Origin of the sequence: Alkaliphilus serpentinus (assembly GCF_009017255.1) — a bacterium.
GTDB classification, from domain to species: Bacteria; Bacillota; Clostridia; order Peptostreptococcales; family Natronincolaceae; genus Alkaliphilus_D; species Alkaliphilus_D serpentinus.
Genome location: NZ_WBZB01000051.1, coordinates 1 through 50175 on the forward strand (window position 1 = coordinate 1; position 50175 = coordinate 50175).

47 protein-coding genes and 1 riboswitch are annotated in these 50175 nt (G+C 34.5%); of the genes, 2 read left to right on the forward strand and 45 right to left on the reverse strand.

Annotated elements, in window-relative coordinates:
• Window positions 1-133 precede the first annotated feature (133 nt).
• The gene (locus tag F8153_RS13535) at window positions 134-967 is read left to right on the forward strand and encodes an aminotransferase class IV (RefSeq protein ID WP_151866894.1); all 834 of its coding nucleotides are present in this window, start codon (window positions 134-136) and stop codon (window positions 965-967) included.
• A 7-nt stretch (window positions 968-974) separates the two neighbouring features.
• On the opposite strand, the gene F8153_RS13540 is transcribed toward F8153_RS13535, so the two are convergent.
• From F8153_RS13540 to F8153_RS13675, 28 genes are all read right to left on the reverse strand, one after another.
• Window positions 975-1214: a hypothetical protein gene (locus tag F8153_RS13540; RefSeq protein ID WP_151866895.1), complete on the reverse strand. Its 240-nt coding sequence runs from the start codon at window positions 1212-1214 to the stop codon at window positions 975-977.
• 126 nt (window positions 1215-1340) lie between these two features.
• The gene (locus tag F8153_RS13545; protein ID WP_151866896.1) at window positions 1341-1622 is read right to left on the reverse strand and encodes a hypothetical protein; all 282 of its coding nucleotides are present in this window, start codon (window positions 1620-1622) and stop codon (window positions 1341-1343) included.
• A gap of 94 nt (window positions 1623-1716) precedes the next feature.
• On the reverse strand, window positions 1717-2577 hold the full coding sequence (gene rfbA / locus F8153_RS13550) for a glucose-1-phosphate thymidylyltransferase RfbA (protein WP_151866897.1): 861 nt from the start codon (window positions 2575-2577) through the stop codon (window positions 1717-1719).
• A gap of 4 nt (window positions 2578-2581) precedes the next feature.
• Complete coding sequence (gene rfbB, locus F8153_RS13555; RefSeq protein ID WP_151866898.1) at window positions 2582-3664, reverse strand: dTDP-glucose 4,6-dehydratase; 1083 nt, start codon at window positions 3662-3664, stop codon at window positions 2582-2584.
• 24 nt (window positions 3665-3688) lie between these two features.
• Entirely contained in the window at window positions 3689-4252 is a 564-nt protein-coding gene (gene rfbC, locus F8153_RS13560; RefSeq protein ID WP_151866899.1) for a dTDP-4-dehydrorhamnose 3,5-epimerase, read from the reverse strand.
• A gap of 11 nt (window positions 4253-4263) precedes the next feature.
• Window positions 4264-5151, reverse strand: coding sequence for a dTDP-4-dehydrorhamnose reductase (gene rfbD, locus F8153_RS13565; RefSeq protein ID WP_151866900.1), 888 nt, complete (start codon window positions 5149-5151; stop codon window positions 4264-4266).
• An 18-nt stretch (window positions 5152-5169) separates the two neighbouring features.
• Window positions 5170-6183 carry a TylF/MycF/NovP-related O-methyltransferase gene (locus F8153_RS13570; RefSeq protein ID WP_151866901.1) on the reverse strand — a complete coding sequence of 338 codons (1014 nt, stop codon included), beginning with the start codon at window positions 6181-6183 and terminating at the stop codon, window positions 5170-5172.
• A gap of 12 nt (window positions 6184-6195) precedes the next feature.
• Entirely contained in the window at window positions 6196-7287 is a 1092-nt protein-coding gene (locus tag F8153_RS13575) for an FkbM family methyltransferase (RefSeq protein WP_151866902.1), read from the reverse strand.
• Window positions 7288-7289: 2 nt separating this feature from the next.
• Window positions 7290-8579, reverse strand: a complete 1290-nt coding sequence (locus tag F8153_RS13580) for an ATP-grasp domain-containing protein (RefSeq protein ID WP_151866903.1) — start codon at window positions 8577-8579, stop codon at window positions 7290-7292.
• A 62-nt stretch (window positions 8580-8641) separates the two neighbouring features.
• Window positions 8642-9601 (reverse strand): hypothetical protein, encoded by a 960-nt coding sequence (locus F8153_RS13585; protein WP_151866904.1) that lies wholly within the window; start codon window positions 9599-9601, stop codon window positions 8642-8644.
• The gene (locus F8153_RS13590; RefSeq protein WP_243136987.1) at window positions 9598-10305 is read right to left on the reverse strand and encodes a WbqC family protein; all 708 of its coding nucleotides are present in this window, start codon (window positions 10303-10305) and stop codon (window positions 9598-9600) included. Before F8153_RS13590 ends, F8153_RS13585 begins: the two co-directional genes overlap by 4 nt.
• Entirely contained in the window at window positions 10302-11384 is a 1083-nt protein-coding gene (locus F8153_RS13595; protein ID WP_151866905.1) for a DegT/DnrJ/EryC1/StrS family aminotransferase, read from the reverse strand. Before F8153_RS13595 ends, F8153_RS13590 begins: the two co-directional genes overlap by 4 nt.
• Before the next feature lie 13 nt (window positions 11385-11397).
• Window positions 11398-14631 carry a glycosyltransferase gene (locus F8153_RS13600; protein WP_151866906.1) on the reverse strand — a complete coding sequence of 1078 codons (3234 nt, stop codon included), beginning with the start codon at window positions 14629-14631 and terminating at the stop codon, window positions 11398-11400.
• Window positions 14632-14633: 2 nt separating this feature from the next.
• On the reverse strand, window positions 14634-18665 hold the full coding sequence (locus tag F8153_RS13605) for a glycosyltransferase (RefSeq protein WP_151866907.1): 4032 nt from the start codon (window positions 18663-18665) through the stop codon (window positions 14634-14636).
• A gap of 126 nt (window positions 18666-18791) precedes the next feature.
• Window positions 18792-19601, reverse strand: coding sequence for a flagellin N-terminal helical domain-containing protein (locus tag F8153_RS13610; protein WP_151866939.1), 810 nt, complete (start codon window positions 19599-19601; stop codon window positions 18792-18794).
• Between the two features lie 275 nt (window positions 19602-19876).
• Window positions 19877-20098, reverse strand: coding sequence for a carbon storage regulator CsrA (gene csrA, locus F8153_RS13615; RefSeq protein ID WP_151866908.1), 222 nt, complete (start codon window positions 20096-20098; stop codon window positions 19877-19879).
• Window positions 20099-20110: 12 nt separating this feature from the next.
• Entirely contained in the window at window positions 20111-20551 is a 441-nt protein-coding gene (gene fliW / locus F8153_RS13620) for a flagellar assembly protein FliW (protein WP_151866909.1), read from the reverse strand.
• 61 nt (window positions 20552-20612) lie between these two features.
• Window positions 20613-21176 (reverse strand): DUF6470 family protein, encoded by a 564-nt coding sequence (locus tag F8153_RS13625; RefSeq protein ID WP_151866910.1) that lies wholly within the window; start codon window positions 21174-21176, stop codon window positions 20613-20615.
• 36 nt (window positions 21177-21212) lie between these two features.
• Window positions 21213-22157, reverse strand: coding sequence for a flagellar hook-associated protein FlgL (flgL, locus tag F8153_RS13630; RefSeq protein WP_151866911.1), 945 nt, complete (start codon window positions 22155-22157; stop codon window positions 21213-21215).
• 86 nt (window positions 22158-22243) lie between these two features.
• Window positions 22244-22594, reverse strand: a complete 351-nt coding sequence (locus F8153_RS13635) for a four helix bundle protein (protein ID WP_151866912.1) — start codon at window positions 22592-22594, stop codon at window positions 22244-22246.
• 68 nt (window positions 22595-22662) lie between these two features.
• Window positions 22663-24228, reverse strand: coding sequence for a flagellar hook-associated protein FlgK (flgK, locus tag F8153_RS13640; protein ID WP_151866913.1), 1566 nt, complete (start codon window positions 24226-24228; stop codon window positions 22663-22665).
• Between the two features lie 12 nt (window positions 24229-24240).
• Window positions 24241-24738 carry a flagellar protein FlgN gene (locus F8153_RS13645; RefSeq protein ID WP_151866914.1) on the reverse strand — a complete coding sequence of 166 codons (498 nt, stop codon included), beginning with the start codon at window positions 24736-24738 and terminating at the stop codon, window positions 24241-24243.
• Window positions 24739-24765: 27 nt separating this feature from the next.
• Complete coding sequence (gene flgM / locus F8153_RS13650) at window positions 24766-25059, reverse strand: flagellar biosynthesis anti-sigma factor FlgM (RefSeq protein ID WP_151866915.1); 294 nt, start codon at window positions 25057-25059, stop codon at window positions 24766-24768.
• 72 nt (window positions 25060-25131) lie between these two features.
• On the reverse strand, window positions 25132-25548 hold the full coding sequence (locus F8153_RS13655) for a TIGR03826 family flagellar region protein (protein ID WP_151866916.1): 417 nt from the start codon (window positions 25546-25548) through the stop codon (window positions 25132-25134).
• 2 nt (window positions 25549-25550) lie between these two features.
• Window positions 25551-26270 carry a ComF family protein gene (locus F8153_RS13660; RefSeq protein ID WP_151866917.1) on the reverse strand — a complete coding sequence of 240 codons (720 nt, stop codon included), beginning with the start codon at window positions 26268-26270 and terminating at the stop codon, window positions 25551-25553.
• 230 nt (window positions 26271-26500) lie between these two features.
• Complete coding sequence (recD2, locus tag F8153_RS13665) at window positions 26501-28732, reverse strand: SF1B family DNA helicase RecD2 (RefSeq protein ID WP_151866918.1); 2232 nt, start codon at window positions 28730-28732, stop codon at window positions 26501-26503.
• Window positions 28733-29005: 273 nt separating this feature from the next.
• Entirely contained in the window at window positions 29006-30193 is a 1188-nt protein-coding gene (metK, locus tag F8153_RS13670; RefSeq protein WP_151866919.1) for a methionine adenosyltransferase, read from the reverse strand.
• Window positions 30194-30373: 180 nt separating this feature from the next.
• A riboswitch (SAM riboswitch) is annotated at window positions 30374-30475 on the reverse strand.
• A 217-nt stretch (window positions 30476-30692) separates the two neighbouring features.
• Window positions 30693-31160, reverse strand: a complete 468-nt coding sequence (locus F8153_RS13675) for a COG2426 family protein (RefSeq protein WP_151866920.1) — start codon at window positions 31158-31160, stop codon at window positions 30693-30695.
• A 320-nt stretch (window positions 31161-31480) separates the two neighbouring features.
• Between F8153_RS13675 and F8153_RS16235 the strand changes: the two genes are divergently transcribed.
• Window positions 31481-31654: a hypothetical protein gene (locus F8153_RS16235; RefSeq protein WP_192929825.1), complete on the forward strand. Its 174-nt coding sequence runs from the start codon at window positions 31481-31483 to the stop codon at window positions 31652-31654.
• 49 nt (window positions 31655-31703) lie between these two features.
• Here F8153_RS16235 and F8153_RS13680 read toward each other — a convergent pair whose 3' ends face one another.
• The 17 genes from F8153_RS13680 to F8153_RS13760 all read right to left on the reverse strand — a co-directional run bounded on the left by F8153_RS13680 (window position 31704) and on the right by F8153_RS13760 (window position 49853).
• The gene (locus tag F8153_RS13680; RefSeq protein WP_151866921.1) at window positions 31704-32630 is read right to left on the reverse strand and encodes an AEC family transporter; all 927 of its coding nucleotides are present in this window, start codon (window positions 32628-32630) and stop codon (window positions 31704-31706) included.
• A 571-nt stretch (window positions 32631-33201) separates the two neighbouring features.
• Window positions 33202-33765 carry a GerMN domain-containing protein gene (locus tag F8153_RS13685; protein ID WP_151866922.1) on the reverse strand — a complete coding sequence of 188 codons (564 nt, stop codon included), beginning with the start codon at window positions 33763-33765 and terminating at the stop codon, window positions 33202-33204.
• A gap of 87 nt (window positions 33766-33852) precedes the next feature.
• Window positions 33853-35292 (reverse strand): sensor histidine kinase, encoded by a 1440-nt coding sequence (locus F8153_RS13690; RefSeq protein ID WP_151866923.1) that lies wholly within the window; start codon window positions 35290-35292, stop codon window positions 33853-33855.
• Window positions 35267-35953, reverse strand: coding sequence for a response regulator transcription factor (locus F8153_RS13695; protein WP_151866924.1), 687 nt, complete (start codon window positions 35951-35953; stop codon window positions 35267-35269). Before F8153_RS13695 ends, F8153_RS13690 begins: the two co-directional genes overlap by 26 nt.
• 43 nt (window positions 35954-35996) lie before the next feature.
• Entirely contained in the window at window positions 35997-37721 is a 1725-nt protein-coding gene (locus F8153_RS13700; protein ID WP_151866925.1) for a phospho-sugar mutase, read from the reverse strand.
• Between the two features lie 3 nt (window positions 37722-37724).
• Window positions 37725-39299 carry a murein biosynthesis integral membrane protein MurJ gene (murJ, locus tag F8153_RS13705; protein WP_192929826.1) on the reverse strand — a complete coding sequence of 525 codons (1575 nt, stop codon included), beginning with the start codon at window positions 39297-39299 and terminating at the stop codon, window positions 37725-37727.
• A gap of 128 nt (window positions 39300-39427) precedes the next feature.
• Window positions 39428-39862, reverse strand: coding sequence for a 3-hydroxyacyl-ACP dehydratase FabZ (fabZ, locus tag F8153_RS13710; RefSeq protein WP_151866927.1), 435 nt, complete (start codon window positions 39860-39862; stop codon window positions 39428-39430).
• Between the two features lie 226 nt (window positions 39863-40088).
• Window positions 40089-40403: a rod-binding protein gene (locus F8153_RS13715; RefSeq protein WP_151866928.1), complete on the reverse strand. Its 315-nt coding sequence runs from the start codon at window positions 40401-40403 to the stop codon at window positions 40089-40091.
• Window positions 40404-40529: 126 nt separating this feature from the next.
• Complete coding sequence (gene flgG / locus F8153_RS13720; protein WP_151866929.1) at window positions 40530-41324, reverse strand: flagellar basal-body rod protein FlgG; 795 nt, start codon at window positions 41322-41324, stop codon at window positions 40530-40532.
• Window positions 41325-41486: 162 nt separating this feature from the next.
• Window positions 41487-42569: a flagellar hook-basal body protein gene (locus F8153_RS13725; RefSeq protein ID WP_151866930.1), complete on the reverse strand. Its 1083-nt coding sequence runs from the start codon at window positions 42567-42569 to the stop codon at window positions 41487-41489.
• 143 nt (window positions 42570-42712) lie between these two features.
• A complete protein-coding gene (mreB, locus tag F8153_RS13730) occupies window positions 42713-43732 on the reverse strand; it encodes a rod shape-determining protein (protein ID WP_151866931.1) in 1020 nt (339 codons plus the stop codon).
• 268 nt (window positions 43733-44000) lie between these two features.
• A complete protein-coding gene (gene spoIIID / locus F8153_RS13735; protein ID WP_151866932.1) occupies window positions 44001-44255 on the reverse strand; it encodes a sporulation transcriptional regulator SpoIIID in 255 nt (84 codons plus the stop codon).
• Between the two features lie 94 nt (window positions 44256-44349).
• Window positions 44350-45384, reverse strand: coding sequence for an HD-GYP domain-containing protein (locus F8153_RS13740; protein WP_151866933.1), 1035 nt, complete (start codon window positions 45382-45384; stop codon window positions 44350-44352).
• A 224-nt stretch (window positions 45385-45608) separates the two neighbouring features.
• Entirely contained in the window at window positions 45609-46427 is an 819-nt protein-coding gene (locus F8153_RS13745) for a M23 family metallopeptidase (RefSeq protein WP_151866934.1), read from the reverse strand.
• Window positions 46428-46643: 216 nt separating this feature from the next.
• Window positions 46644-47633, reverse strand: a complete 990-nt coding sequence (gene spoIID, locus F8153_RS13750; RefSeq protein ID WP_151866935.1) for a stage II sporulation protein D — start codon at window positions 47631-47633, stop codon at window positions 46644-46646.
• Between the two features lie 65 nt (window positions 47634-47698).
• Window positions 47699-48967: a UDP-N-acetylglucosamine 1-carboxyvinyltransferase gene (gene murA / locus F8153_RS13755; RefSeq protein WP_151866936.1), complete on the reverse strand. Its 1269-nt coding sequence runs from the start codon at window positions 48965-48967 to the stop codon at window positions 47699-47701.
• A gap of 55 nt (window positions 48968-49022) precedes the next feature.
• On the reverse strand, window positions 49023-49853 hold the full coding sequence (locus F8153_RS13760; protein ID WP_151866937.1) for a YwmB family TATA-box binding protein: 831 nt from the start codon (window positions 49851-49853) through the stop codon (window positions 49023-49025).
• Window positions 49854-50175: the final 322 nt, after the last annotated feature.

Here is a 50175-nt window from a genome sequence, read left to right on the forward strand (position 1 = left end):
TCGTGACACAACTCACCTCTCCTTATTTCTATAAGGGGGTTACCCCCTTACAATCCCCCATTTAATAGGAAAAAAGAGAACTAGTTTCCTATTAAATAAAAAAGTGATAAAATAAGGCTATGGAGGTGTATCTATGTATATAATGTCACAAAAAAAATTTTTCATATCCAACGGCCAATTAAAAAATCTTGAGGACTTTGATGAATCCCTTATTGATATTTATCCATCTGTTTATGAGGTTATTAGAGTGCTATCTGGTGTACCCCTTTTTGTGGAAGAGCATATTGATAGACTACAAAACTCTTTAAGGTTGTTAAATAATCATTATGAGATAAATGCCTGCAAGCTATTAGAAGATATCAATAGATTAATAGAAAACAACGGTTTTCCAGATGAGAATATTAAAATCATTATTAACCAGCTTAATAAATCAAAACCTGATACATACATATTTTTTATTCCTAGCAGCTATCCTAGTCAAAAGGAATATAATTTCGGTGTTGCTACAATTCTTTTTCCAGCTGAAAGACACAACCCAAATGCAAAGGTAGTTGCCAAGGAGCAAAGGGAACTGATAAGTCTAACCCTTAAGGAAAAGGGTGCCTATGAAGCTTTATTAGTTAACAATGAAGGATATATAACTGAAGGAAGTAGGTCAAACGTATTTTTTGTTAAGGATGAAATAGTTTATACTCCACCGGCAGATCAAGTTTTAGAGGGTATAACCCGAAAGAGGGTTATAACCTTATGTAAGGATCTAGGGATAGTGATTATTGAAAAAAGCTTTTCTAGCAATACAGTACACAAAATGGATGCTGTTTTTATGACAGGCACCTCTCCAAAGGTTCTACCAATAACTGTTATTGATGATAGGATATTTGATTCACCTAAGAACCCAATCGTTTTAAAGATTATGAAGGCCTATAATAATTTAATTGATGAATACATTAGAAAAAACCGCCCATAGGCGGTTTTTAGCTTCTCTTTTTTACTACAGATATAACATCATCATTTATAAACTTTACAATTAAGTTTTTTGGTACTCCAGTTGCATTAGAGACCTCAAGGGCGTTGGCACCGGGGTGCTTTTCTAAGAAATCTTTAACCTTTTTATATGGATTTACCTCTTCCTGACCTTCAAGACAGTCCTCGCATATAGTAAAGTATTGACTTTTAAAAAGTCTTCCACATATCGTACAATTAATTAGTTTCATTATAGCCCCCCTAAAGTTCATGGTTAATAATATATTATTATATCTACGTAAGCATGTCTCTTTTTTAGGAGTGGACTTTTTGAAAATAGTCCTAAAGGACTACATCTAAGGCTTTCATCTAATCAGTTAAGAGATAATATATGGCTTTAATATTCTTCTTAATTCTTCCTTCCACTTATTAAAATGTTGGATTATTTCGTTAAAATTAACTGCCTTATCTGATTCTTTAAGAGCCCTTCCTAATACTGCTCTGAGGTCTGTAGATAATCCTTCGATATTATTAGAAGGAAGGTCATTTAACATTGGAGCTATGGCCTCTTCTATGCTGAGTATAGCTTCTGTAATATCCTGTACCATATATTTTGCATCCTCAAACTTTAGCTCATTAATTTGATTTTCTAAATGCATTAACCCTTCTTCTATTGTCTCTATTAACTCTAAGGTTTTTTCTATAACGGTAATGAATTTATCTATTTTATTCAGCTCCCCTCCACATATCCTTTTACTTTAGTCCTTTTAGATATTGACCATATTCTGTCTTTACAAGACCATCGGCCAACAATTCCAATTGCCTCTTATCAATAAATCCATTCCTATAGGCTATTTCTTCGATACAGGCTATATACAGACCTTGTCTTTTTTGTACCGTTTGAACAAAGTTACTAGCCTCCAGAAGGGCATCATGGGTCCCTGTATCTAGCCATGCGAAGCCTCGACCCAAAAGCTGCACCTTTAGTTTTTTATTCATCATATAGTGCTTGTTTAAATCAGTAATCTCTAATTCTCCTCTGTTGGAGGGCTTTAAGCCTTCTGCAATTCTTACTACGTCATTATCATAAAAATATAGTCCAGGAACTGCATAATTAGATTTTGGTGTTGTTGGCTTTTCCTCTATGGATAATACATTACCCCCTTTATCAAACTCTACTACTCCATAGGCATTGGGATTATTAACATAATAGCCAAATATACAGGCTCCCTCTTTTATCTCAACAGCTTCTTTCAGCATAGCAGAGAATCCATATCCATAAAAGACATTATCCCCTAAAATCAGAGCTACTGAATCCGTACTTATAAACTCCTTACCGATTATAAAGGCCTCCGCTATCCCCCTTGGCTCTTCTTGAACTGCATAAGTAAAGCTCATACCCAACTGTTTACCATCACCAAGAAGTTCCCTATATACAGGTAAATCTCGAGGAGTGGATATAATTAATATCTCTTTTATCTCTGCCAGCATTAATACCGATAGAGGATAATAGATCATAGGCTTGTCATAAATCGGTACGATTTGTTTACTAATGGATTTGGTAATAGGATACAACCTTGTCCCACTACCTCCAGCTAAAATTATTCCCTTCAAGTCCTTAGCTCCTTTCCTTATCTAAATACATTTTTTTATAGTAGACTTGGTATTCTCCTGTAGTGATTTCCTCTAGCCATTTACTATTATCGAGATACCATTTTACCGTGTGTACAACCCCTTCTTCAAAGGGTATACTGGTTGACCAACCCAGCTGACTCTGGAGCTTGGTAGAATCAATAGCATATCGTCTATCATGACCCTTTCTATCTGCTACATACTTTATAAGCTCTTGGCTAATAGCATTATATCTACTATCCTCCTTAGGTAACAGCTCTTTTATGGTATTAATGATGGTTTTTACGATTTCGATATTGGTTCTTTCATTTCCTCCACCAACATTATAAACCTCACCTATAATACCTTTGTTGAGGACTAAATCAATGGCTGAGCTGTGATCCTCTACATAAATCCAATCTCTAATATTTTTTCCATCTCCATAAACGGGTAAATCCTTAGCATTAAGACAATTATTAATCATAAGGGGTATTAATTTCTCTGGAAATTGATAGGGTCCATAATTATTAGAGCATCTGGTTATATTAATGGGCATCTTGTAGGTATCATAGTAGGCCTTTACTAGTAGATCAGCAGAAGCCTTACTGGCTGAATAAGGACTTCTTGGATCTAAGGGAGTTTCTTCAGTGAATAATCCTGTTTCTCCCAATGAGCCATATACTTCATCGGTGGAAATCTGCAAAAACTTCTTACCACTAGCCCATTCTTCTCCTATAAGCCAGGCCTTTTTAGCCATATCTAATAATACGAAGGTACCCTCAATATTGGTCTTAACAAACTCCATGGGACTTTCTATACTTCGGTCTACATGAGACTCTGCAGCAAAATTTACAACATAATCAATTGGATATTGATCAAATAGAGATTGAACTAAAGGGATATCGGTAATATCTCCTTTGACGAAGCGATAGTTTTCTTTCTTCTCCACTTCCTTCAAATTCTTTAGGTTTCCTGCATAGGTAAGCTTGTCTAAGTTAATGATGAAGGCATCTTGGTAGTTTTTTAGAACATAGTGAATAAAATTAGAGCCTATAAAACCAGCTCCTCCAGTAACTAAGTAGGTTTTCATAAATTGTCCCCCTATAATAGTAGTTTAGAAGTTATAGCTAAATTCAACAGTGTTAAAAGGCAAGTGACTTTTATCCTTTTCAGATAGAATTACCTCCTTTATTCCTTCCAGTGGCCATTGAATATGAAAGGTTGGATCATTCCATAGATAGCCACCTTCATCCTCTGGATGATATAAGTTTGTACATTTATAAATAAACTCTGCCTCATTTGATAATACTAAAAATCCATGGGCAAAGCCTTCAGGTAAATACATTTGCCTTCGGTTTTCTTCACTTAATATGCATCCAAACCATTGCTTAAAGGTTGGAGAGTTTCTTCTTAAATCTACAGCTACATCAAATACCTCTCCTTTAATAATTCTAACCAGCTTACCCTGAGGATATTGCTTTTGAAAATGAAGGCCCCGTAAAACTCCTTTAGTGGATTTAGATTGGTTGTCCTGTACAAATTTCACATTTAAACCAGCTTCAAGGAATGCCTTTTCATTATAGGTTTCCATAAAGTAACCTCTAGAATCAGCATATATTTTTTGTTGTATTACATATAGACCTTTAATACCTGTTTCATTAAAATGAAAATTAGACATATTCCCAACTCCTAAAGCATCAGTCTATTTTTGATAAAATCATACAAAGCATCCTGCCATTCCCTCATATCATCACCTATAGTACTCCTTAGCATCATATTATCTAAGCAAGAATAGGAGGGCCTTTGGGCCTTTCTTTTATAGTTATCAGAAGTAACAGCCTCTATTTCACAAGGGATTTCTGTATATTCAATTATTTTTTTTGCAAAGTCATACCAGCTACAAATACCTTTACCGGTACAGTGATATAGCCCATATTCATCAGTTAGTGCTAGCTTAAGTATACGTTCAGCTAAGTCACCTGCATAGGTTGGATTCCCCAACTGATCATCAACCACCTGAAGCTTACCCTTGTCCTTAGCAGCGCCTATGATGGTTTTGACGAAGTTGTTTCCCTTTTCCCCATAAAGCCACGAGGTTCTAATAATAAAATATTTGCTGCAAAATTCCCTTACATATTCCTCCCCCAAAAGCTTGGTTTTACCATATACATTTATGGGGTTAGTAGTATCGTATTCTCTATAAGGTACCTTTTCACCGTTAACTAAAACACCTTTACCATCAAATACGTAATCAGTTGAAATATGTATCAGCTTAGCTCCAATGGCTTCAGCGGCTATCGCAAGATTTCTTGGTCCTAAGGAGTTAACTTGAAAGGCCTTCTCGTAATCATCCTCTGCTTGGTCTACCTTTGTGTAAGCTGCGCAGTTGATGATGATATCGGGTTGTATTTTAAGTATGTATTTTAGAACTAAATTTTTGCAAGTGATATCCAACATGCTAGAATCAGTCATAATTAACTCTTCTATTGATTTCTTAAATAAATCATCAAGTTTTAACACCTTTATTAACTCATGTCCTAGTTGACCACTATACCCTACCACTAAAGCTTTTGTCATTACTCTCACCTTTAATATTTATTTTAACTTTATAATTATTGCATGACCGTTAAGATTACATATGATAAGCCTATCATTTAAACACTTTTGTTCATTAATTAATCTTGTTATACCATCACATTCTTTGAATCCATAATCATCAAATAGTAAGATGCCGCCTACTACTAATTTACCCCAGATCCAATCTACAATTTCCTTTGCAGAATTATAAACGTCTACATCTATGTGACAGAACCTAAATTTAAGAGAATTTACCATATATCCCGTATCCTCTGGAAATACACCTTTTAGAACCTTATAATTAGTCAAATTAAATCTCTCTAGAAGATTACTCACCGTCTCTTCAGAGGTATCATTATGTTCACCACCTCTATATAATGTATCTTTATCAGAGGCCTTAACTACTCCTTTGAAGGTATCACATAAATATGTCGTTTCTAGAATACCACACTCTTCTGCTTGCTTACATATTATCGCACCAGTACCGCCCTTCCAAACACCAATCTCTATTAATGCACCCTCTTGTAGTTTGCTCACTTGTTTGACCAGTTCCCAAATTTCAAAACATCTATAAATATCAACTAATGTATTTTCTTTTATTGACTCATACATCCGAGTAAAACAATCATCCTCCCTCCAAGGAGCATAAGTTGCTTTTGGGTAAATATCTTCATAAGGTACCTCTACATTTCCAATTGTGTTACATAATATTCTATCTAGTTTACTACCCGATATAAAATCATCATTTTCTTTTAATCCTAGGCCAATTAGTTGTTTAGCAGCAGTGGAATAATAGCTATCTTCAGTAGTAATAATCACTTTAATCTTATTGATGTTAAAGTTTTTTATATAATTTACTTCACGTACTTTTATTCCTTCTACTAGTTTATTCTGTTTAGACTCTCTATTATCGATTATGCCTAAAATTTTATTTGGAAATTGCCAATGCTGTATAACTTTTTCACCAATAGGGCCAGCACCGAATAAGATGATATTTTTATCAGCAATCCAATCACTTATTAATTTAATCATCAGAGCTCTCCTTTAAATGAAATACATTACTGTTTCAAGTACTCCTTCGGTGTAATGCCTTAAATACACCTTATAATCGGGGTTATAACTCAATACAAGTTTAGGGATTCTCCAGAAGTCCTCTTGCTTATGATATACACATATAGCTAGTTTAGGCTTATACTCTTTAATGACTCTTTGAGCACCTAGTAAGCTTTCGTATTCTGCCCCTTCTACATCCATTTTGATAAAGGTGACTTCACTGGCTATTATTTCATCAAGTGTTATTGCCTGCACCTTAGTATTACCATCTTCAGAAATATAACTAGCTGACCCGTTAACATCAAAATTAATATACTCTTTAGCACAATATGTTGCATTATTATAAAACTTAATATTTTCATAATCTTTTAGTGTTTTTTTTGATGCTTCAAAAAATGGCCTAAAGGGTTCTATATAATATATCTCCTTGTATTGTGGATATCTATTAATAAATGCTTTAGTTGTAAATCCATCGTATCCTCCACAATCAACAAAAACTTCATCTATGCCACTGGGAAGAAAATCTTCAAAATATTGCCCGCCTATATTAAAACAAAAGTCTCTCATTGAATCTATATTCAAGTTGTATTTAAAATCAACAAGCTTCTTTAATGTTGCCCTAGATTCAGGATCTCCTAATATTTCATATAACCAAAAGTAATTGAGTTCATTATTATTAATATCATCTACAGTATTATAAAAATATCTGCTTATACCTAAATGCTGATCATGAAGATACAGGTGTAGATAATTAATAACATTTTTATAACCACTATCTGTTAGCTTATTCATTGCAGTAATTAATTTCCCATCAACTACACAACTAATTATTATCGATTCCTCTTTATCAATATTATTATTAAAAAGTTTATAAATTGGAAATTCTTTATAATGGGCTTTTTCTGTATAGTCGTCTATAATACCTTTAATTTCAATATTTTTCATTTTGGCATAATTTAAAACATTATTGGTATATTCATTTATTCCTAATAAATAAACTGGATAATTATTGTGAATCATACTGATTACATCATTATATTTCTCTAAAACCTTATATCTAGTATCTTCTATTTTTAATGTCATGCTCACCCTCTCCAATCAATAAGACATTCTATGTTGTTTAAGTCAAATGAAGGTATGTCTAAGTTTTCCCTAACATGTTTTCTCTCAACATATGAATTATCTATAAAAATACATGGTTTTTCTTGCGAAAGATACTTATACTTATAATCATTATTAGTAATATGAATGATTTCTTTAAATATGTTTTTATCTATCTTCAACTCCTGTAAAGTCATATAAATATCTTTTTCATGTTTTGTAATAAGTATAATTTCCTTATTATTATTAAGGCATTGGTAAATGAACATAAACATAAACTTATTATACATAGAATTATTAAAAACAAGTGTATCATCAAAATCTATATACACTCTGTCATATTCGATGCCTATTTTATATCTACTTATTAAGGTTCTATCTATTTCAATGCTATAATTGTTAGGCGTTATATCAATTTCCTCATTTGAAAAGTCCAAGACAGCAAGATAAGGGAAATTTACATCTAGATTGCGACTTAGACATGCAGTACCAGCAACTCTAGTAGAGATTTCCAACAATTTAAAATTCCCATTTGTGTCTTTCTTCAACTGAATAAACCAATATCCCCTAAAGCTAAGCTTATCATTAATCTGCCTTACAATATTTAGGAGCTCTTCATCTTTTTCCAATATATGCGATTTTGAACTAATTCCATTAAATGTTTGCTGCCTAATTCTTGGGGAAAAATATCTAAGTTTTGAATTTTTATCAGTAAAACAGTCTATAGTGATTTCATCTCCAGGCAAATATTCACATATAATTAGATCTTTGCTCCTATGCATATAAAAGTTTAATTCTTCAAAATCATGTGCTACATAAGAATTTCTGCCCCCCTGGCCCATGTTAGGCTTAAGAAAAACAGGGTAAGTATCGATGGTATTAATATTATTGTATACTATAGGATTGAAGTCATATCCTTTAAAGGTTTCATATATTAATGCCTTATGTCTACATATTCTAGTAGTTTCAACCTCAGAACATACAACTATTGCATTTAACAACGTTTGATTCTCCATTAAAAATAGGGCTACTGTGTCATGTGTTGGAATTATAAAATTAATTTTATAATACTCTATAATTTGGTTAAATCTTTCAATAAAGCATTCTTCATTAATATTGGGTATATCTCCAATATAATTCTTATATACAAAAGACCCATGATCAGCTACACTTGATCCTCCAAAAAGCTCTATTCTCAAGCAATCTCTTAAAGCAAAGTTTATATCGATTCCAGGCACAGACCCGCATGGAAAGACCAGTACTCTCTTCTTCATATAGCTATCAACCCCTTTGCTGACTCTTAACTCATAGAATTAAATAATCCTAAATAGGAAAACTAAGTATCTAGATACTTTTTTATGTGACTTGCAATTAAACTCATATCTTCTAAATTATACCTTTGATCTATCGGTATAGGTATAAGCCATTTAGCTAATTGATACTCAAAGGAATTCTTTAATGCTCTATTCAGTACTTCCTTCCAATAGGTAGCTACATATATTCTATTTTCTAATAGATTATCCCTTAAGCCTTCTTTATCGATTAATAGGGGATAACATAATGGTCCATGAATTTGGTGTTTTTCTATATGTAACTTATTTATTTTATAGAAAATATCATGCAAATAACTAAAATTGTTGTCTCTGGTTGTAATTACATTACTATAATCGATGCTGGAAAGTATTGATTGAGTTAAATTAGACATATGTTTTATAGGTTCATTTATAAATAGGCCTTCATTTACTGTATAGTCTTTGTAACTGCTCTCTGCCGATAAATCAATTCGCTTTAATAAATGAGTATATCTTTGATATGATATATCTTTGATAATCGGTAGTAATAAGTCTGAATCTACATACAAATATCCTCCATCTGCAACACCGAAAAATTTTCTTGCCGAATAAAAGGTATCAATCCCTTCTATTGGTTTACTGAAGAAAGCCTGAGTATTATCAATAATTAAGTTATTGTACTTTAATCCTAGTTCATAAATGTGATTTTGAAACAAACCATAATAGTTGATATATAGAATTGCATCATTATTTTCAAGTTTATAATTGTTTAATACTGGGAAAAATCCGTTGTCTAGATAATAAAACTTATAATCAATACCATTTCTTTCTATTACATCGATAACTGCATTACATACATAAACAGGTATATATATTCTTTTGTAATTTCTCACCCTTAATATATATTCCAAGCAGGATCTACCACTGTTAAGTCTCAAGGCATTATAATGATATTCTGGTTTCTTACCTAGCTCTAGCTCAAAAAAACCACCTATCTCTTTCATTTTATCAACTCATATTCACATAAATATTTTTTAATCTGCTCTTTTGAATTAAACATAAAAACATCAATTATCGATAAGTTATTTATAAATGGATTGTTAAATTGCTTGTACTCTATATTTTTACATTGTATAAAATGTAAATTTATGCCTTCTCTATTAAAGGGTTGATGTGAATAAATGTTTTTTCCTCCGATAGCGTTAATATAGGTGTTTGATTTCAGGTTTTTGTTTATAAATATAATTCTATCCTCACCCTTTAAGTTTTCACCTATCATTAAATTTGAAGATACTAATATTTCAGTATTTATCTCTAAACAATTGCATATTGCTTTAATGCTATTGATAATAAATTTTGAGAGATTGTTCTCTTTATAACTTACTATGTTTTCTATTAAACCTATCGAATCAGTAAAGTAGGGTGCGTTTTTATAAGAAAAATAAATAGACTTAATGAATTTGTCTTTCTCATATTCAATATTTTCAATAAAATATCGTTCATTAATATTAGCTTTATAACTATCTTTCTTTATGTTAAAGATAAACATTCTATCGGTACCATTAATTAATAATCTATTTCTATTGATCCATCCACCTTTAATGAATTGAACATCATCATAGATTAAAAAGGTATCTACAGCATTAATTAGTTGAAAATATCCTATATAAGGAAATAGATATGGTTGCATTATTGCAAGCTTAGTCACTTAACACACATCCTTATTGTATTAACAATCATTTCTTGGTCCTTTACATCTATAGACTCGTATAGAGGCAAACAAAGAATTCTCTTAGCGATTTCATTTGAATTTACCATTAAATCATCTGTATTTATATAACTAAGGGTATCTAAAGAAGGATAAAAATATCTTCTTGGATAAATATCTTTATTATTCAGCTCTTTAACTACTTTAAGCAAACAATCCTCACTTTTTAAAAGAATTGGATAGTAAGCATAGTTTTTACTGCAGTTTTTATTATAATGTAATAGGTTTACACCTTCTAAGCCCCTAAGGTAACCGTCGTATATCTCATTAACCTTCATTCTTTTTTCAAGTATATCACTCATGTCTTCCAATATACACAACCCCATAGCTGCCTGTAGCTCATTCATCTTTGCATTAATTCCAATATCAACTATTTCACCTGGACCTACTATTCCAAAGTTTATTAGTTTTCGAGCCCTATCATAGATTTCATCATCATTAATGATTAGTGCTCCGCCTTCTATAGTATGAAATATTTTGGTTGCATGGAAGCTCAATATCGATATGTCTCCATGCTTTAGAATACTCTCTCCCTTATAGTTTACATTAAATGCATGGGCGGCATCATAAATAACTTTTATGTTATGCTTCTTTGCAATGGATTTTATTTCTTCTACTTCACATCCATTTCCAAAAACATGAACTGGTAATATTGCAGAGGTATTAGGTGTAATATTTTTTTCAATTAGGTTAGGATTAATACACAAGCTCCTTTTATCTATATCTGCAAAGATAGGCTTTAAGCCCTCCCAAACTAGGCTACTGGTTGTTGCCACAAAAGAAAAAGGCGTTGTAATTACTTCTTTTTCTAAGTTCAATAACTTATATGCTACTTGCAGAGCCAATGTCCCATTAGATACTAACACAAGATTTTTAACACCTAAATATTCCTCTAACTTCTGCTCTAGTGCTTTAACCATTTGACCATTGTTAGTTATCCAACCAGAATCAAATATTTTATCAATGTATTTTTTATATCTTTCTCTACTTGGCAGATAGGTTCTCGTAACATTAATCATCCTCAACCATCCTTCACATTTTAGTTGCTAATATTAAGTCTTCTCTTGGATTTACTCCATACTCAATACAAGTTTCATCATTGAATATCTCGTCATTACTGATAATATTTAGCTGAAAGCCTGCCCTTTTTAATCTATCAAAGAAATCTAGTCCATAGATCCGAACATGGTCTTCTTGTCCAAAATATTTTAGTCTATCTTCACTTTTGGTGATTTTCTCATCTTCAAATGAGTCTTTTAAAAGAGGAGAATATGGGGTTTGAAGGATTGCTATTCCCCCTTTTTTAAGCACTCTATAAAGCTCCTTCATTGCTGCTAAATCATCTATAATATGCTCTAACACATGGTTACATATAATTACATCAAAGGTCTCATCCTCAAACTGTATACTGGTTATATCTATTCTTATAATATCAGCTTTATTTGGAAACAAATCTCCTTGAATATAGTTATTAGGATTATGTTTCTTAACCAATTCTTTAATTTTATCTTCAGGTGCAATGTGTAGTATGTTACGATTATAGATTTTTTCCCAAATTTTCAGCTCATTGAAATACATAACTAAGTGTCGTTCTCTATCATGTCCACCACAAATGGGGCATGAAAAGTTTTCAACATCACTGCCAATTATGTTATATTTTGCCAAGCTTTCTGAAACATGTAATCTATAAGGTACGAACTTTTCCACATCATTTGAACAGATAACACATTTATGAGGATATTGTTTGTCTTCAATTATCTTATTAATAGCATCGGAAAAAGCTAGATTTAGTCTTTCCCTAATATGACTTTTAATATATTTAAACTTCAACTCATTTAGCTGCCCACTAAAGCATTTAAACCACTTAGATAACAGATTAATATATTCCATATTTGTATTTATGATATTCATCTTGTAACAGGCATCTATTATCTCCTTCCAGTTACAAATACCAATTAAGTAAATTTCATTTTTCTTAGAATTTTGACTATTATGCTCTCTAAAATAGCTCAAGCTCTCAGAAATATAGACAGCGTTGCCTTTTTTTAATAGTGCAATCCATGTTGATAAGTCACTTATATTTAAGTACAAATGACCATTAATAAAGCCGAACCCTTCATCTAATAAGGTTCTCTTAAACAATACTGTTGAAGGTTCACCAATGAAATTTGTTAAATTTTCCAAGCAAAATAAGCTCAACTGATGACCATCAATGATAGTATCTTTATCAAAGAGCCTTTGAGTAGCGCCATTATCTGGTAAGAATTTACCTTCCTCATCAATTAATTGTCTATGGGATGTGACTAAACTAATATCTCTACGTGTTGTAAAGAACTTCATCATTTTTTCTATTTTAGTGATATGAAAAACATCGTCATGAAACAAAAAGTTTATATACTCACCCTTACATTCAGCCATAAGCCTAATTACGTTAGAAAGACCATAATCCATCTCTTCCCTTTGGTTTCTAAAATATGTTATGTTTGAGTATTGGCTCAAATAGGGTTTAATGAACTCTTCAACTACATTGGTAGTACTATCATCCCCTATGATGATCTCTATATTAGAGTAGGTTTGATTGATTGCGCTTTCTAATGCTTCCTTGAGGTATTTTGTTTGATTATATGCCGGTATAAGTATACTTACTAAAGGTAAATCCTTTCTGCTTATACCTTCAGAATTACTAGTTCGTTTTAACTCTTCGTTAAGCTGCTTGTATATATCTTGTAATTGATTATATTCGTTTTTATAACCATCCTTCTCATCTGGTTGATATTCTCTCATTACACTTTCGCTGTATAGTTGAGAATTCCTTAAAGCTTTGAGATATTCTTCATTCTTTTGTAAAAATCCCTTTTGATTAGCTGTTAATACTTCATGAATATAATCTACAGCACCCAACAGTTTCATCTTTGTTGAGCCTAGCTGTTGGTTATCGTGAATTCTAAAATAGCTAAGTATCTCTGCAATAAAAATTGCTTTACCTTGACTTAATAGATTGAACCAAGAGGCTTGATCTACGTTACACTCATATTTTCGATCGTTAAATACCCCAAAGGGCTCTATTAGCATGCTTTTTCTAAACAAAACCGTTGTTGGCTCACCAATACAATTATAATTATTAGCTATAACAAAGTCAGCCAGCTCAGTTCCATGAATGATTGTATCTGTTTTGAATACTGAATCTGTGTCTCCAAAAAGTCCTTTATTATTACCCTTCTCATCAATGATTCCACGGTGGGAGGTAATTAGGGCTATTTCTCTATCAATATCATTTATAAAATAGCTCATCATTTTTTCTATTTTAGTTAGTTCAAATAAATCATCATCCATCAAAAAGTTTACATATTCACCCTTACACATGTCCATTAACTTTAAATCATTATCAAATTGCCCTAAGTTCCTTTCGTTATGATAGTATGTAATATTGGGATATTTATTAAGGTAATGCTTCTTAACTAATTCTTCTGTTTCGTTATTGGTACTATCATCGCCTATAATAACTTCTATGTTTTTATAGGTCTGATTTATAGCGCTATCTAGTGCTATTTTAAAATAGTCTGGTCTATTATAGGTAGGTATCAAAATACTTACTAATGGATACATATCCCTGTAATAAGTGTTAATGAAAGATTTCCTATACTCTTCAAATCTATTATCTACATTTTCAGCTCCACAATCATGTATGCACCAAGGTATTGATATATTTGGAATTACAGCCTTATAGCCAGCCCTCTTAAATTCAATACTTTGGGCTGCATCATAAAACCACAAATCATTAAATACATCATTCCTCCAAGGGATGTCATATTGTGTGATCATAATAAAGCCCTCTAAAATATCCACTTCATTATATAGGCCTTCAATGTCGTTATATACAATCTCCTTCATGAATCCACTGTGGTTTTTAAAAACCTTACCATACTTATGTTTTGAGTCCTTCCATATGCCGCTGGTTGGTATAGCCTTTGCACCTACCATACCAATCATCCCGATATTGCTATCGCTATTAAAAAGATTTATACAGTCTTCAATAAAGCCTTTGTTAATAATAAATACATCCTGATGTAGATATACCTTGTATTTTGCATCGCTAGCAGCCATTGCTTCATTATAAGCCATAGCTATGGATTTAGGATTGTCAATGGAAATACATTCTACTTCAAGGTTTTCTGGAATCTTCAGTTGACTAATATAATACAGGGATTCTTGATAGACATCTTGATCGGTTACGCAGGTGATAAAGGAAAATTTATTTTTATTCATGACTATGCCTCCATTATTTCTTGTTTCAAGCTAAGGAGTTCCCCCTCAAGGGGCTCTGCATTGTTGAGAAACTGTAGTGCTGTTTCTTTATCACCTAATTCATATACTATTAGAGATATATTGTAAACTGTATCTGCATATTGAGGGTTCATTGTATAAGCATATTCTAGTATGGATAAAGCCTCTTGAATTTTGTTATTGGAGTAATACAAGCTGGCTACTAGGTTTAGAATTAAATCTTTATTTGTGGCTTTCATATCTACCCATCTAATGATTTTGTCTTTACCTTCTGAAGATTGCCTATTTAGGTAGTTCCAAAGGCTTTCAAGATCTTCTTCAGAGTTGAAGCTGTTTTCTATTCTTCTTAAGATATAACCAAGCTGGGTATCATTTAATTCATCCAATAGATTATTCCTTTCCATAGATAACAGTTCCCTTTGATTGATTCTTTTTATAGAGATTGAATTTTCTTTACTTGCCATAGGGGTATCAGTATCCTTCCTGTAAAATGCTAGTAAGGTATCACCTTGCAACTCCTCTACTGAGTCAAAGGATATTCTATGCTTATCTAACTCTTCCATTGTCATATCCTTAACTTTATCAGTAAGCTTCAATATCACCATTCCATTCGGTTTTACATATTTAAAAAGATAATTAAGATTTTCGATTAGTTTATTTGACTTACAGCTAGTAGATGCATTTATGATTACATCAAAGAAATTTCTTTCAAAGGTCTCAATACTTTTAAAGCCTCCTACTTTTATATCGGCATAATGTTGGTAGTTCAATAATAATTTTGGATTTTTTTCAATGCCAAATAGGTCCACGTTAGGAAATTCGTTCTTTATATCCAACAAGGTTCCCCCACCAGCGCATTCTAACTCTAGAATATTATTAAAGCTTATTTGTTGAGATTTTAAATATTGAGTAATCGCTTTGTTTATTGTGATAATACTGTAGGGATCAAAACCCCATTTTTCCTGAAACTTTCCTCTATTTTTTATAAGTACATCATTAAACTTATTTGACTCCTTAGAAAAGGACATACTACCAAAATGATAAATAAAGGTATCCTTACATAGAAGTAACCTATACCCTTCCTGTCGTATTCTTAATGAATAATCATCATCTTCAAAATTTCCTGGAGTAAACCTTTCGTCTAACAAACCGATCTTTTGTATTACGTCACCCCTTATAAGCATACAAAAACCAACCAGCCGTAACCTTTCCTCCCATAGAGCTGCATTACTATGGTTATGGGCAGTAGCAAAGGCTAATATATCATCAAAATTGTCATAGGGTAGAGAAATAGCCTGATAATTGGAGCATGAGTTGGTGATAGCACCTACTGCACCAATAGAGTCCTTACTATACAAAGCAGTTTGCAGGTTTTCTAACCAATTGGGCATAACAATGGTGTCATTATTTAATAATAAAATGTCGTTTCCTACATCAGCCATTTTTATTCCTTGATTACATCCCTTTGGAAACCCTTCATTCACTGAGTTAGAGATTAATTCAATATCCCTTTGCTCCTTAAGCCACTCTAAAGTTCCATCGGTAGATGCATTATCAACTACAATCAACTGATAGGATTCAGGTTTTGTATAGTTTCTTATGCTATTAATGCAAAGCTTGTTGTATTCTAAATTATTATAGGTTAAAAGAATTATACTTGTTTTTCTGTTGCTATCAGTAGGGCTGTCATCAGAAGAAATCGATGATGATGATAATTCCTCCTTAAGCTTTGTCAGATTGTGAGATTCACTTAATTGTGTAATGATCTCATGAAGCTGTTCTTTTACATTAGGGTCCTTTGATACATCCGCTGCATATTTATACAAATTTATTGCCTCATCTAGGTTGTCTTGAATTTGGCATAGATAAGCAGCATTGCATAGAAGATCAAAGTCTCTAGGTGCTCGTGCTAACCCTTTCTTTAAGTACATCTCAGCTGCTGATAAATCTTCATTAATAATAGCAATGCTAGATTCTATAGCATAAATATCTATATCCTCTTTCACGATTGATTGGTATTCCTTAAGGGTGCTGCTGGCATCATTAGTTTTCCCATCACTAATTAATGACCGGATACTGTCTTTCACCTTACTTTTATATTCTTTAAACTCACTATTTTCCGCTGTTTTATTTTCCATTTCATTAAGGAGATGTTTAACTCCCTTTTGCATAACAGGATATATACCAAGGGCCTTTCTTAAATAACCAACATATTTCAACTCATCTATTTCTCTTCCCTCAAGGGCCTTAAGCATATAGATTATAAAAGCATCCTCTTCATTTTTAACCATAGATATTAATTCATCATTAATGATCTCTTGATTATAAATTTGTTTTATCAGAGTGATACTATCATTTATATACCTGATGAATATTAGGTTATATTCGTCATTCTTTAGCTCTTTAAATAACAGTATAAATTTAGCAATATTCTTAGTGATCTTGCATTTTAATAAGTTAAACTGAGGATAAACCTTTTTTAAATATTCTATGGCTTCATATGCATAGGACTTATTATGGGAAAATAATAAATACCTAAAATAATTTTCGATTTTGTATTCTTGAAGATTAACCAAATTATCAAATATGGGAAGCTGTTTTTTTATAAGATAAAAGATACAATCCCCATAATAGTCAGGAAGATTATTGAAATCTAAGCTGTAAACCTGTTCTACATATTTGACAGCTAACTCAGTATCATTTAATAGGCTTATACGAACTAGATTGAGTAAAGAATAGCTATCTTCATTTTCAGAAAAAACGTCATAGATTACCCTTTTCTTTTCTATGCTATAGTCCTTTAATAGCACTTCTAGGTTGGTTATAAAATCATCCTTCAACTTAACATAATCAACTAAAATGTAGGTATTATAATAGTTTAATAATTCCTGAATACTATCAGTTTGTAAATGGGCTTTTACTAAATAGGGTATAGTACTTCTTAAGTGGTTTTCTTCCTTAATCTTCAATGAATATTCTATTACCTTATCGTACCTCTTCTCAGTATTAAAGATCCTACACATGTTTGCAATTACATTATCCTTGGAGTCTAACGAATATACCGAAAAGGTTATATCGGATAGAGTACCCTCATTTCCCTTTTCTAATAGCCTTAAATAAATTTCGTAATTCTTTATTGCCTCTTGATTTTTTAGTAGTTTTTCCTTTGCATAGCCTAAAAGACAATAAAGATCTACTAATCCCTCCTTTATTGTCAAGCCCTCTTCACATATTTCCTCTAATTTATTATAGTCCTCTGTATAGTAATACCCTTGTGCCAACTGGGTATAAACGTACATGTATTTACTTAAGTTTAACTGTTTTTCTTTAGCCATTTTATAGGTTTTATAAGCCAACTCTAGGGCTGTTAGATAATCCTTACGCATTCCATAGGATTGAGATAACTGGAATAATGTATAGATGTCTTCGGGGTCCTTTTCTAGGGCTAGCTTTAGTAACTGTGTGTTTCTTACAAACTTTCGTTCCATTAACTCCTCATCATCGGAAACATAGCCGTAGTGTAATAGCACTGCATCAATAGTGCACACAGGAGGCTTTATTTTAGGTTGTTCATGGATAATTCCCCTATAACAGAAACCATTATAGTTTTTGAATAATCTACAAATAGAAGAAATACTCCCCCTTGAATCATCAGTGTAGGAGTAGCTTTTAACTTTAACCATAGCCACATTGCATTTTTTGTAGGCATTAGAGTTAAAAAAATCGATAATGGGCCAGCTATCCTCTAGTACTTCATCACCATCCAAAACCAAAAGCCATTGGCCCTTAGCATAGCCTATGGTAATGTTTCGCATGGCTCCAAAATCATCCTTCCATGGATGATAATAGACTTTATTTGTATATTTTTTTGCTATATCCACTGTGTCATCTTCAGACCCCGTATCAACGATTATAAGCTCTGATGATATGGCACTTCTAAGCTTTTCTAAGCTACTTAAACATTTATCTAGATATTTTGACTCATTTTTAACCATCATTACAATACTGAGTAGCATTTATGACCCTCCCTTAATTTATAAAAGATGCTATTTACATATAAATTAAAACAATTTATATCTAAATAACATCTTTTCAGTTTTTAAAAAAGGGGTAGAATTCTACCCCTTTCTTAGTTCTTTCTATTACCTTAATAACTGAAGTACTCCTTGAGGAGCTTGATTTGCTTGTGCTAGCATAGCAGTTGCTGCTTGCTGTAGGATGTTGGTTCTTGTAAAGTTCATCATTTCCTTAGCCATATCAGTGTCTCTGATTCTGGACTCTGATGCTTGTAGGTTCTCAGCAGCTACGTCTACGTTCTTAATTGTGTGTTCTAATCTGTTTTGAACTGCTCCAAGATTTGCTCTGGAAGTAGCAACACTTTCGATTGCAGTGTCTATTGTTCCGATAGCGGTAGATGCATTAGCCATATTCGCTATGTCAACTCCATTAACACCTAAGCCAGTTGCTGTTGCGTTCATTGTTGTTACTGTAACTACTTGTGCTTGGTTTGCACCAGTTTGGAAGGTTACTGTATTTGCTGCATTTAATAGGTTAATTTTGTTGAATTGTGTATTGTCACCGATAGCTGTTAATTCGTTCTTTAACTGTGTAACTTCTGCATTTGCCATAGTTCTGTCAGCATCTTGGTAGGTTCCGTTGGCAGACTGAACAGCTAGCTCTCTCATACGCTGAAGAATAGCATGGGTTTCATTTAATGCACCCTCAGCTGTTTGAATTAAAGAGATACCATCTTGAGCATTTCTTGATGCTTGGTTTAAACCACGGATTTGTCCTCTCATTTTTTCTGAGATTGCAAGACCTGCTGCATCGTCAGCTGCTCTGTTGATTCTTAAACCAGAAGATAACTTTTCTACTGCCTTACCTTGCTCTGATCCTGTGATCTTTAATGATCTGTGAGAGTTGATTGCTAACATATTGTTGTTAATTACCATGTTACTCATTTGAATTCCTCCTTGAATTTTATTTACCCGACATCCTTGTCTGGGCTAAAAGATTTTAATATAGGCTGCATCTCTAATCTACTGCCGGCGTTGTAGAAAATTGATGATTTTTGCCTTATACCATATTTATCGGATGATAATCTTTATACTTTATAGTAAAAAACATAATTTTTTTAATAAAAATTATGTTTTTTATAGGGAATATTGTTATAAGGAATAAGTAATAGGTTATAGGTAAATAAAAGATAAAAGTAAAGCTGCTCAAATTACTTTTTAAAGAGTCCCTTTAATTGATCTAGATTTTGAGGCTTACTGGCAGCCTTATTCTCCTCTTCAATCGTTAAGTATACCTCTTTTCTATAGATTTCAATATTTTTCGGAGCGGAGATACCTACTTTTACTTTACCTTCTTCAATACCAAGAATTTTTATTTCTATGTCTTTACCTAAAACAATGCTTTCATCAGTTTTTCTTGTTAGTACTAACACGACCTCTCCCTCCTATCCCATTTTCATTTCATCTAAAATTAGATGCTTAATATGGTATCGATTATCTTCTAAAACCACTTGCTTCCCTTTTTTATTTTTAGAATTAATAATAATAGGGGCAGCTAGGTTTGCTGTCATCTTATTAATATCCTCTGGGATTACCACGATTACGTAGGTAGCCACATCCTCAGGAGTTTCTATTTCTAGCCCTTCAACTATTGAGCTAGGAATTTCAAAATCATAATTTTTCTTAAAAACAAAAGGATTTATAATTACGAAGGATATTTCGGTATTATCAACTGATTGAAGCCAACAAAAGGGTACATCCTCCTGGGGGTTATCTACTATTATAAACTGAGTTAAGTCTTCAAACCCTGGTATGCCGTTTTCAAACTGAATGATGCTTTCTTCATTTACTTGAATTTCACCTAAGCTTTTAGTGTTTAATATCATTTATAAGCACCCCTTTTTATATTAAATAGTTCATTTTATTACAATATAATGGTGGGAGAAATTATCCACCTAGTACATTAACATTTTCACCAACAAAGTCAATTTTTAAATAGTTCTTCTGTTTTAAATAAATGTTTATATCTCCTCGATAATACTTAATATCTGGTGTAATTTTGCCCATATTAAGGTCGATGTATCCTCTTTCTACATATCCAGACACTTCACCTTGTATGACTTCAATTTCTGGTCTACTTTTTGGAATCATATCAAAGTTGAAGGATTTTTCCTTGGCAGCATATCTAGCCTTTGCCTGACGGGCTATGGCCATGCCATTATGGATATCTGCCATTTCCTTTCCTTCTCCAGCAATCCTTGCTGTTGCCTGTAGGGCAGCTACTCTGCCTTTATTGGCAAGTTCTCTGGACATTTCCATAGTACTTTTAAGACCAGCTTCGGCAAAGCACCGACTCTGGTCTATTAATAATACTGCTTCCTCTGATTGTATATGTAGCTTTGAATCCTTAGTGCTTAATTTCATTGGCCATTGGTTTTGTTGTATAGAAAACTCACCAAAGTTCGAGTTTATACCAATTAAAGCACTTTGAGATTGAATTCTAATCTGCATAATTAATCACCCTACCTATAAAGGTATTAGTCCTTCTTATCTTAAGAAATCCAGTAAACTGGGTTGTATAATTCTTGCACCTACTGATAAAGATGATCTATAGACATTCTCTTCATTTAGAAGTTGCATGATAACCTCGCTCATGTCTGCATCCTCTATTTGAGATTGAAGGCTTTTGAAGTTTACATTGGTATCTGCAATTCTACTACTAACCAACTCCATTCGATTAACCTTTGCTCCTATTTCAGACCTAGCCGTCAGGTTTATATCGATATATTCATCGATCACATCTAAGGACCCAGTTAATTGTCCAAAATCCTCAGCATTTAGATGTCCAATAATGTCATCAATCTGTGTTATTAAATCTGCCTGTCCGCCAGCAGCTACTATTCTGTCCCCTCCCAATGGGAGATTATGAAATATTTCAAAGCCTAAGGTGTTAATCTCTATGGTCTCAGCCACACCTATTTCGAATTTTATTTTATCATCAACTGTTGCTGGGTCATACATATCTCTTAAATTTATGAGGTAATTACCATTATTGTCCAATAACTTTTCGTCTGTTTTCTTACCTGAAAAGACATACTTTCCAGCATAAGTAGTATTACCTAAGCTTATTATTTGTGACTTTATTTCTTCAACTTCACCCTTTATTTTTACCAAATCATCCCCGGTAAGAACACCATTGGCGGCTTGACCAACCAGTTCTCTTAATCTGGTTAGAGCATTACCCACATCCTTAACTGCCAATTCAGTTGTCTCTAGAAAAGACGTTGCATCATCAACATTCTTTTTAAACTGTTCAAGCTCACTAAGATCTGCTTTTATCTTCATACTTCTAGAGATAGCTACAGGATCATCTGAGGGTGCATGGATCCTTTTTCCAGTTGAAACCTGCATTTGTCTCTTATCTAAGCCCAGCATGTTTTTATTCATATTTCGTAGCATATTTGAAATCATCATGTTGTTGGTAACTCGCAAAGTCGGTTCCCTCCTCTTTTAGTGAAAAGTTAAAAATGAAAAGTTAAAAATTAAATTCTTATACCATTATAAAAATGTATATAAAATCACAAGCTTAATTTGCTATTCTTAACTGCTTTTGCTAATAATTTTATTAAATCAGTACACTCCTTCAACAAGTCATTCAACTCATTAATATATTCACTATTGGTTTCTAGTAACAATCTTAACCAGTATCGTGTCTCAGCTGCTTCCTTTAAGGATATTGAAAGCTTAGAAATAAAATCTTTTTTACTCTGAGCATATTGTGCTTCTTCAATATTAGCACCGATACTTGTTCCAGACTTCAATAACTGATGTGATACTACATATTCTTTGTCTTGGTATAATCTTTTACATAGCTTTACTATTTTTATTGAAAACTCAAATGACTTATCACTGATAATATTTTTGCTCATTGTAGCTCACCCATTTTTCATTTTTCACTTTTCATTTTTCACTAGATAAATTTATGCAAAGCATAAACTTATCTGCCCACTAATCCAATCTTATTAATAACTGTATCTAGCATTTCATCCATAGTGGTTACCATTCTAGCAGAGGCATTATATGCATGTTGGAACTTAACCATATTAGACATTTCCTCATCTAGGGATACCCCTGCTATGGATTCTCTTTGTCGGTTAATCTGTTCTACTAGAAAGGATTGATTATCGGTCATTCTAATGGCTTCTTGAGTGTCAACCCCTAGGTTAGAGATTAAGGCTTTTACAAAGTCCTCTGGTTTACCCTCACTAAACATTGCAAAATCATGTCTCAATTGGGATAAGGCTAAGGCCCTTGAACCGTCACCTGGTAATAGATTTGCTTCAGCCGATGCAGCAATTTTATTTGGGTCTGCATCTATGTCTAAGGATATTTTTATATTTTTAGCTGAAATATTCCCTAACTCTGGAATATAGGCACCATGATTACCAGGATTATATATAAGCTTATCTGGAGTATCATCCAGTGGCAATGCTAAGGCAGGAGTTGCTACCCCTTGTACAGTAAAAAATGCCACTCCATTGGTTCCGGTTAATCCATAGGCTGATGCATGGATTTTGTTGACTTCATTGGCAAAGGTATTTACAAAGTTATTTAACTGATGTATATAGTAGGGCACTCCTTTTGTTTCGGCTGAAAGTCCATCCCTTAAGTCCAGAAGTCCTTTTAAATCGCCGCTTAGGGCTTTAGTATCTATTGTATCACCGTTGGCCCATTTTACCTGTTTCATATGAATTTGATTATCAAAGGTGCTGGCGACACTTGTGCTTGTATCTAGCTTATTAACTCTATTGTGATAAACCAAGGGTTGTCCATTAATTTGGAGAACCATCTTGTTGTTTTTACCATTTCCACTTTTATCATTTGGATCTTGAACCTCTATCATATCTATGTTAACAAGCTTTGATAGCTCATCCACTAGCATATTTCTTTGATCTCGATGATCATTGGCATGGCTACCATCAGATTCTAAGCGGTGAATCTGCTCATTTAATAGTGCAATCTGTTCTGCATAGGCATTAATTGATGTCACTGTTGTTTCTACATCAAAGTTTAAATCCCTAGCCATTTTTTCCAATTGACTATACATATGGTTCACTGTATTGGTGAAGGTGATTCCCCTCTGTCTAACCAAAGCTCTAGTCGTTTGACTCTCTGGGTTTTTACTAAGCTCCTGAAAGGAGGAAAACAACTCATCCATAACTGTCGTTATACCAGAGTCTGATGGCTCATTGAATATTGCTTCTATAAACTTAAGACCATCTCTTTTAGCTTCCCAATAACCCTGGGTCTTAACCTCACTTCTATACTTAAAATCTAAAAACTCATTCCGAAACTGAGTTATTGATATCGTATCTACTCCTGTTCCCAGAGTGCCTTGTCCACCAAAAAGTCTTAAGGGATTACTTTGAACCTGATTTAATCTCTGTCTAGAGAATCCCTTAGTATTAACGTTGGATATGTTATGTCCTGTGATATCTAATGCCCTTTGTGCTGCAAACAGTCCCGAACGTACTGTGTTAAATCCTGTAAATGTAGAGCGCATGATTATCCCCCTTTATATCCTTGCATCAAATAAGTTGGTCTTTTGCTTACCCTTTTCAGTAGGGTTGCCGCTATAATTTGATGTGCTCTGTAGATTGCTGGTTAGCAACTCCATATTAAAATTTATATAATCTAAATGTTGATTCATCAACTTTTCATTTAACTCATTTATCTCTTTTATTTCGGCAATAACATTCAGCATTTGATTTCGAAGATCATCTATTTGCTGAACCATTTCCGAATTCTTTAAATGAATCAATAAATCCGAAATACTATGAAGCTCTTCAACACCAATCTCCTTAGCAGCATTCGTTAGAATAGACCTTCTAATTTTTTCGAAGGTAGCCATTTTCATCAGATATTGCTGCTCCTTAATGGTCATTTTCTCCAATTCTTTCAGATTGGCTGTTTTTATAACCTCAAACTTTTCCTTCTCTAGTTTCAGTATTTCATGATATAAGATCTTTTCTTGATTAAGGGATTCCATCAATTGATCAGTAGTTTTTATCATTTATCATCACCCCAAATTTTGTGAAGGCTATATTTTCTTATCTATTTGAATTCCTTCAATAATTTTCTCTGCTATTTCTTTACCTGATATATTATATCTGCCCTGCTGAATCTTCTCCTTTAGCTCATTCACCTTCTCTTCTCTTACTTCTGGAAGGTCTTTATAAGCCTTCATAGCAATCTGAAATTCCTTTGCAGCACCTGATAATTCAAGCTGATCCTTTGGAAGTTCAGCATTGCTGACTTTTTCTGTAGTTTTGCGATTGGTTTTTCCGTATATTTCTAAAACCTTTGCTATATTAGGGTTATTAAAAATTTTCATATAAAAACACCTCAACTTATCCGATTTATTTTGATATTCTTATTATCGGCAATATTAAGGTGTTTCTTAATACTATTTTTGTTTTTTTCTCATTTCTGCAATAAACATTCTATTGGTGGTTGAAGTCTTAACTTCTGGTTTCTTTTCATGGGCCTTGGGTAAAACTGATTCAAATCCCCTTTTTAATTCTACAGCACAACTATCACAGAATCTACCTGACTTAATGGCTTTTCCACATCTCTCACAATCTAAGAAAAAGTTACTTTCATCCCTAATTTCTATTCTGTTATCCCTTAGAAATTTTAAAATAAGCTTTTCGGATACTTCAGTGGCCTCTGATACCTCCGATATAGTTGCCCCTGGATGATCATATAGATATTCCTTCACCCTTTTAAAGCTTTCCTCATCATTTTCTCCACATCTGGAGCAAATCTCAGAGCCTCTATATGAAAAAACCCTTCCACATTTTATACAATTTCTTAAATCCATAATTAGCCCTCCTCCTTCATTCTTCTTGCAAAGGTTATAGCGGTTACAGACGCAGCTCCTGCTTCTACAAGTGCTTTATTACATGACTCAAGGGTAGCACCCGTAGTAACAATATCATCAATCAGAAGTATGTGTTGATTATAAAATTCCTTTGGATTTCTTATAATAAAGGCATCTTCAACATTCTTTCTGCGCTCTTCCTTGGTTAAAAGATGCATTGCTTTAGTATTTTTATGTCGGCTTAATCCTTTCTCGATATTAGGCACTTTACTAAGCTTACTTATATACTCTGCCAAGAGAAATGCTTGGTTAAATCCTCTACTGATTTTTTTGCTTGCATGTAGTGGCACGGCAACAATGGTAGTAAAATATAATTCTTCTTTATAAAGGTAGTCCATCATGATTTCAGCCATAATTCTTGCTAAATAGGTTTCGTTATTATATTTTAGTCTAGCCACCAGCTTTTTAGTAATTTCATCATATGCTGTAGGAGAATAAACCCTAATAAAGGAATTGTCATGGATTGATGGGATCTGTATCCATCTACCCTTATGAAAAAAATGTATTTTGTCGTAGCAGCTTGGACAAAGACTGTATTTTTCATTACCACCTAAAGGACCTTTGCAGGCAATACAGCTGATGCCCACGGGATATAATAACTCCCAAAAAGCATTTATATAGGGTTTAATGTAGTTAGAGTAGAAGATATCTAGGTTCTTCATTGTAAACTCCTGGATAAATTAAAAGTTAAAAATTAAAAATTAAAAGTTTAAGTATTTAATAATGGTTAAAAGTTGTATCAGAATTTATAAAAGATGTTGAAACAGAATTAAATAATAAAAATATTAAATAACAATCGTTCTTCATTATTCTCTTGCACTTTTCACTTTTCAATTTTCACTAGTATTTAAACATAGTTTTCTACATTTTTTTATTTTTTCCTGCAAATTATTTACTGTTTTATGCTGTGGAAGTCAAAGTATCTCTTTAGCCTAAATCCTAAGCCTGAGTAACGTTCGATTGTTCTTACATTCTTAATCATTTGGTGAAGATAGGACTCTGTGCCTACAAGAACAACCAAGCTTTTAGCTCTGGTGACAGCAGTATACAGAAGATTTCGTGTTAAGAGCATTGGAGGGCCCCAAGTGATGGGCATTACCACTACTGGAAATTCACTACCCTGACTTTTATGAACAGTTATACAATAGGCCAGTTCAAGCTCCTCCAATTGAGAAAAATCATAAATCACTAATCTACTATCATCAAATAGAATCACCATTTCATTATCTTCACTGTTGATCTCAGTAATATAGCCAATATCTCCATTAAATACTCCCTCACCCTTTTCTTCAACGGAATTGGGACTTATATTTGTCCATTTCAGTGAATAGTTGTTTTTTATTTGCATCACCTTATCCCCTACTCTAAAGAGCTTCCCTCTAAATTCCTTTTCCTTCTTATCTTTTTCAGCAGGATTTAAGCCGTTCTGTAGGGCTTTGTTTAGATTTAAGGTGCCTGCTTCCCCCTTTTTCATGGGAGAAATCACTTGAATATCCCTTGAGCTTTCCAGGTTGTAATGATTAGGGAGTCTATCCTTTACCAAAGACAACAATTTATAAACCATATCCTCCCCCGGTCGTTTAGAAAGAAAGTAAAAATCCTTTTCTTTAACATTACACAGTGGCTCTTTGCCCTCATTAATCCTATGGGCATTGACAATAATCATACTTTCTTGGGCTTGTCGAAATATCTCTGTTAATCTGACAACTTTAATGATGCCACTATCGATTATGTCCTTTAATACATTCCCAGCCCCCACTGAGGGGAGCTGATCTACATCACCCACAAATATGAGGCTGGTTCTAGCATCTATGGCTTTAAGAAGGTTGTTCATTAATAATATATCCACCATAGATCCTTCATCAATGATGATTACATCTGCATCTAATGGATTTTCTTCATTTCTTTGAAAAACCATGTTCTCATCGTCTTCAGAATAACCCAACTCCAACAGTCTATGGATTGTTTTTGCCTCTCTGCCTGTTGCCTCCGTCATCCTTTTGGCAGCTCTGCCGGTTGGTGCAGCAAGCAATAGCTTTTTGTCATTCCTTTCTAATATCTTAATGAGGGCTTTTATAATTGTTGTTTTTCCTGTACCCGGACCACCAGTGATGATCATGATAGCATTTTCTGTAGCTTGAATGACTGCTTCCTTCTGTCGATCCGCCAGTTGAATTTTTTCTTCCTTATGTAAATCCTCCAAAACTTTATTTATATCAGTAGCTATCGGTTCAAGGCTTCTCTGGGCTAAAGCAACCAAGGCCTTACACACATTTGACTCTGCATAGTAATAGGCCATTGAATATACAATAAACTCATCCTCATGCTTTTCTAAATGGAGTTTTTGATCCAACATTAAATTTTGAATAGATTCCTCCACCAGTTGATGGTTGCATCCAGTTAATTCATGGGTTTTTCTTATCAACAATTTTAGAGGAGCATAGGTGTGTCCTTCACCGTGTAGTCCATTCATAGTATATCTTGCAGCGGCTTGAATTCTATATCCTGAATCTTCGGGAACTCCCATAGATTTTGCAATTTCATCTGCCTTACGAAAGCCTATCCCTATAACATCTTCTGCAAGCCTATAGGGGTTTTCATGGATAACCTTCAAGGTAGCCTCTGTGTACCTTTTATAAATCTTAACAGCATAAACTGGAGAAACCCCGTATTTGGATAGAAAAAAAACGATCTCCCTAAGCTCCCGTTCCTCATGGAAGGCATGGGCTATTGCCTCGGCCTTGGCCTCTCCTATACCTGAAACCTCCATTAGCTTATGGGGGTTATATTGCATAATCTCCAAGGTATCTATTCCAAAATGTTCTACAACACGCTTTGCCATCTTCTCCCCTATACCCTTTACAATTCCTGATGAGAGGTAATTAATAATACCTTCTATTGAAGAAGGATGCACTGGCTTAAATTCTTTAACCTCCAGCTGCCTCCCATAGGTGGGATGAAGAATCCAGTTTCCTTTTACTGACAAACCCTCCCCCTCTTTGAGGGTAGGTAAACAGCCAACTATCGTTACATCCTCTTCGGGAGTAGATAATAGCCCTACTAGATATCCATTTGTATCATTCTTATATATGATTTCAATTAGCTTTCCTTCTAGTTCTACCATCATCTTTTCCTCCTAGGCTTGTCTTCATAGTTAATATTATAGCACAAAACATCCAAGTAATAGGGAATAAGGAATAGGTAATAGGTTATTACTAAAAAAATATATGCGAAAGATTAAATACAAAATATAATTAATTAATTTACCACAGTAAATTTCTACATTAATTCAACATTCAACATTTAACATTCAACATTAAAAAGGGGAATAAGCTTTTGTACATATCCCCTAATTGTTTTACAACTATTCACTTTTCACTATTAGTATTAACTGATCCTACAGCCCTGCTTCCTTCTTAAGAATCTCAGCCTTATCCGTCTTTTCCCATGGAAGATTTACATCGGTTCTTCCAAAGTGACCATAGGCAGCAATTTGTCTGTATATAGGCCTTCTAAGATCTAAGTCCCTAATGATGGCTGCTGGTCTTAAGTCAAAGTGCTTTCTAACTAACTCCCCTAGTTTTTCTTCATCCACTTTACCTGTTCCAAAGGTTTCTACAAGAATTGAAACCGGCTGTGCCACGCCTATTGCATAGGCTAACTCAATTTCACACTTGTCAGCTAAACCTGCAGCAACAATGTTCTTAGCAACATACCTTGCAGCATAAGCAGCTGAACGGTCTACCTTTGTTGGATCTTTACCAGAGAAGGCTCCTCCGCCATGACGGGCATATCCACCATATGTATCAACAATAATCTTTCTTCCTGTTAATCCAGCATCTCCTTGTGGTCCCCCAATTACAAATCGACCAGTTGGATTAATAAAATACTTGGTTTTGTTATCTAACAAATTGGAAGGTACCACCTTATTAACAACATGCTCAATCATATCTCTTTCTATTTCTTTTTGCTCAACCTCTGGTCCATGTTGGGTAGAGATAACGATGGTGTCAATTCTTACAGGCTTGTCACCCTCATATTCAACAGTAACTTGAGTTTTTCCATCGGGTCTTAAATAGGATAAGGTTCCATTTTTCCTTACCTCAGACAATCTTTTAGCTAATTTATGAGCCAAGGATATAGGTAAAGGCATAAGTTCTGGTGTCTCATTGCAGGCAAAGCCAAACATAATCCCTTGATCTCCAGCCCCTATAGCTTCGATCTCATCTACCATTTCACCCTTTTTACTCTCTAAGGCTTCGTTAACTCCCATAGCTATATCTGGTGATTGCTCATCGATTGCTGTTAATACTGCACAAGTATCACAATCGAAGCCGTATTTAGCCCTTGTATAGCCTATCTCTTCAATAGTTCTTCTAACCACCTTAGGGATGTCCACATAGCATTCAGTAGTAATTTCTCCTGCTACTAGAACTAATCCGGTTGTAACACTGGTTTCACAAGCAACCCTTGCCTTAGGATCCAATTCAAAAATAGCATCTAGCACTGCATCTGATATTTGATCGCAAATTTTATCTGGATGTCCTTCTGTAACTGATTCTGAAGTAAAAAGTCTTCTAGCCATTTTTCAACCTCCTTATTATCCTTTGTATTTATTAAAATCTCTACATAAAAAATAGAGTTTTTTACGTTTTGGTAGTAATATACCCATTTAAAAGGATTAAATTCAAGCATTCTATTCCTTTATGGGAAAATTAAAAAAGCCCCTTCCACAGGAAGAGGTTAAATGCTTACTTAAAAGCTCACCTCATCTGCCAGAATCATTAATTCTGTAGGAATTAGCACCATACTGAATATGGTTGCCGGGTATCATAGGGCCCATTCCCTCCACCGCTCTTGATAAGGTCATCAAGATTTTTATGAAATTAACACTTAGAATATGATAACATCGAGTTTTTAGGATGTCAACATAAAATTCAATTAATAATTAATAATTTATAATTAATAATTTTGTAACCAGTTTATTAAGGTCTTATTCACTTCTATATTTGTTATTAAAGGATTATAATTATAGCTTCGAACCATCGAAGCATCAACAATTCAACATTCAACATTCAACATTGCTACATTGCCATTACCACATAGCTCAATACAAACATTATAACCCCCGCTATGGTGGTGCCTAGCGCAATAGCCGGAAGGGCTACCTTAAAGGGAATATTAAATAAAGTTGCTGCTAAGCAGCCCGTCCATATCCCTGTAGTTGGTAAGGGTATTGCAACAAACAATATTAATCCGATAACACGATATTTTTTGATGTTACCACTCTTTTTAATTGTGCGCTTAATAGTAGAGTCAACGAATTTTTTCAAAAGACTTCTTTGGCGCAAATAAATAAAAACAGGCTTTAAAAAGACCAGTAGAAATGGTGCTGGCAACAGGCTCCCTATTATTCCCAATGCAGTGGCATGTAAAGGGTGCATCCCTAAGGAAACACCGATGGGTATTGCACCTCTTAGCTCCATTAATGGCATGGCAGCAATAAAAATTACCATAAACTCTTTAGTTAGTATATCTAATAGCCTATCCATAATAATATTCCCTTCTTGAATTCCAAATTAACCACTAGCTAGATTCATTTAAATTTGCTCTGCAAATTTTCACATAAATTCAACATTCAACATTTATCATTTAAAACTATTAATCTTTCACTATTATCTGTAAATAACCTAGTATCATTATATATTCTTATATGGGTAAATAGTATCATAAATTAAAATTCGACCCCAAAAACTAGGATTTTTGCAGTTTTTGTTTAATCTATATCTATACTAGGTATAAATATAAATAGCATCAGCAAATGAAGGTTTTGATGGAGGGGTTAAGTGGTTTACTGATAGGGGGTATATCAATGAATCGCCTTATGGAGCTAAAGCAGGAAATTGAAGTGCAGAAGGGTAACCTCATAAAGCTACTGGAAAGTGATGCAGAAATTGAAGAAATATATGAGTTAAACTACAGGCTTGATGATCTAATTGTAAAATATTATAGAATACTGAGGGAAATAGAAAAACTAAAAACTTAAAATAGCATAACAACAAGCCTCCGAAGATTTTGGAGGCTTGTTGTTATGCTTAAAGAATAAAAGTTAATAGGGGGATCGTTAATAGCGACAGTAGAGTTGTAATAAAAACACCCTTAGATGCTACATATGGCTCTACATCAAATATGGAAGCTAAAACTGCCGTATTAACTGCCGCTGGCATTGCAGCAATTACAACCGATACTCCTAAAAGAAAATCATCTATTCTAAGAAGCTTTAAAACTGTATAGACAGCAAAGGGTATAAAAATTAGACGAATAAAGGAAAGCCCTAAAATCTTTTCTTCTCGAAAGACCTCTTTAACAGGCAATTCTGCCAGCATTCCTCCTATTAATAGCATTGATAGGGGTGTTGTTGTGTTTCCCAGTAGATCTAAGGTTTTAAAAAGAATATATGGGATTTCAATCGATGATATGAATAAGAAAAACCCAATCACTACAGCTATAATACCTGGATTTAGGAGGACCTTTTTATAATTAATACCCTCCACTGTTTTGTTGCTATTTCTCGATATAATTACAACCCCCAATGTCCATAGCAATACATTAAAGGGAATATTAAATAGGGCACCATAAAAAACTCCGATTTCTCCATATAAGGTGAATAGTATTGGATAACCCATGTATCCTACATTTGAAAATATCAGTATAAACTGATAGATATCTTTTTTAGCACCCTTCACCTTTAATATATATGGTGAAATAAAAGCCACTAAAATAGAAAATCCGTGCACAAATAATGAGAGAAGAATGATATGCAAGCTACCTACTAAAACCTCTTTAGAAAAGGAAAATTGCATAGACTTGATGATTAAGGCTGGCAAAGTAAACTGTAGAATTAAAGCACTTAGTCCCTTATTAACCTCATCATTTATAAAATTTCTTTTTCTAGCTAAATACCCAACTAAAACCAGTAAAAAAAGAATTGCAATTTCATTAAAAACAGCTATAAATGACATGTTAGGCCTCCAATCCTTTAAGCTTATTTTAATATTACCAAATATATTAGGTTGTAACAATGTTTATAATGTCAAAAAAAACTACAGACCCAAGTCTTGGGCCTATAGAAGGAGGAGGGGGAAAATAGTATATTTATCAATATGAAGGATCTTTCCGTTTCTCATCTACGGTGTTTGAATCTAATAAAAAATATAAAACTAATAGTGAAACAATAATTATTATTTTCATTTTATCACCGCCAAAATTTTTCCAATACATCCACTAAATACAGTTTACCATAGATTTTATAAAATATCTGCTTTGTAATATACTTTTAATATAAGTGAAAAATATGTAATAATAGCCTGTCCTAACTACTAATTCCCATCCCCCACCATAACTGAAAAACCAAATTCATTCTTAATTTCAGCCATTCATTTTTTCAATTTTCTTTGTATTTCGACCTTTTTCTTTATTATCTCATTTATTCCATCAATTGCATAGGGGTACTATAGTACTAAAAAACATTAAAAAAAGCCCCCTCTGGGGCTTTTTTTAAATGTTGAACCTTCAATGTTGAATGTTGAATTACTAGAATCCTATATCTTCTCTTGTGATGGGCTCTTCTATTAAAAAGTGACCCATTAAGGTTTCTCTTTTGCTTCCATCTACTAAAAATTGTACAGCCTTTATATCAGGCAAGTCTGTTAGTGTTAATACAACTTGATTCATTAAAGAGATTTCCTCTAAGGAACCCCCATATAAACCATCACTGGATATGTTTACATAAGCAGTGTTTTCTACAGTCTCAACACTTAAAATTTTAATATTTTCCAGTGAAGTATACATGCCTTCCTCTGGCTTCTTTTGGAGTTCTGCCATTACAGCCTCCTCTAAGGATTGCTCTCCAACAGTTACTTCCCTTTTTACTTCAATTACCTTCTCTACTTCTTCATTCCCGGTTTCAATATATTCTTGATTCATAAAATAAAGGGTAACTTCCTTTTCCTCATCTGCTGGGTTAGGGTCTACAACAGTACCATTACCATTATTGTTTGGATCTTGATCTTGGGGCACCTCCTCCACCTGTCTACCGCAAGCCAGCATAGTTAGGGCTAAAACTGCTATGAATAGAATAACCATAAGCTTCTTCATAATATCCTTCCTCTCGTTCTAAATTGTATTTTACATTTATTATTATAAACCCGTCATCTAAAGACCCTATTAAGAATTGTAAAGAAATTATAAAGAAATCTCAAAGGAATTCTTAGGAATGGTAATAATAAAGGTTGTACCCACTTTTCTCTGACTGACAATTTCTATCCTCCAATTGTGGAGTTTAATGATCCCCTCAACAATGGATAATCCTATACCAGCACCGCCAGTATCCCTTGAGCGAGAAAAGTCTGTTCTATAGAATTTTTCAAATATATGCTCCAAGTCCTTTTCACCAATACCGATTCCATTGTCTTCTATTAAGAGGGTAAAAGCATCTTTTTCTATTTTACCTTTTATTTTTATTTCCTTAACATCTTTATGTATATCACAGTACTTTATAGCATTACCAATCAAATTTATAAAAACCTCTTTAATCCTTTCTTTGTCACAAAGGACTTTAACATCACCACTCATTTCATTCCTTACCTGTATCCCCTTCTGCTGCCATAGGGGCTTTAAGATTTTAATAGCATCATCAACTTCTTCTTTAATTGGGGTTAATTGTGGATTGATGCCTGTTTCTTCTAGCTTTGTTAAGCTCAAGAGAGCCTTAATAAGCTCTGTTAAGCGGTCAATCTCCATATCCATATCCCTAAGATATTCCTTAAATACATCGATGTCCTCTTCTCCATAAAGCAAAGAATCGATTAAGGCCTTCATAGCAGCAAGGGGAGTTTTAAGTTCATGGGATACATCCCCAATAAACTGCATCCTGCCTTTATCTACTCTGTAAAGCTCTTTGCTCATGTGATTGAAGTTCTCAACAAGTCTACCAATCTCATCCTTAGATTTTATATCTAAAGTTTCCCCTAAATTCCCCCTACCAATACGTTTGGCAGTGTCAGAAAGGGCTATAATGGGTCTTGCTATATGACTACTGACAATAAAAGCAACAAGAATCCCTATAACCAGTGCAGTGATTGATATAAACAATAGTCGTTGTCTAAATCCTTCAACCTCCCGAAATAAATCTTCAACGGATAGAGAAAGGATTACAACACCTATAGCCCTCCTCTCACCATTATTAGCGTTAATGATGGGTACTCCTACCTGAAGGATTCTTTCATCTAGGCTGTAATAGCCTATCCTTTCCTGAAGATTTAATCCATTTCGAATTTCTTTATTATCTATTACTCCACCTTCTAAAAGATTAAAGCTATCAATTAGTACTTCTTTGGCTTGATTTATAACCAATAATCTTCCTTCTATTTGGGTGCTATACTGTCTAATGGTTGATTTAAGATTTGGGATATCGTCGAAACCATCTCTACTTATACCAGCAATAACATTGGCAGATTTGAGGGTATTAACCTCCACCTCACTGAAAATAGATTCCTGCATATTACTAATGGATAGGTAATTGATAACTGCCAAAGGCACTAATATTAACATAATAAATATTATGGTAAGCTTACTTCGGATAGAAAAGATCATAACATCAATCCCTTCTGAAATAATATCCAACCCCCCACTTTGTCTGTATCATAGGTGATTGATTGTCGTCATCCCTTAGCTTTTCCCTAAGGTTTTTTATATGGACATCAATTGTTCTGGTATCAAAGCAGGGCTCATTCCATATTTGCTGAAATATTTGCTCCCTAGTATAAACCCTTCCCCTATTGGTGATCAACAGGGCTAAAATATCAAACTCCTTTGGTGTTAAATCAATTTCTCTTCCCTTTACCTTCACCAATCTACCTTCAATATCCATAGATAACTGGCCCCATTGATGGATTTTATCTCTATGGCTCTCTTTTCCTTTATCCTTTTCTATTCGACGACCTATTGCCCTAATTCGAGCTATAAGCTCCCTAGTATTAAAGGGCTTAGTCATGTAATCATCAGCCCCCAGCTCTAGGCCTACTATTTTGTCAATATCACTATCCTTAGCGGTTAGCATTATTATTGGTACATCTGATTTATCTCGAATTCGCCTACAGAGGGTTATCCCATCAATTTTAGGAAGCATTAAGTCTAAGATCACAAAGTCAAAGGCAAGTCTTTCAAATACCGCCAGAGCTTCTTCACCATCATAGGTAGCAGTTACTTCAAAGCCTTCCTGCTGTAGGCTCTTAGACAAACCCTTAATCAAAAGTCTCTCATCATCCACTAATAAAATCTTCATCTATCCCACCCCATTAATTCATTATAGAAGGACCCTACTCACTCTATAACAGCTCTTTTACAGAGTCTAAGAGTTTATGGAGGGTTTCTTGGGCCCCTTCCAAGCTATTACCCCTCACTCCTCCATAGAGCTTAAGCTTTGGTTCAGTTCCCGAGGGCCTTAAGGCGATCCATCCATCCTCTACGAAAAACTTGATTACATCAGCCTTAGGTAGTAGGACTTCTTCCTGATTGCCATTGGTAAATATTCTTTTTTGTCCTAAATAATCTTCAAGGGCAATAATCTTCATCCCTGCTATCTCTTTAGGAGGATTATTTCTGAGGCTAGCAAGGGTCTTTTTCATTTTATCCATTCCTTCTTTTCCCTTTAATGTAATGGATATAAGGCTTTCGACAAAATAACCATACTGATCATATAGGGATAGTAGCCCTTGGTAGAGGGTTTTCCCTAATCGATGATAATAAGCAGCCATTTCGCAAATAAGCATTGATGTAACCACAGCATCCTTATCTCTGGCGTGGGTACCAGCTAAATACCCATAGCTTTCTTCATATCCAAATATAAACTTATATTCCCCGGTTTCCTCAAACTCTTTTATTTTTTCACCTATGTATTTAAAACCCGTTAAAGTATTTAAGGACTTTATTCCATAATAGTCAGCTATTGTACTACCCATCTCGCTTGTAACGATGGTTTTTATAATAACACCATTATCTGGTAGAGTATTTCTCTCCTTATGGGTACTTAGTAAATAATCAACCAGCAAAGCCCCAACCTGATTTCCAGTAAGGGGTACATATTTTCCCTCAGGATTTCTTACAACTACCCCAACCCTATCACAATCTGGGTCTGTACCTATAATGATTTGGGCCCCTTCCCTTTCAGCCAACTCAATGGCTAGTGCAAAGGCTTTTGGGTCCTCTGGATTGGGATAGCCAACGGTAGAAAATTCAGGATCAGGTAGCTCCTGCTGGGGAACTACAATTACATTTTCAAAGCCAACCTCTGACAAAACCCTTCTAACGGGTAGATTTCCCGTACCATGGAGGGGTGTGTATACAATTTTAAAATCTTCTGCCACTTCCTGAATAATCTCTCCCCTTAAGGATTTACCCTTTACAGCTTCTATAAAAGCATCATCCATTTCTTTACCAATAATCTTCAGTAGTCCTTGATCTTTTGCTTCCTGAGTATTCAGCTTTATAATATCCCTTAGGTCATAGATTCTATTGATTTCCTCAATAATGCCCTCTGCTGCTTCTGAGGTTATCTGGGCTCCATCCTCCCAATATACTTTATAGCCGTTGTACTCCGGTGGATTATGGCTGGCGGTTACAACAATTCCAGCGGTAGCCCTTAGATACCGAATGGAAAAGGATAACTGCGGCGTTGATCTTAAATTTTCATATAAATAGGTTTTAATGCCATTGGCAGCTAATATTAATGCTGCTTCCTCACTAAATTCTCTAGACATATGTCTAGAATCATAGGCAATCACCACACCTCTTTCACGGGCCTCCATCCCCTTCTTTGTTATGTAGTTTGCTAAGCCCTGAGTAGCCCTACCAACTGTATATTTGTTCATTCTATTGGTGCCTGCTCCAATTACTCCTCTAATACCACCTGTACCAAACTCTAAATCCTTGTAAAAACGATCCTCTATTTCTTTAATATCCCCTTTTATTTCAACCAGCTCTCTTCTTGTATCTTCGTCAAAGAAAGAATCCGTTAGCCAGCTTTCATAGTTTTTTATAGTTCTTAAATCCATTGATTATTTCCTCCCCTGTAGTATTTTATCTAACCTAATCCACTTTATTGTTTTTTCTATGATCTCCATTAACTCCTTTACCCTCAGAAGATAACAAACACCAATATATATTATTATGCCAGTAAAGATTATAAATCCAAGGATTGCAGAAGTTTTCATAAAACCTCCATCCATATATATCAGCAAATTTTCTTTTAGTAAAAAAACCACCAGCCCCATTACGATAGAAGAAAAAGAAATTTTCCCCATTGTAGTGATAATATGTCGTCCTCCAATATTTCCAACCTTTTTCCGCAGGCTTATTGCCAGCAGAATAGCGGATATGATTATGGATATACTGGTGGCTAGGGCCAATCCCCTGTGCTGAAGCCTTCCAACGAATAGCAAATTTAAGATTATGTTTATAGCAACGGTTATCATCCCATTAATCATAGGGGTTTTGGTATCCTGCAAAGAATAAAACATTTTACTAAGGATTTCTCTAATACCAATTCCTGAAAGACCTAAAGAATAATATAGGAGGGCTTGGGATGTCATGTAGGTAGCCTGCTGGCGAAATTCATTCCTCTCAAAAAGCAGCTGAACGATCGGGTATGAAAGCAACAGTATTCCTACAGTAGCTGGTATTGTTACTAATAGTATCAGATTTATGCCATACCCCATTACATACTTCATTCTACCATAGTTTTCTTCAACAAACTCCTTGGATAGTATGGGAAAGAATATTGTGGCTATTGTCAGAATGAATACCCCTACTATTAAATCCTCTAGCTTTGCAGCATAGCTTAGGGCCGATATACTACCAGCTGTTAACCTAGAAGCAAGGTTTCTGTCAATAATTGTATTAACCTGTTGTACAGCTGTGCCAAGAATAACAGGCATAGCCAATAAAACGGTCTTTTTGACATATGGATTAACAAAACTTATTTTAGGCTGATAACGATACCCATAACCATAGGCCCATGGCAATTGGAAAATTAGCTGTGCTAGGTGGCCTAGTAGCATTGCAATTATCAAACCTTTCAACCCATAGCTATGAGCCATTAGAGTCAAAAAACCAATAAAGAAGATATTTAATACAATCCCTGTAGCTGCTGGTATGGTAAACTGTCTATTTGATTGTAAATATATACTAATAATAGATGTTACAGCAACTATTATGATTATTGGAAGTCCCATTCTATTTAACTGAACTGCCAGTTGAAATTGCTGTTCACTAAAGCCTGGAGCTAATAGTTCTATAATTTGGGGTGAAAAAATCCATCCCAACAGAGTTAATATCCCCGTTAAAATAATAGAAGCATTAATTATTTCGTTTAAAAAGTCTATTTCCTTCCCTTTGACCTTATTTCCTGCTACATCCGTTAATACCGGCATAAGGGTTGTTTGAATCACACTATTAATTAGTATAATGGCTATAGAGCTGGCTTTAAAAACAATAAAAAAGGTATCGGTTAAATCTCCAGCACCAAAGTTTGATGCAATCAAAACATCCCTAATAAATCCCATGGCTTTACTAATTAAGACGATTAGCATTACTATTACAGCCGATTTTGCCAGCTTATCTCTGTTTGCCATTAATCCTCTACCTCTCATTATTTCCTTTAAGTTCTTATTAAGAAAAAACTACCTTTAAGGGGTAGTTATAAAGTCATAAATCCTTTGGTGGATTAAATCTCTTTGGGGTCTCAAGGAACAATGCTACTTTATGGTTGTTGAACAAGGGCAAAGGTTAAATTTGCACTACAAGCAAGCTCATCTCCAACATAAGCCCTACCCTCTGCCTTTCCTATACCCCTTCGAAGAGCAGTCATTTCTATTTCTAGTCTAAGGGTATCTCCTGGTACAACCTGTTTTCTAAACTTACAGTTATCAATACCTGTAAAGACTCCAAGCTTTCCTTTGTTTTCCTCAATCCCCATGCAGGTTATTGCTGCCACCTGTGCCAATGCTTCAACTATTAACACTCCAGGCATTAAAGGATGGCCCGGAAAATGACCTTGGAAAAAAGGTTCATTGATTGTTACATTTTTTATACCCACTGCTGATTTTCCAGCTTCCATTTCTATAATTTTATCCACCAATAAAAAGGGATATCTGTGGGGGATGATCTTTTGAATTTCAATATTATTTAACTCCATTATTTACTTCTCCTTCCATTTTAAATCCATTACTATTATTGTATATTATACCTAATTATTATACAGAGGGAAAGTCTTTAAGCGGAATAAATCTTTCTTATAGAAAAGGAAAAGCCAAGAGCTCTTGCCCTTGACTTAGTATCTCTTTGGATAGATAAAGCCTTTGCTTTACTATTGTAAAGCTTCAACCATTCAACATTCAACATTTAACATTCGACATTCATTATTACTCTTGTCTCCTAATTGTTGTCCTAGTAGCTCCCGATAATTGATTGTATAGCTCCTTAGCCAATCCGATGCCTTGACCCTTTGAAATCTCCTCAGAAAGCTGTTCATCATGGAGGGATTGGTAGATATCCCGGGCATTACTCTTTTCAGTTAGGCCTCCATCAATGACTGTTGCCCTCATTTGCTTAAACATCATATTTACGAAAATGGCTTCAAACTGCTGACAAACCTCCATCAGCCTTTTTGAATCCTCTGGTAACTTCTCAGGGATTTTAGGAGTATTATTTATGATAGTTGAGTTATCAATTTTCATCTTTTATCGTTTCCTTTCAAATTTCTTACAAACAGTGAGTAACTCTAGCTAATGTTCATTATCTTTAACCTATTACCTATTCCTTACTACCTGTTTTATATCTATAATCTCTCATCTATAATCTTCCTAGCGCTTCAGGTTATTAGCAGTGCTTAACATTTCATCACTGGTTTGTATTGCCTTAGAGCTTATTTCGTATGCCCTCTGGGCAGTGATTAATCTCACCATTTCGTCTACTACCTGAACATTAGAGGTTTCTAAATAACCTTGAAGAATGCTGCTTGTTCTTCCTTCATCCTCCATTGCTATTTTTTCACCAGATGCAGTAGTTGATTTATATAAATTTCTTCCAATAGACTCTAAGCCTTCTGGATTAACAAACTTCACCAGCTTTAATGTAGCAATTTCTTGTAGTTCTCCCTCTTGATCTTCTGCCACTATTAAACCATTCTCTGTAATATTGATATTTTGCATTCCTTCTTCAAATATAATTTCATCATCAAAATCTGATAGAACTGTATAGCCATCCGCAGTAACAAGTTTCATTTCATTATCCATAACGCTTAGCTTTAAGTTTCCATCTCTAGTGTAGAAAATATCTCCATTGGGGCCTTCAATAGCAAAGAATCCTTCACCATCAATGGCTAAGTCGAAGGTATTCTCCGTTCTTTCTAAGCTTCCTGTCATAAAGGAGCGTGAAGTTGAAGAAGCCATAACACCATGTCCAACCTGTAGGTTAACTGGCGAACCTTCTCCTTCTACTAAATTGTTTCTTCTTAATGTAACATATAGTAAATCCTTAAACTCCACCTTTTGCTTTTTATAGGATGTTGTATTTACATTAGCAAGGTTATTGGAAATTGTATCGATATTAAGCTGTTGTGTTTTCATTCCTGATGCTGCTGTCCATAATGCTCTCATTTAGAAACCCCCTTATTTTAATGAAAAATTAAAAGTTAAAAATTAAAAGTTATAAGATAGATAACATACCAGTTGAAAGTTAAAGTCTGAAGAAGACCATACAAGTTCCATGTTGTATTTTTTCACTTTTCACTTATCATTTTTCACTTTTCACTGTTTCTACTATCCCAATCGCCCGATATCATTGACTGCCTTCTGCAGCAACTCGTCATAACTACGTACTACTTTTTGATTAGATTCATAGGTTCTGTATATACTAATCATATCTACCATTTCTCTGATAGGATTTACATTGGATGCTTCTAGGAAACCCTGTAGAACCTCACCAGTAAAGGCGGTTGCCTGAATCTCAACACCTTCTTCTGGATAAAAATAACCTTCTCCTCTTTTTCGTAAATCCTTTATATTATCAATTTCTAGAATATCGATTTGATCTACTACTTCGCCGTTTATTAAAATTTCTCCACTTTCAGTTACCTGAAAACTTCCATCCTGAGCTAAGATTGAACCCCATTGACCTGCAAGAAATAGGCCTTCAGCAGTTATGATTTCACCATTAGCATTTAGAGTAAAGCTTCCATTACGGGTATATAGTTCTTCTCCCTCTGGGGTAAGAACCTTAAAAAAGCCATCGCCCTTTAAGGCTAAATCCAGACTGTTACCAGTCTGTTCCATTGAACCTTGTGAAAAGTCGGTGGCTATACTGTTTAACCTTAATCCACCATTAATGGTTCCTATGGTATTATAGTGTCCACGAGTGATTAAATTTGCTAGGGGTTGTCCATTTACTATAACCTGACCCTGTTGATTGATCTCAAAGGCCTCTTCTCCAACAAATATTGAATTACCACCAGTATCCAACACCAGACTTCCTGATGAGGTATCCAGCTGTCCATCAGCATCTCTACTAAAGGTTCTTAAGTAGCCTTCAGCATCTACTGCAAATTGAATTTCACGGTTATAGCTGACTCCTATGGAGTTTTGTGTAGAAAATAAGCCGCCCTCAGTTTTTAATTGGAATCCACCTTCTACTCTATGAACTTCCGTTTGGGTGGAGTTATTGAAGGCTTCTGGTAAATGGGAACCATTTATTTTTTGTAGTAGCACCTCTGGAAATGATTCAGTGATCACAACATCCTTTTTAAAGGAGGTCGTATTGACATTGGCCATATTATTAGCTGTTACGTCCAATCTTTTTTCAGTAGTTTGCATTGCTGATACTGCTGTATATAATCCTCTTAGCATTTAACCACCTCGATCTAAAATTCTTCCTATATATTTATCGGTGAAAATTTCAATTACTTTAAACTAAATTTTATAAATGAAACCCTAAAAGAGAACTAGCCCCGCAAGCTATTCTTTAGGGTTTTTAAAAATCTGGTAACTTTTTATCTGTATCTTGACCTTGATTGAGATAAGCCTTGCTCTAAAATGTGTAATGAATCTAGGGCTTTACCAGTACCCTTTGCAACGCAGGACACTGCATCCTCAGCTACCACAACAGGTATACCTGTCCGCTTTTCGATTAATTTATCCAATCCCCAAAGAAGGGCTCCCCCACCAGTCATAATAATCCCTTGATTGGCAATATCTGAGGCCAACTCAGGTGGCGTTCTCTCTAATACGCTATGTACAGCATCTGCTATTGCTGTTACCGTCTCGTCGAGGGCCTCCTTCATTTGGCTGCTGGATACCTTAATATTTACAGGCAATCCAGAAACTAGGTTTCTACCTCTAACATCCATATAGGTCTCTTCATTACGGGGGAAGGCAGACCCTATGTTAATTTTCATCTCTTCAGCAGTTCTTTCACCAATCATGATATTATGCTTCTTACGCATATAACGGATGATAGCTTCATCAAATTTATCTCCTGCTATTTTAATAGATGTGCTTACAACGATTCCTCCTAAGGATATTACTGCAACATCAGTAGTTCCTCCACCAATATCTACAACCATATGTCCATTGGGTTTAGATATGTCTAATCCGGCTCCTATTGCAGCTGCTATTGGTTCTTCAATTAGATAGGTCATTCGGGCTCCTGCTTCATTGGTAGCATCGATAACTGCTCTTTTTTCCACCTCAGTCACACCACTTGGTACACATACAATTATTTTAGGTTTGAAGAATAGCTTTCGCCCTACAGTTTTATGAATAAAGTATTTTAGCATTCTTTCCGTCATTTCATAGTCTGAGATTACTCCATCCTTCAATGGCCTTATGGCTACAATGTTACCAGGGGTTCTTCCAAGCATTCTTCTAGCTTCTTGACCCACTGCTAGAATTTGATTTGTATTTTTATCTATTGCCACCACAGAAGGCTCCTGTAGTGTAATCCCTTTCCCCTTTACAAATACCAATACACTGGCAGTGCCAAGGTCTATTCCGATATCAGAACCAAACATTCTATTCCCCTCTCCTTCGATTCAGCAATTTTATTGGAATCTTGTCTATAATAGCTGACAAGAAAAACTCCACACAATAAACTATACTTTCTATATTACAACAAAAAATCCTCTATTTTTTTGGTTTTTTTCAACAATTAGTAATAAATTTTCATTTCATTTCTTGATTCGCTTTTCATCAACATTTAATGGGTTTTTCACCAAAAAACAGCAAAAACATTCAATCTCCCCCTCGAGAGATTGAATGTTTTGAGAAGCTAGTATTAATCTAAATCCCTGTAGATTTATATTTCATCTTTGTAGCTCTACCGCCCCTGATGTGTCTTTCAGCTTTATTTAAATCAAGTATATCTTTGACTTGATTTGAAATTAGAGGGTTTATCTTTGGAAGTCTTTCTGTTACATCCTTATGAACTGTACTTTTACTAACACCAAAAATGCTTGCAGTTTGTCTTACGGTGGCTCCTTCTTTAATAATATAGTTTGCAATCTCCATCACCCGATTCTCTATGTAGTCCTTCAAGTGGTAACCCCCCTCAATCATAGTGTCTTAGTCTATAATATGAAGGGGGTATGGATTTTAGAATTAAGAATTCGCAATTATTAATTTTTATTATTTATATAACATCTAAAATACAAAGATTTTTTTCCCGTGACAAATCAATAAAACCATCCTCTAATCTAATAAGGGGGCGAGTTGGATAATTCTGATTCTTAGCTACTATTTGTGCTCTTTTGCCATTGTTTAAGATAACAAAAGAGCTGATAAAAAAGTCAGATAGCTTCTCGACAAATAGTTTGGTAATACTTATATCCAATTCACCATAGCTGCTTTCCAATAGCTTTTCTGCCGTTTCGAAGGGTGATAACCTTCCCCTATAAACTCGATTAGATGTCATTGCATCATAGATATCTGCAATAGCAATAACTTTACCAAATAGATGAATTTTATCCCCGGTTAAACCCTGGGGATATCCCTTTCCATTTTCCCTTTCATGATGCTGTAGGGCACCTATGATAATTTCTTCACCTAAGCCTTTATTGTTTTTGAGAATATTATAACCCTCTTTGGAATGTCCCTTCATGATTTCGTACTCAGCTGGAGTAAGCAATCCAGGTTTATTTAATATTTCAGGGGGAATCTTCATCTTACCTACATCATGCAATAATGCTGAGTAGGTTAATTTTTTCAATTCCTCCCCTTTTAAGCCCAACCATCGACCAATAAAGGTGGCATAAATCCCTACATTTATACTATGCTGATGGGTATAATGATCAGTATCCTTTAACTGGTTAATCACCTTAAGGGAGGGCATTATATCCACAAATTTTTCAATTTCAGCAACAATCTCACTAACCTCTTCAAGCTCTATGTGGTTATTTACCTTTAAACCCTCCATAAAACTTATAATCGTGATTAAAGATTTGTTGTAGGAGTCCGTTAAACGTTCTAAAGTAGTGGCCCGATTGTGTATTATTTCTTCTAGTTCTTCTTTAATATAAATTTCTTCAATCTTCCATTTCAATAAAAAGTCAATAGAGTATTTTGTAAGTACACTACCCTTAATAAGCAGCTTCATATTCTCCGGCGTCTCAATATCCTTGGCCACCATCTGGCCTGGGATTAGCACTGAAGTTTTTACTCTTAACACACTGGGTCCCCCTTAAAACCGCTATAGTAATCCTGAAGATGATGTATTTATATGTGATTATTAATATAGCTAATATTATAATTTATGGTAAATGATAGTAATATAATAATATTCTATGCTATTTTTGTCAATAAATGTAGAAATTTGAATAAATAAATAGTAAAATAGTCCTATTATTATAATGATTATAAAAATAGGACTATTTATATAAGCTTAGATTTCATTTAGTTATTAAACTTCGGAAGATAGTTTTCTGGATTTACATGTCTACCGTCATATATTACTTGAAAGTGCAATAATGAACCTTCAACAGCTTTAATGGATGAAGTCTTACCCACTCCACTAATTACCTGCCCTTTTTTCACATAATCTCCAACCTTCACCATTGCATCGGTGGAAAGGTTGCTATATCTAGTTAATAAGTCTTCATCATGCATAATGGTAATTGTGATACCCATAATGGTATCATTCACAATTTCTATGACTTCTCCCTCAAGAGCTGCCCTAACCGCCGCTCCTTCTTCTCCATGGATATCAATGCCCTTATTGGTACTCCATTGCTCTAGAGTTTTATGGAAAACTAATCTGTCTTCAGCAAAGGGTAATCCTAAATTTCCCACAACTGGCATCATCATGTTATAAACAGTTGGTTGGGCTGAAGTTGCCATATCCTCTTCTTTCATCTCGTCCTCTTCTTCAACCTCTTGATTTACTTGGTTGGTAGCGTTAACATCCTGAGTTTGATTGGCTGTAGTATTTTCTTGACCAGTAGCCTCATTATTGGTGTTTGGTTCGTTGGCTACTTCATCAGTAGCTAAGTCCTCTTCTCCAGGATCCTCTACCAGTGTAACGTCGGGATCTTCGATTCTAGGGTCCTCTTCTGCTAAGTCGTAATTATTGTCTTGATTTGAAACCCATATTGCAGTAACAGCCACTATACATACACATAAAAATAGAATGATATAAAAGCCTTCCTTATCTAGGATGTTGTATAAAGATCTCTTTGAATCCTTTTTGTCGTTATTATTATTTTCAAATGACATAAAACCACCTCCACTTGCTATTATCACCACTTTTGATAAAATAATACAATTGGAGGGATTTAGGAACTAAAAAAATTTTTAATTTGCTACAGCAAATTTATACGTTAATTCAACATTCAACATTCAACATTTAACATTCAACATTTAACATTCAACATTGGATCTTGAATCTTAATTCTACATTCTTAATTATTAATTATTCATTGTTCATTGCCTTTACCTGTAGCTTTTCAACTGACTCAACATAACCCCTTGATAATAGTGGGTTAAAATTTCTTCATAGGTATAGCCTTCCTCTGCCATACCATTGGCACCCCACTGACTCATCCCCACGCCATGACCATATCCCTTTGTATGAAATATCACTGTGTTCCCCGAGACATTCACTGTAAAATCAGCAGATCTTAATTGAAACATTTCTCTTAATTCTCTTCCGGTGAATTCTTCATTACCAACAATGATTTTTGTAATTCTTCCACCACTGCTTCTTTCTTGGATTTGAATTTGATTGGATAAGTTTTTTTCTTGTAGTTTTATATGACTTCTACGATTTTTGAGGGTGTTTATAAATTCTTTACTCGAAACCTTTTTTTGGTCCGCCAACACTGGGGATCTATCCTCGTAGGGACTCGATACGCTTCTAAGATATGGGACTGCACTGGCAAAAACATCCTCTGAGTTTTCCGTTTTACCTCCACTGGTGGAGTGATATAGGGGCTCAATTGGTTCTAGGTTATAGGTGATGATAATCCCCTTCGTGGCTTCTACCGCCTCTTGAACTCTAGGCCAGTTTTGATACATCCAGAGTCTACCGTGTCTTTCCCTTAACTCATCCTTAGATAGCCACTCCTGACAATGGGTATGACTTGTACAAAGAGAAGCACCTGGATGATTGGCATTTTCCTTGTCCTGCTTCCACACTGCATATGTTCTAGCTGCCACAGCTTGTGCCTTCAATGCCTCTATATGAAATGATGCAGGTACCTCTGCTGCAACTACATTGGCAATGTACTCTTCTAAATCCAGCTCCATTATTTTATTGGTTTTATGGTTATATACCTTAAGCAATAAATCGGATTCTACTAAGGCTGGAGGGTTATCTTTATCAATGATAGGGATCTTTATTTCACAGCTGGTTATGATGAATATTGGTATTAAAAGTGTTGTAGCAAGTAAGGATAAAATTGCATAAAAAAAACCCCTCATTATGTACACCTCCCTTATAGTCAAATTATAATAAGGTATATGTGCATAATAAAAGGTTTAGAACATTATTCTTCCTCTTCCTCTTCTACTCTATAAATTGTTGCTCCTAAGGATTTTAACTTTTCTTCAATTCTTACGTAGCCTCTATCGATATGCTTTGTATTTCCGATTTCTGTACTACCTTCTGCTACTAGACCCGCAAGAATCAATGCAGCTCCGGCCCTCAAATCACTGGCCTTTACAGGGGCCCCTAAAAGATGTGACTTCCCTTCAATCACAGCACTTCTTCCTTCAATTTTAATAGATGCACCCATCCTTTCCAGCTCACTTACATGCATAAATCTATTTTCGAAGACGGTTTCTATAACGACACTTGTCCCCTGAGCTACTGTCATCAAAGCCATAAACTGAGCCTGCATATCTGTTGGAAAACCCGGATATGGTAGAGTCTTAATATCTATTGCCTTAGGCCTTTCAACAGCAATAACCCTTACCCCATTACCTTCCTCTATTACCTCTACATTACTTTCCTTCAGCTTTGCGATTACTGGCTTTAAGTGATCTATAACTACATTATCAACTAATACATTTCCCCCAGTTATAGCTGCAGCCACCATAAAGGTACCTGCTTCTATTCTATCGGGGATAACGGTGTGAACCGCTCCACCTAGCTTCTTTACTCCATTAATTTTAATAGTATCCGTGCCTGCACCTTTAATATCAGCACCCATTTTATTGAGGAAATTTGCAAGATCTGTTATTTCAGGCTCTTCAGCGGCATTTTCGATTACAGTTTGGCCTTCAGCCATCGAAGCTGCCATCATAATATTTTCAGTTGCTCCTACACTGGGGAAATCTAGATATATTTTATTGCCTATTAATTTTTCTGCCCTTGCTTCAACAAAGCCATGACCAAGGGTTATTTCTGCCCCTAGAGCCTTAAAACCCTTTAAATGTAAATCAATAGGTCTTGTGCCAATGGCGCACCCTCCTGGCATTGATATTCTAGCCTTTCCCATCCTTGCCAATAAGGGGCCCATCACTAAAAAGGATGCCCTCATTTTTCTAACCAGTTCGTAGGGTGATTCGTAATTATCTATGGATAGCCCATTCACTTCTATTCTATCACGTTCTAATCGCTTTACATCAGCGCCTAAACAAGCTATAACTTCACAAATTACATCTACATCATTTAAATCAGGTACCTCTTCTAAAATGCAATTTTCTGTAGATAGTAGACTAGCAGCTAATATTGGTAGTACTGAATTTTTAGCACCACTAATTCTAACGGTACCCCGGAGGGGCTTACTCTTTTCGACAATTATCTTCGCCAATTTTTGGTTCCTCACTTTCTGTCCATGAATCAACAATAGAATGAACCTTAGAATTTTAATAAGTATTCGAAATTAATGGACTGGCTATCCATATATAGGTTCGATCTTCGTATGAATTATATCTTGTGGCTAATTGAAGATTCACTTTTTTATTTTGATATTCTATAGTATTCGTAAGGAATGGACTATATAGGGTAATACTATTATATGCTTCATCTTGTACTTCTTCTATTACACTGGCCTTCAACACTAATGAGATATCCTTTATGATTCCTTTTGTCTCTTCCTCAGTTTTTTTATGTGGATAAAATCCGACCATTGCTATTGTACCTTCGATGTCATTACCGTATGGTTCTAATGCTTTAATGCTTTTTTTGTTTAATTCCACAATATCTTTATATCCTTTATTTTTTACGATGTCAATAATAATATACGATTCTTTTATTTCAGAAGAGTTAAAGCTATAAACAATTATGGTAGTAATGCTTCCTATTTCCTCTAATGCAGTTACTGTAATTTGATTGTATCCATCTTCTTCATTTCTTCTTATCAATATGGTATCTCCATCAAAATCAAGGGTTTCATCAGAAAAATATGGGTCATAATACTCAGTATTATCATAGTGAATTACCTCACCCTTAAGATTGAGTTGGCTAATTAAATCATCAATAATAACCTCCATTTCTTCTATTTCTATATACTGATTATCTAACTGAAGTGATTTGTATGTAGAAACCTCTGCCAATTGAGCCCCACTTTTCTCAAATGCCGATAGGATTTTCATTTCATCTTCATTAAAGGGAGCATCATCTTGAAATATCGCTACAGATGGCCTTATAAGGGCTAGAGAAATAATGAATAGTAAAATTAATAAGAGCTTTTTCATATATAGTCCTCCTGTGATATGGAATAGAATAGAAAAGAAGAGAACTATGGTCTACAGGATGTTAAAGGGGGACAAAAAACATCAATGTCTACAACTAGCTCTCTTCTCTTCTCTTCTCATTATTGACAGGAGATTTTTTAGTTATACATCGAAAAAAAGAAAATGTTAAATGTTGAATTATGAATGTTGAATTGATGTGGAAATCTACTATAGATTTCTTTTTTATTTTTAGATAATTATATAGGGTTTTAAAAAATACCTTTAAAGGCTTCGACGTTGCGAAGCCCTCTATAATTCAACTATAATGCCCCCCAATGTCAAG

Bases quoted from the DNA above. Each gene is read 5' to 3' on its own strand.
- F8153_RS13595 (WP_151866905.1), bottom strand. From the start codon at position 11,384: ATGATTAATGTTACGAGAACCTATCTGCCAAGTAGAGAAAGATATAAA.
- F8153_RS13545 (WP_151866896.1), bottom strand. From the start codon at position 1,622: ATGCATTTAGAAAATCAAATTAATGAGCTAAAGTTTGAGGATGCAAAA.
- F8153_RS13700 (WP_151866925.1), bottom strand. From the start codon at position 37,721: ATGGATTTAAGAACTATAAAAAACTATGAAAGCTGGCTAACGGATTCT.
- F8153_RS13580 (WP_151866903.1), bottom strand. From the start codon at position 8,579: ATGAAGAAGAGAGTACTGGTCTTTCCATGCGGGTCTGTGCCTGGAATC.
- rfbB (WP_151866898.1), bottom strand. From the start codon at position 3,664: ATGAAAACCTACTTAGTTACTGGAGGAGCTGGTTTTATAGGCTCTAAT.
- F8153_RS13715 (WP_151866928.1), bottom strand. From the start codon at position 40,403: ATGAAAATTGATAACTCAACTATCATAAATAATACTCCTAAAATCCCT.
- F8153_RS13745 (WP_151866934.1), bottom strand. From the start codon at position 46,427: ATGTCATTTGAAAATAATAATAACGACAAAAAGGATTCAAAGAGATCT.
- F8153_RS13760 (WP_151866937.1), bottom strand. From the start codon at position 49,853: ATGAAAAAGCTCTTATTAATTTTACTATTCATTATTTCTCTAGCCCTT.
- rfbC (WP_151866899.1), bottom strand. From the start codon at position 4,252: ATGTCTAATTTTCATTTTAATGAAACAGGTATTAAAGGTCTATATGTA.
- F8153_RS13610 (WP_151866939.1), bottom strand. From the start codon at position 19,601: ATGGTAATTAACAACAATATGTTAGCAATCAACTCTCACAGATCATTA.
- F8153_RS13605 (WP_151866907.1), bottom strand. From the start codon at position 18,665: ATGCTACTCAGTATTGTAATGATGGTTAAAAATGAGTCAAAATATCTA.
- metK (WP_151866919.1), bottom strand. From the start codon at position 30,193: ATGGCTAGAAGACTTTTTACTTCAGAATCAGTTACAGAAGGACATCCA.
- recD2 (WP_151866918.1), bottom strand. From the start codon at position 28,732: ATGGTAGAACTAGAAGGAAAGCTAATTGAAATCATATATAAGAATGAT.
- F8153_RS13675 (WP_151866920.1), bottom strand. From the start codon at position 31,160: ATGGATAGGCTATTAGATATACTAACTAAAGAGTTTATGGTAATTTTT.
- F8153_RS13645 (WP_151866914.1), bottom strand. From the start codon at position 24,738: ATGATAAAAACTACTGATCAATTGATGGAATCCCTTAATCAAGAAAAG.
- F8153_RS13725 (WP_151866930.1), bottom strand. From the start codon at position 42,569: ATGCTAAGAGGATTATATACAGCAGTATCAGCAATGCAAACTACTGAA.
- F8153_RS13585 (WP_151866904.1), bottom strand. From the start codon at position 9,601: ATGAAAGAGATAGGTGGTTTTTTTGAGCTAGAGCTAGGTAAGAAACCA.
- F8153_RS13685 (WP_151866922.1), bottom strand. From the start codon at position 33,765: ATGAAGAAGCTTATGGTTATTCTATTCATAGCAGTTTTAGCCCTAACT.
- flgM (WP_151866915.1), bottom strand. From the start codon at position 25,059: ATGAAAATTTTTAATAACCCTAATATAGCAAAGGTTTTAGAAATATAC.
- rfbD (WP_151866900.1), bottom strand. From the start codon at position 5,151: ATGACAAAAGCTTTAGTGGTAGGGTATAGTGGTCAACTAGGACATGAG.
- fliW (WP_151866909.1), bottom strand. From the start codon at position 20,551: ATGATATTAAACACTAAAAGCTTAGGTGAAATTCAAGTAAATGAAGAA.
- F8153_RS16235 (WP_192929825.1), top strand. From the start codon at position 31,481: ATGAATCGCCTTATGGAGCTAAAGCAGGAAATTGAAGTGCAGAAGGGT.
- F8153_RS13540 (WP_151866895.1), bottom strand. From the start codon at position 1,214: ATGAAACTAATTAATTGTACGATATGTGGAAGACTTTTTAAAAGTCAA.
- F8153_RS13635 (WP_151866912.1), bottom strand. From the start codon at position 22,594: ATGAGCAAAAATATTATCAGTGATAAGTCATTTGAGTTTTCAATAAAA.
- F8153_RS13575 (WP_151866902.1), bottom strand. From the start codon at position 7,287: ATGACATTAAAAATAGAAGATACTAGATATAAGGTTTTAGAGAAATAT.
- F8153_RS13625 (WP_151866910.1), bottom strand. From the start codon at position 21,176: ATGCAGATTAGAATTCAATCTCAAAGTGCTTTAATTGGTATAAACTCG.
- mreB (WP_151866931.1), bottom strand. From the start codon at position 43,732: ATGTTTGGTTCTGATATCGGAATAGACCTTGGCACTGCCAGTGTATTG.
- spoIID (WP_151866935.1), bottom strand. From the start codon at position 47,633: ATGAGGGGTTTTTTTTATGCAATTTTATCCTTACTTGCTACAACACTT.
- F8153_RS13570 (WP_151866901.1), bottom strand. From the start codon at position 6,183: ATGATTAAATTAATAAGTGATTGGATTGCTGATAAAAATATCATCTTA.
- flgG (WP_151866929.1), bottom strand. From the start codon at position 41,324: ATGAGAGCATTATGGACAGCAGCATCAGGAATGAAAACACAACAGCTT.
- F8153_RS13535 (WP_151866894.1), top strand. From the start codon at position 134: ATGTATATAATGTCACAAAAAAAATTTTTCATATCCAACGGCCAATTA.
- F8153_RS13660 (WP_151866917.1), bottom strand. From the start codon at position 26,270: ATGAAGAACCTAGATATCTTCTACTCTAACTACATTAAACCCTATATA.
- flgK (WP_151866913.1), bottom strand. From the start codon at position 24,228: ATGCGCTCTACATTTACAGGATTTAACACAGTACGTTCGGGACTGTTT.
- F8153_RS13695 (WP_151866924.1), bottom strand. From the start codon at position 35,953: ATGAAGATTTTATTAGTGGATGATGAGAGACTTTTGATTAAGGGTTTG.
- F8153_RS13655 (WP_151866916.1), bottom strand. From the start codon at position 25,548: ATGGATTTAAGAAATTGTATAAAATGTGGAAGGGTTTTTTCATATAGA.
- F8153_RS13600 (WP_151866906.1), bottom strand. From the start codon at position 14,631: ATGAATAAAAATAAATTTTCCTTTATCACCTGCGTAACCGATCAAGAT.
- murJ (WP_192929826.1), bottom strand. From the start codon at position 39,299: ATGGCAAACAGAGATAAGCTGGCAAAATCGGCTGTAATAGTAATGCTA.
- fabZ (WP_151866927.1), bottom strand. From the start codon at position 39,862: ATGGAGTTAAATAATATTGAAATTCAAAAGATCATCCCCCACAGATAT.
- F8153_RS13680 (WP_151866921.1), bottom strand. From the start codon at position 32,630: ATGTCATTTATAGCTGTTTTTAATGAAATTGCAATTCTTTTTTTACTG.